Here is a 57671-nt window from a genome sequence, read left to right as displayed (position 1 = left end):
ATTGACTGTCACTTGCGCGGCTGCGCCCGCCGCAGGTCGCGCGGCGTCAGGCCGATCTCACGGCGCATCCAATGCGCCAGATGCGACTGGTGCGCAAAGCCCGTCAATGCCGCGACCTCGCTCGTGCTGAGATCACCGCGCCGCAACAGGATGCACGCCCTTTCCACACGGCGCTGCAGCACATAACGATGCAAGGTGACGCCCATCGCCGCCTTGAACCAGGTGCGCAGATGCGAGCTGCTCGCGCCGGCAAGCCGGCTCAGGCGATCGATCGAAAGCGGCTCGTCGAGAGCGGTCTCGATGTGGTCGAGGACACGCTTGAGCTGGGCGTCCGACAACCGGTTCACTCGACCCACGTCCGGGCCATCGAGGCCAAGCAGCCTCACCGCAAGCGCGGCGCCGATGCTGTCGGCAAACAAAGGGCCGCTTGGTGCGCCTGCGGCGAGATCGCTTTGCAGCGCTTTAGCGAGATGCTCGATGCGCTGGTCACGCAGCAGATGGCGGGTGTCAAGCCGCGATATCAGCCCCTTTCCGCCAAGCTCCGCGGCAACTCTTTCCATCAAGGCCAGCGGCAAGACGATCTCCATCGTGTCGAACGGCGTTTCGGCCTCGAAGCCGCCCTCCTCGCCGGCCGGCACAAGGTCAATGTCGCCGGCGCGCCTGACGAAATATCGCCCGGCCTGATCGCAATAGGAGCGCGTCGCCGCGCTCGCATGCACCATGACGCGATGATGCGTTGCCCGAGGCAGCCGATGGACGCCTGCCCCGACATGCCGAGAAAGCATCGTGACGTCGGACGGGGCCGGAGCGAAATGCGGAGGCATGCTCTCTCGATTCATGGCGAAACCTGTTCAAGATTTGGCAATTCCCGCGCGATTTTCAACGCCGCGAACGGGTACTCCCGCCTCTCCTTCAAACATGGAAGAGAGGTTGCCATGAGTTCATATGTTGTTGTCGGCGCGGGCCCGGTCGGACGCGAGACGGCTCGCCTTCTTGGCGAGGAAGGCCATGATGTCATCCTGACCAGCCGAAGCGTCGGTTCGAACGCGTTGCGGAACGTGCGGTCGATCCAGGCCGATGCCACGGACGCCTCGGCGCTGTCGCGTGTCTGCCGGGGTGCCGATGCCGTATTCATGTGCGCCATGGCCACTTATCATCGCTGGCCAACCGACTTTTTCCCCATAATCGACGGCACCGTGCGCGCGGCCGAAGCAGTCGGCGCCAAGCTCATCGTGCTCGGAAATCTCTACGGTTACGGCACGAATGGCGAAAGCCCGCTGCGCTCCGACATGCCGCTGGATCCGAATTCGAAGAAGGGAACCGCCAGGACGATCATGTGGCAGCGGGCGGCCCGTGCCAGCGTGCCGGCGATCGAGATACGTTCCAGCGACTATCTTGGGCACGGCGCGATCAGCTACTTCTCGCTGATCGCCCTGCCGTCCATCATCGAGGACAAGCCGGTCGCCTTCATTGGCGACCTCGACGCCACCCATGCCTGGAGCTTCACCAAGGACGTCGCCAGGACGCTCGTCGCAGCCTCCCGCTACACGGGCGAATGGGGAAGGGCGTTTCATGTCCCCTCCCAACACGCCTCGCCCAACGAGCTCATCCACAAAACCGCGGCGATGCTCGGCCGGGATATTGCCGAGACGCACTCCTACTCCATCCCCGAGATGGAAGCGCTGGGCATGCAGGAGCTGATCGAGATGAGGTATCTCTTCGAAAGTCCCCTGCTGCTCGATTCCTCCGACGCGGAGACGCTTCTGGGCGTAGAGGCCAGCAGCCTCGAGGAAATGATCGCCGACACGCTCCGTGATCACCTTTGAGCCCTGGATCCCGCGCAACTGAAAAAGCCCGCTCCTTGCGGAACGGGCTGAAGACGGCGGGCCGGACTGGAGGTCAGGCGGCCCGCAATTGTTCTTGTTCTATTCGAGATAGCCGGACGGATCGACCGGCGCCGAGTTCTTGCGCACTTCGAAGTGCAGCTTGGGCGAGTCGGTGGTGCCGCTCATGCCGGACAGCGCGATCTCCTGGCCGCGCTTGACCTTCTGGCCGCGCTGCACCTCGATCGAGCTTGCATGGCCGTAGACGGTGACCAGGCCGTTCTCATGCCGCACCAGCACGGTGTTGCCGAACTCCTTGAGACCGTCGCCGGCATAGATGACAACGCCGTTCTCGGCCGCCTTGATCGGCGTTCCTTCCGGCACCGCGATGTCGACGCCGTCCTTGCCGGAGCCGAAGCTGGAGATCACGCGGCCGCGCACCGGCCAGCGCATCTTGCCGATGCCGGTCGCGTCGGGCGCCTCGGCATTGTCGTCCTCGGCCTGCTGGATGACCTTGGCATCCTTCTTAGGCGGCGTGTAGGAGGCGAGCGTCTCGGTGGTCTTCGCCGGCGGCGGCGTCGTCGCCGTCGTCACCGGATCGACCGCGGGCTTGGCGGTGGTGGCCGCCGGCTTGGCAGCCGCCACGACCGTGCCGCCAGCCGGAACCTTGAGCGTCTGTCCGATCTTGAGCAAGCCGTCCTGCATGCCGTTGGCCTGCTTCAGCGTCGTGACGCTGACACCGGTCTTCCTGGCGATCGACGACAGCGAGTCGCCCTGCTGGACAGTATAGGTGCCTCCGGCGCCGGCGGGCTTGGCCTCGGCAACCTGCGGCGCGGGCTTGGGGTTCTTGGAGCCCGTGGCCGCAGCCGACGCATCGACCTGAGCGGCCGCCTTGCCGTCCTTGACCTTCGGCTGCTGCGGCAGCACCGCGACCTTTTCCGGCGCGGGCTGCTTCGGCGTGTTCGCCGGCTTGCCTTCGGCAACCTTCGGCTCCGCCTTGCTCGAATAGGCATAAGCGGGGATGACGATCTTCTGGCCGGACCGGATGCCCTTCTTCGGATCGATCCCGTTGACCTTGGCGATAGCATCGGCCGGCACGTGGTAGTGCGCGGCCAGGCCCGAAAGCGTCTCGCCGTCCCGGACAACGATCTCGGTCGCATGCGGCGTAGCACTTGCGTTACGGACCGCGTCAGGCTCGGCGGTCTTGAACGGTTTTGCCGGCGTGACTGTGCCGGTGGCCGTCCTGTCGAGATGCGGTGCCGGCGCAAGCGCCGGAGCCGGGGCGGGAGCCGAAGCGGTACGCATCGGCTTTGCCGTAGCCGGCGCCGAGGGCGGCGGCAATTGCTGGGTCGTGACCGGCTCGAGGCTGGAGCGGCTCACCGACTGGGTGTGCGTGCCATCGACCGGCGCAGGCGCGACCGTGTCGCCCGGATAGGGCTGGTCGACATTCTGCTTGTTGATGATGGCGCGCTGATTGTTGGTGGAGGATGTGAAGACATCATCGACACCGTTGAAGCGCATCGACTGGGAACTGCACCCGGCCGCCGCGCCGGCAATCATCAGGACAGCGCAACCGCGCGCCAGATTGCGTCTGTTTGCTTTCAAGTGATTGAATTGCATCGCACTAACCCGCACAGACCCGGTACAAACTGGCCCTGATTAAAGCGCGTTAATGTTACTGCCGGGTTAACCCCTTAGAATCCGACGAAAATTTTCTTAAAACATTGGAGGAAATTTTGGCGGAAGCTCCAAAGCCCGCTAAATCACCGCCGCGACGCTGCGCAAGATCGGCTGCAGCCTGACCATGCCGATGTCCTCCCGCTCGAAGCGGCTGCCGACCTTGGTGAGCTTGGCCAGCACCTGCTCGCCCTCCTCCGGGCCGATCGGCGCGATGACGATGCCGCCGCTCGATAATTGGTCGAGCAGGAAGCGCGGCAGGCTGTCGAAGGCCGCCCAGGCGACGATGCGGTCGAACGGCCCTTCATTGGGCAGGCCGTTGGAACCGTCGGCCTGGCGGACGATGATGTTGCTGATGGCAAGCGCGTCGAAGCGCTGCTTTGCCTGCTCGGTGAGCGTCTTGTAGCGGTCGATGGTGATGACGCGCGCGGCAAGCCGCGACATGACCGCTGCCGTGTAGCCCGAGCCGGTGCCGATCTCGAGCACGCGGTTGCCCGGCTCGATGTGCAGTGCCGCGATCACCGCGGCCTGCAGATCGGCGCCCTCGATCGCCTCGCCGCATTCGATCGGCAGCATGCCGTCCGACCAGGCGATCGAATGAAACTGGGCCGACAGGAAGCCGCGCCGCGGCGTCGCCTCGAAGGCCGCGACCAGCGCCTTCGGCGCCGTGCCCCTGCCCCGCAGCCTGAGCAGGAAAGCGGCGAAACCCTCGCGGTCGTCGATGCCGGTATTCATGCAAAAACCATGTTCATGCCAATGCCATGTTCATGACAGCGCCTTGGTCAGTTGGTCGCGGAGCTCATGGGCGGTGAGGTCGAGCTGAAGCGGCGTCACCGACACCAGCCGGTTGCGCAGCGCGTAAAGGTCCGTGCCCTTCTTGCCTTCGACCGGCTCGCGGCCGAAGCGTAGCCAGTAATAAGGCAGGCCGCGTCCGTCGCGCCGTTCGTCGACCCAAAGGCTGTGCACCAGCTTGCCCTGCGAGGTGACGACGGTGCCTTCGACTTCGTCTGGCGCGCAGTTCGGAAAATTGACGTTGAGCAGCACGCCATCCGGCAGCGGCGTTTCCACCAGCCGCTTCAGCAGCGCCGGCGCCAGAGCCTCTGTCGTCTCATAAGGAACCACACGATCCTCGCCGACATAAGAATAGGCCTGGCTGACCGCGATCGAGCGCACGCCGAGCAGCGCGCCTTCCATGGCGCCTGCAACGGTGCCGGAATAGGTCACGTCGTCGGCAATGTTGGCGCCGGAATTGACGCCGGACAGGATCAGGTCCGGCGGTCCGGGCAGGATTTTCTTCGTACCCATGATGACGCAGTCGGTCGGCGTGCCGCGCACCGCGTAATGTTTCTCGCCGATCTTGCGCAGCCGGAGCGGCTCCGAGATCGACAGCGAATGCGCATAGCCGGACTGATCCTGCTCCGGCGCGACCACCCACACGTCGTCCGACAGCGTGCGGGCGATGCGTTCAAGCGACGCCAGCCCTTCGGCATGGATGCCGTCATCGTTGGTCAGGAGAATGCGCATCAAGTCACTTCGTTTCGATCTTGGCAAGACCACCCATGTAAGGCCGCAGCACTTCAGGAATGGTTACGCTGCCATCCTCATTCTGGTAGTTTTCGATGACAGCTATGAGAGCGCGGCCGACAGCGGTGCCCGAACCATTGAGCGTGTGGACGAAGCGGTTGCCCTTGCCGTCCTTGTCCTTGTAGCGGGCATCCATGCGCCGTGCCTGGAAGTCGCCGCAGACCGAGCAGGACGAGATTTCGCGATAGGCGTTCTGCCCCGGCAGCCAGACCTCGATGTCGTAGGTCTTGCGCGCGCCGAAACCCATGTCGCCGGTGCAGAGGGTCACCGTGCGAAACGGCAGGCCGAGCCGCTTCAGCACCTCCTCGGCGCATTGCGTCATACGCTCATGCTCGGCGATCGAGCTTTCCTGGTCGGTGATCGAGACCAGCTCGACCTTGTAGAACTGATGCTGGCGCAGCATGCCGCGCGTGTCGCGGCCGGCCGAGCCCGCTTCCGAGCGGAAGCACGGCGTCAGCGCCGTATAGCGCAGAGGCAGCTTTTCATGCGCGGTGATCTCCTCGCGCACGAGGTTGGTGAGCGGCACTTCCGCTGTGGGGATCAGGCCAAGCCGACCGTCGCCATGCGGCGTGAAGAACAGGTCTTCCTCGAATTTCGGCAGCTGGTTGGTGCCGAAAAGCACCTCGTCGCGCACCATCAGCGGCGGAATGACCTCTTCATATCCATGCTCGGTCGTGTGCAGGTCGAGCATGAACTGGCCGAGCGCGCGCTCCATGCGCGCCAGCTGGCTCTTCAGCACGGTGAAGCGCGCGCCGGACAATTTCGCCGCCCGCTCGAAATCCATCATGCCGAGCGCTTCGCCGATCTCGAAATGCTCCTTCACCCAGTTCGGCCGCGTCGGCACCTCGCCGACGATGCGCTTGACGACATTGTCGTGCTCGTCCTTGCCGACCGGCACGTCCTCCAGCGGCACGTTGGGCAGAACCGCCAGCGCGTCGTTCAGCGCTTTGTCGAGCTCGCGCTCGCGCGCCTCGCCGTTCTGGATGAACGCCTTGATGTCGCTGACTTCGCCCTTGAGCTTCTCGGCAAGTGCTGAATCGCCCGAACGCATGGCGTTACCGATCTCCTTCGAGGCGGCATTGCGGCGCTCCTGCTTGACCTGCAATTCGCTGAGATGCGAGCGCCGGGCCTCGTCCTTCGCAATCAGGTCGTCGACCGTGGACTGCGCCTCGTCAGCCGACCACGAGCGCTTCACCAGCGCCTCGACAAGGGCCTTCGGGTTTTCGCGAATCCATTTGATATCAAGCATGGTCGATCCTCAAAAGTAAGGACCGAGGGGGTAAACCGCATCGGCTATCGATGCAAGACGGCGGGTAGGCGCGCCGCCTCGATTTTCCCGGCTGGGAACCCGTTTAGCTGGACGAGGCGTCCGGCGTGTTGCTAGCGACCGAGTTCTCCGCCTGCTCGCGCGCCAGGCGGTCGCGTGCCTGGGCGCGCTCGATCATGCGCGATGACCAGATGGCGACCTCGTAGAGGATGATGGTCGGGATGGCGAGGCCGCACTGGCTCATCGGATCGGGCGGCGTCAGCACCGCGGCGACCACGAAGGAAAGCACGATCGCCCATTTGCGCTTCTCGGCCAGCGCCTGCGACGACAACAGCCCGACGCGCGTCAGAAGGCTGGTCACCACCGGCAGCTGGAACACCAGGCCAAAGGAGAAGATCAGCGTCATGATCAGGCTGAGATATTCCGAAACCTTCGGCAGCAGCGAAATCTGCACCTGGTCGTTGGTGCCGACCTGCTGCATGGCCAGGAAGAACCACATCACCATCGGGGTGAAGAAGAAATAGACCAGCGAGGCGCCCATCAGGAACAGGATGGGTGACGCGATCAGGAACGGCAGGAAGGCGCTGCGCTCGTTCTTGTAGAGGCCCGGCGCGATGAACTTGTAGATCTGCGTGGCGATCAGCGGGAAGGCGATCACCATGCCGCCGAACATGGCGAGCTTCACCTGGGTGAAGAAGAACTCCTGCGGCGCGGTATAGATCAGCTCAACCTTGTGCGGGTCGAGGCCGGCCCATTGCGTCGCCCATTTGAACGGGATGACCAACAGGTTGAACAGGCGCTTGGCAAAGAAGAAGCAGACGAGAAAGGCGACGAAGAAGCCGCCCAGCGACCAGATCAGGCGGCGGCGCAACTCGATGAGATGCTCGATCAGCGGCGCCGACGATTTCTCGATTTCTTCCCGCTCCTTGTCCGATACGCTCACTTGGCGGCTCCCGCCGTCTTCTTGGTGTCAGCCGTCTTCTTGGAGGCGGGCTTCCTGGCCGCGGCAGGCTTTGCCTCAGCCTTGGGCACGGCTTTCCCACTGGACGCTGCGGCTTTGGCCACAGCCGGCGCGGCCTTGGCCGGTGTCTTTGCCGCAGATGGCTTCGGTGGCACCACCGTTTTCGCCGCTGCGCTGGCCGTCTTGGTCTTCGCAGTTGCAGCTTTTTTCACCGGCTTGGCCGCCACAGGCGCATCCGAAACCGGAGCGGTGACGGAGGCGTCGGTCATGGCCGGGAAGATCGGGGCGGCCGGGGCAGGCTCAGTCGCGCCGCCGGGCATGTCCGTGGCGCCATTCTTGAGCGGCTCGGCGGGCTGCGGCGTGTCTGCCGCCGGCGCGGCAGGATCGGCGGCGGGCTTTGGCTTCATCATCGTGTCGACGCCGGCCCGCACATCGGCCGCGGCCTGCTCGAACGGATTGAGCTGCTTGCGCACCTCATTCATCGGATTGAGGCTGCGGAGACTGTCGATCGAACTCTTGACGTCGTCGAGCTCGGCTTCCTTCAGCGCCTCGTTGAACTGCTTCTGGAAGTCACCGGCCATGGCGCGCAGTTTAGCCGCGGTGCGGCCGAAGGTGCGCAGCATGTTGGGCAAATCCTTGGGCCCGACGACCACGATCATGACGACCGCGATCACCAGCAGTTCGCTCCAACCGACTTCGAACATGGCAATCTATTCCGACAAGAGCATGCCGCCCGCACATGCGAAGCGGTTTTGGGACAACGGCATGCTCAAACCAACAATCGGATCAGCTCTTGCTGACCTTTTCCTTGCCCGGCGAAACGGTCTCGTCGGCGCGGTGCTCGACGGTACGCTTGTCGTCAACGTCGTCGTCGGCCATGCCCTTCTTGAAGCTCTTGATACCCTTGGCCATGTCGCCCATCAGTTCCGGGATCTTGCCGCGGCCGAACACCAGCAGCACGATCACCAGCACGATCATCCAGTGCCAAATCGAAAACGAACCCATAACGATCTCTCTCGAATGTTTTCCCTCGGCGATGATCTATGCGTTTTCGCTCGGGGATTCAAACACAACCGCAATGAAGTTGATAAAATGGCTAGCGGATGTCACGCACTTTCGGCGTGAGCGCCTTGCTACGAATCCGCGCAGGCCTTGCTAATAGACCAATCTTGCCGGTTCCCTAAAGCATGTCTCCCGAAAGTTGGAACCGGTTTCGGGATAAAGACATGCGTAAAATCAAAAACTAAAGCGCATGGAGCGAATCTGAAAGATCGCGACGCGCTTTAGCTCACTCTTCCGTGACGCGCGGCGTCAGCAGCCCGAGCTCCTCGAGATCGATATCGGTCAGCTCATCCTCGTCCTCGGTCAGCGCGTCCGGATCGGCCGGCGGCACCGGCATCGAGAAATTCGAAGGCATGCGCGTCGAGAGCAGGCCGGCGCCCTTCAGCTCTTCCATGCCGGGCAGATCGCGGATCTCCTCCAGCGCGAAATGGTCGAGGAAGGCGTCGGTGGTGCCATAGGTCACCGGCCGTCCCGGCGTGCGGCGGCGGCCGCGCATCCTGACCCACTCCGTTTCGAGCAGCGTGTCGAGCGTGCCCTTCGACGTTTCGACGCCTCTGATGTCCTCGATTTCAGCGCGCGTGACGGGTTGGTGATAGGCGATGATCGCCAGCACTTCGAGCGCCGCGCGCGACAGCTTTCTCTGCTGGACGGAGTCACGGCTCATCAGAAAAGCGAGGTCGCCTGCGGTGCGGAAGGCCCAGGCATCGCCGACCCGCACCAGATTGACGCCGCGTTTGGCATAGATCTGCTGCAGATCCGCCATCGCGGCGGCAATGTTGACGCCTTCAGGCAGGCGCGCGGCAAGCTGCTTTTCGCTGACCGGCTCGGCGCTGGCGAAAAGGATCGCCTCGGCCATCCGTACGGCTTCCGACAATTGCAGCCGCTCGGCGGGGTTTTCGATGGAACCCTGCTCGGCCATTTCGTCTTCCGGTTCGTCCTCGACCTTGAACGGGATCACCGAAGCGTTGGCGCGTTCGCTCATGATACCACCTCGACTGCCTTCACCCTTTGCGCGCGGCCGCGCAGATAGATTGGCGCGAACACCTGATCCTGCCGCACTTCCAACTTGCCCTCGCGCACCATTTCGAGGGTCGCCGCGAAGGAACTGGCCATCGCCGTGCGCTTCTCTTCCGGCGCCGCCAGATATTCGATCAGGAAGCTGTCCAGCGCCGTCCAGTCGCCGACCGAGCCGACCAGCCGCGCCAGCACCTCGCGCGCATCCTTCAGCGACCACACGGCGCGCCGGGCGATCGTCACATTGTTGATCGCCTGCCGCTGGCGCTGCTGCGCGTAGGCGGTGAGCAGATCGTAGAGCGAGGCCGAAAAGCTGTTGCGCTTCTCGATGATGACCATTTCCGGCATGCCGCGCGCGAAGACGTCGCGGCCGAGGCGATTGCGGTTGACCAGCCGCGCCGAGGCATCGCGCATGGCTTCCAGCCGCTTCAGCCGGAATTGCAGCACCGCCGCGAGTTCCTCGCCGCTTTCGCCCTCCTCGCCCGGCTGTTTGGGGATCAACAGCTTCGATTTCAGGAAGGCGAGCCAGGCTGCCATCACCAGATAGTCGGCGGCAAGCTCGAGCCTCAGCGCCCGCACCTTCTCGATGAAGGCCAGATACTGCTCGGCCAAAGCCAGGATCGAAATGCGCGCCAGATCGACCTTCTGGTTGCGGGCAAGGTGCAAGAGAAGATCGAGCGGACCTTCGAAACCGGCCACGTCGACCACCAGCGAGGGGTCGCCGGTCAGGCGTGAATCGTCGTTCTCGGCCCACAGACGGTCCATCGGTGCGGCCTTCGCGGCCTTGCCTTCCAATGTCTCCGCCACTTGCCTTTCGTCCCTTCCGGTTCAGGCCACCGCTTCGAAATAGGTGGCGAATTCCGCGCGTATCGCCGTTTCGTCGGCGACGTCGCGATCCTTTATATAGGTCAGCGCCCGCTCCGCGCGCTGCAAGGACTTGCCCGACAGCGCCGTCGTGCGCGACGCGATCCCCGACATCTCCTCGAAAACGCCGTTGCAGTGAAGGACGAGATCGCAGCCGGCCGCAAGGATCGAGGCCGCCTTTGTCGGGAAATCCCCAGAAAGTGCCTTCATCGAGGTATCGTCGCTCATCAACAGCCCGTCGAAGCCGATCTCGCCGCGGATCACCTGATCGACCACCTTGGCGGACGTCGTCGCAGGATTGTCGGGGTCGATGGCGCTGTAGACGACATGCGCCGTCATCGCCATCGGCAGCGCGTTCAACGCCTTGAACGGGGCAAAATCATGCCGCCTGAGCTCCTCGAGCGGCGTATCGACGGTCGGCAGCGCGAAATGCGTGTCGGCAAAGGCGCGGCCATGGCCGGGAATATGCTTCATCACCGGCAGCACGCCGCCCGACATCAAGCCCTCGGCCGAGGCCCGGCCAAGCTCGATCACGGCATTGGGCTCCTTGCCATAGGCGCGCGCTCCGATGACGTCGCTGGCGCCTTCGACCGGTACGTCGAGCACCGGCAGGCAGTCGGCGGTGATGCCAAGGCGGGAAAGATCGAAGGCGTGCAGCCGTGCCAGCAGCCAGGCGGCGCGGCGGCCGGCTTCCTTGTCCTCGCGCCACAGCGCGCCGAGCGCGCCTCCGGCCGGATAGTTCGGCGCCAGCGGCGGACGCAGGCGCTGCACCCTGCCGCCTTCCTGGTCGATGAAGACGGGAGCCTCCGGACGGCCGACGCAGTCGCGCATCGCGGCGACCAGGTCGCGGATCTGCCCGGCCTCGCCGATGTTGCGCGCAAACAGGATGAAGCCCCAGGGACGTTCGTCCCGATAGAAGCGGATTTCGTCTTCGGTGAGGGATTTCCCGGCGCAGCCGAGGATCATGGACTTTGATTCGCTCATGGACCGAAGCTTAAGGCTTTGAGCGAGCAAAGGGAATCACCCCTGCCCTTGGACTGGCCAAAGCCCACAACCGTCCACAACGAAAAGCCGGCGCGGCCTTTCGGCGGCGCCGGCTTTCGGTGTGTTGGGACGGATCAGCGCGACACGAAGCAGTTGCCGCCGGCCGCCTTGTAGCTCGTGCAAAGATTGATCGCATCGTTGCGCGACTGGGCAGGGACGCGGACGCGGTAGAAGGTGCCCTTGCCCGCGACCTCGGCCTTGACGATGTTGGCGGTGCGGCCGGAGAGCACGCTGCCATAGCGGCGCTGCAGATCCTGATACGTCGACTGCGCGCTTTGCACCGTCGGCTGCGAGGCGATCTGCATCGACCACGAGCCGCCGCCGGCTGCCGCCGCCGGATCGATGGAAGCGACCTGGTCCGGCTTGACCTCGCCGACGATATCGACCGGCTGGTCGGACGGGCGCGCCGGCGCCACCGGCACCGTCGCGGGCGTGTTGCTCGACTGCGCCTTGGCTTCAGCCTTCTTCGCGGGCTTCGCCGGCTTGACGGTCGCCGCATCGGCCTGACCCGTATCGGCCTGGCCCGCATCTGAAGCCACCGTTCCCGTCTGCTGGCCGTCGGAGGCCGGCGCGACATGCTGCGGCGCCGGATCGCTCGGCTCGGCCGCCGCGACCTTCGGCGCGGCCGGAGCCGGATCCTCGCGCGGCACCAGCGAGCCGTCAGGCTTGACCATCATGGTCTTCACCTTGCGCGGCGCGACGGCGACGACATCGTTGTTGTTGGCGGTGTTGGCGGCATCCTGCTGCAGCACCTGCGCGATGCGGTCTTCCGACTTCGGCGCCGGCGCAGCCGGCTGCGCGCTTGCCGGTGCGGCAGGCTGGGCGCTTTCGGGCACAGCGGCTTGTTCGACGCCGGGCAACGCCGAGCTTGTATTGCCGGCGGCATCAGCGCCGGCCGCCGCGTCGTCGTCGGTGGGCGAAAGATCGACCACGCGGCTCGGCGGCGGTTCCTTCGTGGCTAGGTCCACGGGCTGTTCGGTGGTGTTCACCAGCTTCTGCTGCACCGGCTCGGCTGGCTTTGCCGCGCCGCCGCCCTTGGCGACCGCGTCATAAACCTTGTTGTCCTGGTTCGGCACCACCGCGCCACCAGGATTTTCGGGCTTCACCTTGATCGGCGAATTGTCGGCCTTGACGATCACCGGAGCCTCGCTGCCGCCCTTGCCTCCGAAGGAGAAGGCCAGCGCCCCAAGGCCGCCGAGAACCACCACGGCTCCGACCAGCCCCGCGATCATCATGCCGCGACGGCGCGGCTGCGCCGCCTCACGCTCGGCAAGCCCGGGGATCGCCATCGCCTCGTCGAGCTCAGGATCGTAAGCGAGCTCGTCGGTAGCGAATTCGTCCGCCTGTGAGACCGGCCTGCTGCCGGGCAGATCGTCGGCGTCGTAATCGTTCGCGGCAGCGAAGGAAGCCTGAGCGGCCGGAGCCGCCGGAGCCTCGGCCCGCAGGTCGCGACGGTCATAGCCGTTAAAGCCGGCGCTGTAGGTTTCGTCGTCATAGCCACGGTTCTGCACGGGCGCCGACGCGATCTCCGTCGCGTTCATGTCGGTGAGCAAGCTCGCGAATTCCGCGTCCAGATCGTCATAAGCGGCCGCCGCCGGCTGATCCTCCTCGAAGCTGAGCTCCGGAATGTCGAGGTCGTCGGCGAGCGCGACCACGCGCTCCGGCACGTCGACTGTCTCGACGTCCGGCACCTCGTCATGCTGGCGGGGCTGCGGCGCAGCCATCGGGGCCTGCGCCGGTTTGGCATTGGCGGAATAATCCGGTGCCGGCTCGTTGCGGTAAGCAGGCGCGGTCATCTGCAGCGGCGCTGAAGGCGCTGCCACCTGCACCGGCGCCACCGGGGCCGGCTTTGCCGCAGACAAGGCTTGCACCGGCGGAACGGCGGTCGGGGTCGAACGGCTCCACGACCTTGTCTGCTCGACCGGCGTCGGATGCATCCAATCGGACGAATTTGCCGGAGACCTCGCGCTGGCGGCGGCTGCCTGCTCGGCCTCGATACTTTTGGCGAAAGCGGCGCCGAAGGCGTCGTCGTCGAAATCAATGTCCTGTTCGGCCGCCGAAGGTCCGGCGCTGGAGGGCTCGGCCTTGGCCGAGGCTGCAAAACCCTGGCGGTCGAGCTCGTTGGCGAGCAGGTCATCCAGATCGCTCTCCACCGGCTGAGCGTCCTGCCCGTCCTGCGCCGGCTGGTGCTCGTCGAGATCCCAGTCGAGGTCGTCGGCCGCTGTGTTCCCACCGGAGCGGCTCGCGGATTCCGCAACCAGCCGTGGCGCGGGAACAGGGTCCTTGACCGTGGGCATCGGCCGTGCGGTCATGGCGCCGAGCAGCGCGTTGAGCTCGTCCTCCAGGCTGCGCTCGCTGGCAGCCGGCTTTGCCGGTTCCACTGCTGCGACCGGAGGGACCGGAGCAGCGGCAACTGGTGGGACTGGAGCAGCCACGACCGGAGCCGGCTCTGCCGGCTGCAATACGGCGGCGGGCTCGACGGCCGGAGCTTGCGGCTCTTCATTCAGCGCGTCGCGGAAGCTCAGCTCGAAATCGTCATCGAGGGTCAGCGCGGCGGAAGGTTCATGCGCGGCGGATTCCGGATCGGCGGCAAAGTGGGCGGCCTCCGCCTCGACCATCGGCGCCGGCTCGTCGGCGAGCGACAGCTCCGGCTCCTGAAAATCCTGATCTTGGCCGAGATTGATGTCATCGCCCGGCGTCTGGTCGAAATGGCCGGCTAAATCCTCTTCGGAGATCAGCGGGGCGGCTGCATGAGCTTCGACCGGCTCGACGGGCCGCGCATGCTGCTCGGGTTCATGGCTTTCAAGCGACAGCTCGTCTTCAAGCGACATGTGGACCGCGCTGTCGAAATCGGCGTCGAACGCCTCTTCGCTCGCGGCCTGCATGGCTTCGACGGCATCGTGACGGGCGTCGGCCGGCTCGTGATGGTCGAGCTGGAAATCCTGGTCCAGTGAGGCCGCCATTTCATGATCGATCGAAAGGTCATCTTCGACCGGCGCGATATCGAGCGAACTGGCGACGGCCTTGTCGAAATCATCGTCGAAAGCGACTTCCGGCTCTGGGGCGGCCTGCTGCTCCGGCTCGAAACCCTCAGATGCGAAATGCGCCTCTGGCGCGACTTTCGGCTCCGCGGCGAAGTGCGGTTCTGGAGCGAGCTGCGGCTCCGGCGCGCGCACCGCGGCGAAGTCGGCGTGATCCACCGCGTCGTCGAAGACGAAATCCTGCTCGAAGGACGCGGTGAGCTCGTCATCATTCGCGCCAGCACTTGCAGCCTCGAAGGCCGGCTCATGGCTGATCTGGTGGATAGCAGCCTGCTGCGCGACCGGCTCGCTTTCCTCGACGGAATCGAACTCGCCCATCAACTCCTTCTCGAGGTCGATGTCGAAATCGTCAGCCTCCGCAACGTGATGAGCCGGCATGGCCTTTTCGGCCGCGGGGGCCGGCTGTCTTACCGGCTGGCGCGGGTCGAAACCCATGATCCGGGTCAGTTCCGCGAACGGATCATCGTCGGCGATATCGTTGTGGTCGGCTACTTTCAGCGGGGTTCTGTCTGCCATTATTGTTCCCGAACTCGCACAAAGTCGGACGCCATGGACGTCGCGCAGGGTTGGCCCTTACCAGCGCAATGTGGGCAAAAGGTGACAGGTTTTTTAGTTAAACCTAACGCATTTCCGTGGGCGCGTCTGCCCCGATCAGCGTCAGGCCGGAGGTCAAGACATCCGAAACAGCCTGCACCAGCCCTAGTCTGGCATAGGTTGATTCTCGGTCGTTAACCTTAACAAAACGTAAGTCCTGATTGTCGTGGCCGCGATTCCACTGTGCATGGAAGCCTGAAGCCAGGTCATAAAGGTAGAAAGCGAGCCGGTGCGGCTCCAGCGAAAGCGCCGCGGACTCGATCAATCTTGGATATTCAGCCAGCTTGCGGATCAACGCGATCTCACCCTCGTCGGCCAGCGCAGCGACGGAAGCCGCGAGCCGGTTGCGGTCGAAATTCGCCTCGCCGAGCTGCTCGCTCGCCTGCCTGAAGACGGAATGGCAGCGCGCCGACGCGTACTGGACGTAGAAGACCGGATTGTCCTTCGACTGCTCGGTGACCTTGGCGAAGTCGAAATCGAGCGGCGCGTCGTTCTTGCGGTAAAGCATCATGAAGCGGATCGGGTCGCGGCCGACCTCCTCCACCACGTCGCGCAAGGTGACGAAATCGCCGGACCGCTTCGACATCCGGACCGGCTCGCCGTCGCGGAACAGTTTTACGAGCTGGCAAAGCAACACGGTGAGCTTGACCGTGTCGCCGGCCACCGCCCGCGCCAGCGCCTCGAGCCGCTTCACATAGCCGCCATGGTCGGCGCCGAGCACATAGATCAGGTCGACGAAGCCGCGCTCGACCTTGTCCTTGAGATAGGCGACGTCGGCGGCGAAATAGGTGAACGAGCCGTCGGACTTGACCAGCGCCCGGTCCATGTCGTCGCCGACCGCGGTCGACCGGAACAGCGTCTGCTCGCGGTCTTCCCAATCGTCCGGCTTCTCGCCCTTCGGCGGCGGCAGCTTGCCCTTGTAGATATGCCCCTTGAGCGTCAGGTCGGCGATCGCCGCGCGGATCTTCTTGGCATTGTCGGCATGCAGCGTGCGCTCGGAGAAGAACACGTGGTGATGCACGTTGAGCAGCGCCAGATCCTCGCGGATCATCGCCATCATCGCGTCGACGGTGCGATCCTTGACGATCGCCAGGGCTTCGTCTTCGGGCATCTCCAGCAGGCCGAGGCCGAATTCCTCGGCCAGCGCCTGGCCGACGGGGACCAGGTAGTCGCCCGGATAAAGCCCGGGCGGGATCTCGCCGATGGCTTCGCCAAGCGCCTCGCGGTAGCGCAGGAACGCCGAGCGGCCGAGCACGTCGATCTGCGAGCCGGCGTCGTTGATGACATATTCCTTGGTCACGTCGTAGCCAGCGAAGGCCATCAGATTGGCAAGCGTGTCGCCGACCACAGCGCCGCGGCAATGGCCGACATGCATCGGGCCGGTCGGGTTGGCCGAGACATATTCGACATTGGCCTTGCGGCCGCCGCCGATGGTAGAGCGGCCATAATTGCGCCCCTCGCCAAGCAGCGCCGCCAGATGCGCGTGCCAGAACGCGTCCTTGAGCCTGAGATTGACGAAGCCAGGCCCGGCGATCTCGGCCGAGGCGATATCGGCGTCGCCCCGCAGCGCTTCGGCGAGTTTCTCGGCAAGCGCGCGCGGGTTCTGTCCAGTGGGCTTCGCCAGCACCATCGCCGCGTTGGTTGCGAGGTCGCCATGGCTGGCGTCGCGCGGCGGCTCGACCGCGATACGCGACAGGTCGAGCGTGCCCCCCTCCTTTTCCTTCAGGTCAAGGCCTTCGACGGCGTTTACGATCCGAGCGTTGAAATCGGCGAAGATATTCATTGGAAGTGCTCTGGGCTTCAAGAGGCGACCGGCCCAACGGCCGGCAAATCGAGGCTCGCCCTAGCTCAAATCGGGCGTATGGTCAAACAGACGCCGATGTTCCTTCAAGGCATAGGTGTCGGTCATACCGGCCAGGAAGTCGGCGACGCTGCGCGCCTTGATGCGATCCTCGGCCCGGTCGAGCCCTTCGCGCCAGCCATCGGGCATGGCGCGCGGATCGGCGAAATAGACATCGAACAGCTCGCGCACGATCTGTTCGGCGTCGGCCCGCACCCGCATCACTTCCGGGTGCCGGTAGAGATGCTTGTAGAGGAAAGCCTTCAATTCCTTTTCGGCCGCGGCCATGCCTGCCGAAAAGGTCACCAGGGTCTCGCCCGCGGCGCGCACCGCATCGGCGCTGTCCGGTTTCAGACGCTCGATATTGGCGGTGGTCGATGCGATGACATCCTCAACCATCAGGGTGATCTGACGGCGCATCAGCTCGTGGCCGGTACGCACATCGTCCAGCCGAGGATATTTCGCACGCACGCCCTTCAGGATGGAGCCCGGCAAGCCGACCTCCCCCAACATCTCCAGCGTCAGCAGGCCGGCGCGCAGGCCGTCGTCTATGTCATGGGTGTTGTAGGCGATATCGTCGGCGATCGCGGCGCATTGCGCCTCGATGCCGGCGAAGCGGTCGAGCTCGAGGTCGTGCAGCTCCGAATAATCGCGGATCGCCTGCGGCACCGGACCTTTGAGTCCCTTCCCGCTCGCATCGATCAACGGGCCATTGTGCTTGACCAGCCCCTCCAGCGTTTCCCAGGTGAGGTTCAGCCCGTCGAATTCGGCGTAGCGCCGCTCGAGCCTTGTGACCACGCGCAGCGACTGCGCGTTGTGATCGAAGCCGCCCCAGGCGGCCATTTTCTCGTTGAGCGCGTCCTCGCCGGTATGGCCGAACGGCGTGTGGCCGAAATCATGGACAAGCGCCACGGCCTCGGCGAGATCCTCGTCGCCGCGCAGCGCCCGCGCCAGGGCGCGCGCGATCTGCGCCACCTCGATCGAATGCGTCAGCCGGGTCCGGTAATGGTCGCCCTCATGCGCGACGAAGACCTGCGTCTTGTGCTTCAGCCGGCGAAAGGCGGTGGAATGGATGATGCGGTCGCGGTCGCGCTGGAACGGCGTGCGCGTCGGGCTTTCGGCCTCCGGGAACAGACGCCCGCGCGAACCCGCCGGGTCGCTCGCATAGACGGCGCGCGGCCGATAGCCGAACCCGATGTCGCCGAGGGCATCCTTGCCCCGCTGCTCTTCCATTGACCCACCAGTTGACTCAGGCCTGCCCGCTTCATACCTATCATGTGAAACCGAAAGCAAGGTGACGCCGATGGGCGCGGATGCCAAGACTGCCATGAAGGTCGAAATGACCGACGCCGCGGCAAAGCGGATCGCCAGGATTGTTTCCGGCGAACCCGGAAAGACGGCTCTGCGCGTTTCCGTGGAAGGCGGCGGCTGCTCCGGCTTTTCCTACAAATTCGATCTCGTCGGCGATCGCAACGACGACGATGTCGCCATCGAGAAGGATGGCGCGACGATCCTGATCGACGACCTTTCGCTGGCCTACATGGGCGGCTCGGTGATCGACTTCGTCGACGACCTGATGGGCCAGTCCTTCCAGATCAGGAACCCGAACGCGGTCGCCTCCTGCGGCTGCGGCACCAGCTTCTCCATCTGACCGGCTACAAGTTCGCGAGCCTGGGACCGGCGCGAACCGTCGGCGCATGGCTGTCGCGGCTTATTGGCAGGAATGCGGCCGGACAGCCTTTCTAAAGGTCCTCGCAGGCAATACGATCCGCTTCGTCGAACGCCTTCCGTCCGAACCGCATCGAGGCCTGCATGAAGATCGTCACCTGGAACATCAACGGCGTTCGCGCCCGCATCGGCAACCTCACCCATTGGCTGACCGAAAGCGCGCCGGACATCGTCTGCCTGCAGGAGATCAAGACGGTCGACGAGCAGTTCCCGCGCGCCGAGATCGAGGCGCTTGGCTACAATGTCGAGACCAACGGCCAGAAGAGCTTCAACGGCGTCGCCATCCTGTCGAAGCTGCCCTTCGACGAGGTCAATCGCGGCCTGCCTGGCGATGATGCGGACGACCATGCCCGCTTCATCGAAGGCGTCTTTTCCACCGACCAGGGCGCCCTGCGCGTCGCCTCGCTTTATTTGCCCAACGGCAATCCGGTCGAGGATGAACGGAAGTTTTCCTACAAGCTTGCCTGGATGGCGCGGCTGGAGCGCTGGGCGGAAGAACGGCTGCGGCTGGAGGAAGCGCTGGTGCTGGCCGGCGACTACAACGTCATTCCCGAACCCGCCGATGCCAGGTTCCCGGAAAACTGGCTGGGCGATGCGCTGTTCCAGCCGCAGACGAGGCAGGCCTTCCGCCGGCTGAAGAATCTCGGCTTCACCGAGGCGGTGCGCTCGGTGACCGACTCGGCCGGCGTCTACACCTTCTGGGACTACCAAGCCGGCGCCTGGCAGAAGAACAACGGCATCCGCATCGACCATCTGCTGCTGTCGCCGGAAGCCGCCAACCGTTTCTCGTCGGCCTCGGTGGAAAAGCACGTCCGCGCCTGGGAGAAGCCCTCCGATCACGTGCCGGTCGCGATCGAGCTCAGCCTGCAGCCGGCCTGAGACGCCGCCAAGACCCCGATATCGCCACAAATCCCGTCTTCTATGCAGGTTGCTGTGGGGGTTGAATGGCGATCCGATTTCTTTTCAGGCCGGTCGGCCTTGCCTTGGCGCTTGCCGTCCCGACGCCCTCGCTGGCTGCACCGGCCTGTTTGGCCAACGGCAAGTCCTTCAATGTCGGTCAGACGGCATGCCTGACCATTGCCGGCGAAAGCCATCTCGCCCGCTGCGACATGGTCCTCAACAACACGTCCTGGACGAAGATCAAGGATGAATGTCCGGGAGACGCGCCAAAACCGCATCCGACATCGATCTCAACCCCGACGCCCGGTCCAACGCCGACGGAGCCGACCGAGAACTGAGGCTCCGCTGATCTGCCCCCTTGAGGGGGAGATGTCGCCGAAGGCGACAGAGGGGGTCGCCGCGCGTGAAGCGCCAACGCCCTTTGCGATGCCAGGCGAGGTTGGCGCTTCACGCGAAATGACCCCCTCTGGCCTACCGGCCATCTCCCCCTCAAGGGGGGAGATTACCCTGCGCTTACTGGTCGCCGTTGTTGCCCTTGGTCAGGATATCGTCGGCGAGCGAGATCGCGGTCCGGCGATCGGCCTCGCCGGCAGCGGCGAACGCCTCTTCCTGCATGCTGCGGATCCAGGGCTGATCGGCCGCCGGAGCCCGCTGAAGCGCGGCCGTCATCATCGCCAAGCCGCGCACGATCTTGCCGCTCTGGAACAGGAGGTTGCCGAGCGTCGCCTGCGCGCCGGCATGGCCCTTCTCGGCTGCCAGTTGCAGCCAGCGGCCGGCCTGCTTGACGCTCGCCTTCACGCCGCCCTCGCCCTTCAGAAACATGCGGCCGATCTCGAACTGAGCGTTCGGATTGCGGTAGTTGGCGGCGGCGCGCATATAATATTCCTGCGCCGCGACTTCGTTCTCCTCGACCGGCGTGCCGGGAATGCCCTTGCGCAGATAGTCACCGAGCGCCACCAGCGCGTCCGAGACGTAGCTTTCCTCCGGCGAGCCGGGCTCGACATCCTGGTCGACGATTTCCGAGAAGAACTTGAAGGCGGCATAGTCGTCGCGCGTCACGCCGTCACCTTCGGCATACATGCGCGCGAGCTTCCAGGTGGCGCCGATCTGGCCGTTCTCGGCGGCGTATTTATAGGCCTCGACCGCCTGGTCCTTGTGACCGCTCTTGTAGGCCGAGAAGCCGAACTGGAACACCGCCCACGGGCTCGACTGCGGCTTCACGCCGGTCTTGTCGTCGAACACCTTGTCATCGAAGGCCATGGCCTGCCCGACGGCGCCCAAGGTCGCAAGCGCGACCAGTGCCGAAAAGACAGACGACCTCAACACCTCAGATGTCCGCATAGCAGTGCGTTTCTTTGGCCCCACCCGGATGAGTCACCGCGCCGTCGCGGGCCGACCCCACCGTTTGCGCATATTTCCAGATCGCGCCGGACTGGTAGTCGGTCTTGCGCGGCTTCCATTTCTTTGCCCGGGCCGCCAGCTCGGCGTCCGACAGGGCCACTTCGATCGTGCCGTTCACGGCGTCGATCGAGATCACATCGCCATCCTTGATCAGCCCGATTGGCCCGCCGACCGCCGCCTCCGGCCCGACATGGCCGATGCAGAAGCCGCGCGTGGCGCCCGAGAAACGTCCGTCGGTGATCAGCGCCACCTTGCCGCCCATGCCCTGGCCGTAGAGCGCAGCCGTCGTCGACAGCATCTCGCGCATGCCCGGACCGCCGCGCGGCCCCTCGTAGCGGATGACGAGAACCTCGCCCTCCCGGTAGTTGCGCTGCGTGACCGCTTCGAAGCACTCCTCTTCCGAATCGAAGCAGCGCGCCGGCCCTGAGAATTTCAGTTCCGACATGCCCGCGACCTTCACGATCGCACCTTCGGGGGCAAGGTTGCCCTTCAAGCCCACAACGCCGCCTGTCTTGGTGATCGGCCGATTGGCGGGACGCACAACATCCTGGCTCTCATTCCAGGCAACGTGCTCCATATTTTCGGCCAAAGTGCGGCCAGTGACCGTCATGCAGTCGCCGTGCAGATAGCCGTGATCGAGCAGCGTCTTCATCAGCAGCGGAATGCCGCCGGCCTCGAACATGTCCTTGGCGACATATTTGCCGCCCGGCTTGAGGTCGGCGATATAGGGGGTCTTCTCGAAGATCGCGGCCACGTCGAAGAGGTCGAACTTGATGCCGGCCTCATGCGCGATCGCCGGCAAATGCAGCGCCGCATTGGTCGAGCCGCCGGTGGCGGACACCACCGTCGCGGCATTCTCCAGCGCCTTGCGCGTGACGATGTCGCGCGGCCGGATGTTTTTCGCGATCAGTTCCATGACCTTTTCGCCCGAGGCGAAATTGAAGCGGTCGCGCATCTCGTAGGGCGCCGGCGCGCCGCAGGAATAGGGCAGTGCCAGGCCGATCGCCTCGGCGACGGTGGCCATGGTGTTGGCGGTGAACTGAGCGCCGCAGGAACCGGCCGAAGGACAGGCCACCTGCTCGATCTCAAGCAGTTCGGCATCGCTGATCGTGCCCACCGAATGCTGGCCGACTGCCTCGAACACATCCTGCACGGTGATCTGCCGGCCGCGATAGCTGCCGGGCAGGATCGAGCCGCCATAGATGAAGATCGACGGCACGTTGAGGCGCACCATCGCCATCATCATGCCGGGCAGCGACTTGTCGCAGCCGGCAAGCCCGACAAGGGCGTCATAGCAATGGCCGCGCATGGTGAGCTCGACCGAATCGGCGATCACCTCGCGCGACACCAGCGACGACTTCATGCCTTGGTGGCCCATGGCGATGCCGTCGGTGACGGTGATGGTGCAGAACTCGCGCGGCGTGCCGTTGGCGGCCGCCACGCCCTTCTTGACCACCTGCGCCTGGCGCATCAGCGAGATGTTGCAGGGCGCAGCCTCGTTCCAGCAGCTCGCGACGCCGACCAGAGGCTGCGCGATCTCGGCCGCCGACAGGCCCATGGCATAGAGATAGGAACGATGCGGCGCCCGCGCCGGACCTTCGGTCACGTAGCGGCTGGGCAGCTTGGCCTTCGAGATTACCCTGGCGTCCATACTCGTCCTTGCCGCACACCCCGCGGCCGGTCCCCTCGCCTCACCAACCTGGCACGCATCCCGGGACATATCTCGGGTGCTCCGGGTTTATGGCGGGAAATGGGCAGTTCCCTCGACCTGACTTCTAGCGCGGGGGTTGTTCATAAACTGTTGCCGAAACGTCACATTCGAACGAGGCCCGGTTGTGCGGCGAATCTGCAACATAAGAACCGGGCGTTAGGGTTGAAACGCCTTCCCAAAACGAAAAGGCCGGGCAATGCCCGGCCTTGTTTATCGAATTTTCAGAAACTTAGAACTTGATCTTGATCCCGCCTGAAATCGCCGTGATCAGATCGTTGCCGAAGTCGTAGCTGGCGTCAGTACCGGCCTGATAGCCGTTTTCACCATTTACTACTCCGGAATGCCCGCTGGTTAGCACACCGATGGCACCAGCCAACCGAACTTCGATATTCGGCCGCGGCGTGTAGGCAACGCCGCCACCGAGCGTCCAGGTATCGGTCTGCGAGCCGTAGCCATGCGAGGTGCCGCGATCCCATGAAAGCTGGCCGGCGGCGCTCCACTGGTCGTTGAACTTGTGGCCGATACCACCCGAAACGGTCCAGCCGTCACGATACATCAGGTCAAGAGAGGTGGCCTGAAGAGAACCGGAAGCATCATTACCTGTAAAACATGCGGCAGTTGGAGTCCCGACAATACAGATAGGAACGCTCTGCAGCACGCTCCAATTGACCCACTTGATCGAACCGAACGCGAGCCAGCCCGGCGCAATGCCCGACTGAAGCTTCAACTCCACCGAGTCCGGCATATACTGCGTGCTGCCGTAGATCGGCGCAGAGCCGGTGGGCAATACCGGTGCCGTGAGTGTACCGGAGATATTGTCGAGCTTGACTTGCGAATTGTAGACCAAGCTGGCGCGAAGCGCGATCTCAGGGATTTCGTAGGCAACACCGGCGCGCCAGCCCCAGCCACTGGCATCTAGGTCGACGCGGCCAACTGCTCCGGCCAGGGATATCAAGTTCTCCTTGAAGCCTCCGATGTCCTGGTAGAATACGCCACCGATGAAACGGAGCTGACCTTTACCCACGTCAAACTTATAGGAGCACGTACCCGCGTAGTTATTGCTCTTGATGTCCGTTTCGATATTGGAAAACGCTCCGCTCCACGTGCTACCCGGCGCAGTATGTGCACCCCAGGGCTGCGAATAGTCGAACATGCAGTCGACGCCTTGGACAATCTGGGCTTTAACGCCGATGCGTGGCACCCAATAAGGCTCCGCACCATCGGCCGAGGTGCTGAAGCCGAGAGGGCTAATGTCGGCTCCTCCCGGACCCCTCGCATTCTTGTATTTGCGATCCGGCATCACATAGGTCGCTTCCGCTTCCGTCGCGACCGGCGCCGGATCGAACAGCAGGTCGATGTCATAGCCGCCGCGCTCCAGGCCGCCGGCATGCGCTGGATGCATCGCTGCGCCGATCAAAGCGATCGAAAAGCAGCCTGCCCCCGCCAGAGCTTTGAGCCGCAGAATATTCATGGAAATCCCTCCCCGAGATACAAGTGGCTCAAGCTAGAACCAATTCGGGTTAACGGCGCAACAACGAAATCAGGAGCCGTACATGTACACCCTTGACAGTCCGCATTTTCCCGCGAAACCCGAGCCTAATCGCGGCTTAACAGGCCTCAAATGGCAGGAAAAAGCTGCAAAAACCTTACAATACGCCCCAAAAACAGGCCACTTTGGCGGAAAAAGGCTCCATTGTTACATTACGGCAACAATGGGGCGCAAACTTTCCGTTTACGTCAAAATTAACGTAGCGGCACGCCCATTTTCGAGGCAGCTAATGCACCGGAAAGCATCTCCGCGCTGAGGGCGATTCTTGCCGCTCAGCCGGCGTCGCGAACCCTTGTCAAAGCCACCGATAGCTTCTCCTGCGCCTCGCGATATTCGGCGAGTTTTTCGCGCTCGGCTTCGACCACCTCTTCCGGCGCGTTGGCGACGAACTTTTCGTTGGAGAGCTTCTTGTGCAGGCGAGCGATCTCTTCGGTGACCTTCGCCAATTCCTTCTGCAGCCGCGCGGCCTCGGCCTGGAGGTCGATCAGGCTGCCGAGCGGCAGGCTTATCGTCGCCTCGTTGAGCACGATCTGGGCCGAGCCCTTTGGCGGCGCGTCGACCAACGCGATATCGCCGATGCGCGCCAGCCGCTTGATCGCCTGGGCGTGACGCTCAAGCCGCTCCTGCGTCAGCGTGTTGGCGCCGATCACCATCAGCGGCGCGATCGCTGCCGGCGGCACATTCATCTCCGAACGCACTGACCGGATGCCGGAGACAAGGTCGACCAGCCAGTTGATGTCGGCGGCAGCCTCCTCGTCCTCGAAGTCGGGCGACGGCCAGGCGGCATGACAAAGCAGCGAGGAGCGCTCCTTGCCCTCGCCAGCGGTCTGCGCCCACAGTTCTTCGGTCATGAACGGCATCATCGGATGCAGGAGCTTGTAGATCTCGTCGAGCACGAAGGCGACGCAGGCCCGGCTCTCGGCCTTGGCGGCCTCGTCCGTGCCCATGAACACCGGCTTCAGCAGTTCCAGGTACCAGTCGCAGAACAGGTTCCAGACGAAGCGATAGGCCGCGCCGGCCGCCTCGTTGAAACGATAGCTGGTGATGCCTTCGGTGACCGCGCGCGCCGCCCGCGTGAGTTCTGTGAGGATCCAGCGATTGACCGGCAGCTTGGCGTCGTTCAGCCAGAAATCGTCGTTGCGCGCAACCTCGTTCATCTCGGCGAAGCGCGTCGCGTTCCACAGCTTGGTGCCGAAATTGCGGTAGCCGGCGATGCGCGCCGGATCGAGCTTCACGTCGCGCCCTTGAGCCGCCATCACCGTCAACGTGAAGCGCAGCGCATCTGCGCCATATTCGTCGATCAGGTCGAGCGGATCGATGACGTTGCCTTTCGACTTCGACATCTTGGCGCCGTTCTTGTCGCGGACCAGCGCATGCACATAGACCGTGTGGAACGGCTCCTCGTCCATGAAGTGCAGGCCCATCATCATCATGCGGGCGACCCAGAAGAAGATGATGTCGAAGCCGGTCACCAGCACGTCGGTCTGGTAATAGGTCTTGAGCTCGGGCGTCTGGTCGGGCCAGCCGAGCGTCGAAAAGGGCCACAGCGCCGACGAGAACCAGGTGTCGAGAACGTCCTCGTCGCGGGTCAGGATCTCGCCCGGCTGAAAATTCTCGAGCTTGTCCTCGACCCAGGCCTTCCACGGCCCTTCCAACGCCAGGTAATATTCGACCGCCGCGGCCAGGGCCTCTTCCTCGGTCTTCTCGACGAAGACATGCCCGTCCGGCCCATACCAGGCCGGGATCTGGTGGCCCCACCAGAGCTGGCGCGAAATGCACCAGGGCTGGATGTTCTCCATCCAGTCGAAATAGGTCTTTTCCCAATTCTTCGGCACGAAGTTCGTGCGGCCCTCGCGCACCGAGGCGATCGCCGGCTTGGCGAGCTCGGCGGCGTTGACATACCACTGGTCGGTCAGGAACGGCTCGATCGGCACGCCGCCGCGGTCGCCATGCGGCACGGTGTGCCGGTGCGGCTCGATCTTGTCGAGGAACCCGCCCGCTTCCATCAGCTCGACGATCTTCTTGCGGGCAGCGAAGCGGTCGAGCCCGTCGAGCTCGTCCCAGACGGCCTGGCGCTCCGGCGTGACCTCGAGACCGGCGAGGAAATCCTCGTTGTCCTTGAGCTTGATGGCGGCTTCGGCCGTCAGGATGTTGATCGCCGGCAGCTTGTGACGCTTGCCGACCTCGAAATCGTTGAAGTCGTGCGCCGGCGTGATCTTGACCGCGCCGGAGCCCTTCTCCGGATCGGAATATTCGTCCGCCACGATCGGTATCTTGCGGCCGACGATGGGCAGCACGACCTTGCGCCCGACCAGATCGGTGAAGCGCTCGTCACCCGGATGCACGGCAACCGCCGTGTCGCCAAGCATCGTCTCGGGACGTGTCGTCGCGACCGTGATGAAGGTCTTCGGGTTCTCCGGGTCGAACGCTTCGCCTTCGATCGGGTAGCGGAAGTGCCAGAGATTGCCGTTGACCTCGTGCTGCTCGACCTCGAGGTCGGAAATGGCCGTCAGCAGCTTGGGGTCCCAGTTCACAAGGCGCTTGTCCTTGTAGATGAGGCCTTCCTTGTAGAGCGTGACGAAGACTTCCAGCACCGCCTTGGACAGGCCTTCGTCCATGGTGAAGCGTTCGCGCGACCAGTCGGCCGAGGCGCCGAGGCGCTTCAGCTGGTTGAAGATCGCGCCGCCGGATTCGGCCTTCCACTCCCAGACCTTCTCGATGAACTGCTCGCGCGTTAGATCGCGGCGGTGGACCTGCCTTTCCGTGAGCTGGCGCTCGACCACCATCTGCGTGGCGATGCCGGCGTGATCCATGCCGGGCTGCCAAAGCACGTTCTTGCCGCGCATGCGCTCGAAGCGCACCAAAATGTCCTGCAGCGTGTTGTTGAGCGCATGCCCCATATGCAGCGAGCCGGTGACGTTCGGCGGCGGGATGACGATGGTGAAAGCTTCCGCCCCTTCCTCCGCGCCGGCGCCGGCCCGGAAGGCGTCGGCCTCTTCCCAGATTTTGGCGATCTTCGGCTCGACGGTCTTGGCGTCGTAGGTCTTTTCAAGCATGGAGGAGGTCCGAACTGTCGGTAACAAGCGTCCGGTGTAAATCGGAAGGTCTTGGCCGAGTCAACCGCGAGAGCAGCAATCACTGCCACGGATAGGCCTGCCCTCGACCAGCGACAATCCCGGCCGAGCGGGAGCTACGCGCGCTCACTTGAGAGGCTTGACCAAGCCACCGCCCAAAGGCTGGCGCTTTTCAGCCTGCGTGTTGCGGCGGCTACTGCGCGCCGCGCGCCACGCGCTCGATCTCTTCGCGCACCAGCCTTTCGACCAGGGTCGGCAGGTTGTTGTCGAGCCAATCCTGCAGCATCGGCCGCAGCATTTCTTCGGCCATTTCATCGAAGCTCTTCTTGCCACGGCTTGCAAAGGCATCGGAAAGCTCGCCGAACGCTGCGGCAACCTGCCTGCCCGTGTGCTCGGAAAGGATCGCGGGACGGGACGGCTGAGCCTCAGGCGCGGAGGACTGGGGAGCGCCGGCATGTGCGACGGCTTCGACCGCGGGTTCTTCCTTGTCGATCTCGACCCGCGGCGCGGCTTCCGGAGCCCGGACAGCCGGCTTCGCTGTGACGGTGCTGCCTCCGGCCGCGGCGATTTCCCGCCGCCAATCGGCGACAATGGTCTCGGCGGTCTGCGGAGCGTTTGCAGCGGCGGGCCTGTTGGCGGCTGCCGGCTCGCTCGGCTCGGCCGCGCGCCTGGCACCAGTCTCCGCCGGCGCTGCCTTCACCGGCTCCGGGCGAGCCTCGGCGCGCGCAAGCAATGGATCGGTCGCTGCAAGCTGGGCCTGGACTTCCGCCAGCGTCGCCGGCTTGCGGGGACCGGCATCCGCATGCAGCTCGGAACGAAAGGTGTCGATCTCGACAGCGGGTACGGCCGCGGAGGGAATATTGACGACGGCCGGCTCCAGGTCCTGGCGCAGCTCACCGGCCTCGGCCGGCTGCTTGCGACCGGTATCGCTGTCCTCGATGATCCTTCGGATGGAAGCCAGTATCTCTTCCATGGAAGGTTCGCGCTGCGCGCTGCTTGCCGTCGCCATCGTCACATCCGCCGCCCTTGTGACCCATTACGCAATTCCGTTCCTGCCCGGGCCGGAATTCGAATCAGTGGAGACAGCGTAACCGACCGATCGCCATCCGAGAATCCCCAATCTGGGGACTCTTTGGATTTCAACAGATTAGGGGATTTCAACACAAAGCATGTCTCTCGAAAGTGGGAAACGGTTTCGGGATGAAGACATGCATAAATCAAAAACCTAAAGCGCATACGCGCTTCGGGCGATGCGCAGGCCCGGTCAGTCATCCGGAAAAGACAAACGCCGCGCATCCATGGGACGCGCGGCGTTTATCGACGCTGGATCGGAAATCAGCGCCCGTCGGGGGTGCGCAATCCGATCCACTTGTCCTTGACGGCGTTGTAATGCTCTTCCGGCCTGTATTTGGTGACCGCCAGGCCCAGGCGATCGACCGACAGCCGCCCCATCGCCGACAGGATGGCGTAGCTCGCCACCACCACGTCGCGCTCGGAGCTTGCCTGGTTGATCTTGGCGGTGATGACGGCGTTCTGCGCGTTCAACACGTCGAGCGTCGTGCGCTGGCCGACATTGCGCTCCTCGATGACGCCGTTCAGCGCCAGCTGCGCGGCGTCGATGACCTGCCTGTTGGCATCTACGCTTTCGCGCGCTGCGACATATTGCGTCCAGGCCGAGACCACGGCCTGGCGCACCTGGTCGCGGCTGACATCGACCTGGATGCGCGCCTCGCTGAGCGATTCCTTGTTCTGCCGCACAATCGCCGAGGTCCTGCCGCCCGAATAGATCGGAATGGTCAGAGTGGCGCCGATATTGGCGGAAGTCGAGCTACCGTTGGGACTGCTGGAGGAACCGGGAGAGGTGTGGCTGTAATTGTCCGAGATGCCGGCGGAGGCCGAAAGCTGGGGCAGCAGCGCACCTTCCGACGACTTCACCGAAAACGCCGCCGCATCGACGAGATGCTGCGTGGCAAGGATGGCCGGATGCTCGGCCGAGGCGACAGCCAGGGCGGATTCGAGATTGCCCGGCAGCAGCTTGCCCAGCGGCGAAGCCGCCTTCAGCTTGCCCGGCTCGTCGCCGACGATCTGGTGGTAGGTGGCGGCGCTCGCCAGAGCGGTCGCGCGGGCGGCGCTCAACTGCGCCACCGCCGTCGCCCGCGAGGCATCGGCCTGGGCGACGTCGGTGCGGGTGCCCTCGCCGACCTCGAAGCGCGAGCGGGCGGCGCGCGCCTGCTCGGTCAGGAACTGCAGGTTCTGCTCGGTCAGCACCGCGACCTGGCGGTCGCGAATCACGTCCATATAGGCGCTCGCCGCGTTGAACAGGATGTTCTCTTCGGTGTTGCGCAGGCTTTCGACCGAAGCCTTCACCTGCGATTCGGCGGCGGCGACATTGTTCTTGGTCTGAAAGCCGTCGAATAGCGTCTGGTTGATCTGCACGCCGAAGCTGCCGGTCGTCAGTCTCCTGCTGGTGCCAAATCCGTGCGTGTTGGTGTAGTCGATGTTGGCCGAACCAGTGACGGTCGGGCGCCAGCCCGACTTGGCGATGGCAACACCCTCATCGGTGACGCGCACGCCGGCGCGAGCAGCGTTGAGCTGCGAATTGTACTGGTAGGCTTTGGCGAGAGCGCCCGTAATGGTCTCGGCGGAGGCGGCCAGCGGCGAAAGCGCCGTCGCGGAAACGAGAATAGCTGCTAAAACTCTTTTGTGTCGGGGCGGCACGTTATTTCCCTCATTCGTTTACATGGGAACCACGCCACGTCAGCCTACCCTTACGGATCGACCGGCGCCGCGTTGTCTATCGTTCCCCCGCTGATAGGCTCCCGATAACTCACGGTTAACCAAATCAGCAACGATTGTCAGGCGCAAGCGATCATGACAGCGCCTTCGCTGCAAGGCAAAAACGCTCAGAATTCAAACGCGTGAGCACGTTCGAAGCCCGGTAGTGGCTTAATTGCCGCATTAAAGGCCCGTCTGCCGGTTACAACCCCCCCGGCCTTAAAAAACAGCCGGGCCACGCCAGAGTTGCCTTGTCCTTCCACCACAACCAGACGTCCATCTTCCGCAAGCTGGTCGAGCAGCGCCGGCGGCACTTCCTCGACGCTGCCACCAATGAAGATGACGTTGTAAGGCGCTTTAGCGGCATGCCCCTGCGGCAGCGGCCCGGTGATGACCGTGACATTCTGGCAGCCAAGGCTGGAAAGCGTGGATTTCGCGGTCTCCGCCAGCGCGGGATCGCTCTCCAACGCCACCACGGACCGGGCAAGCCTGGACAGCAATGCGGCGGAATAGCCGCTGCCGCAACCGACATCGAGCACCGAATCACTCGCATCGATCTCGGCCAGCTGCAAAAGCTTGGCGAGCGGCGACGGCTCCATCAGGTAGCGTGCGCCGCTGCCATTGGCGCCGTCCGAAATGCGGATGTCTTCGTCGATATAGGCCAGATCCCGCTGCCCGGGGCCGACAAACGCCTCGCGCGGGACGGTCAGCATCGCTTCGATCAGGGGCGCGCTGGTGACATCGGTGGTGCGGATCTGGCCGTCGACCATCTTCACGCGGCGTTCGGAAAAATCAGCGCTCATGTCCCAACAATCCGCTCCCCGCGCCAAACGCGCGGCTAAACTTCAACCGGAACCCCCGCTCCGGCGCGATTGCGCTGGAGCCCGCAAGCATCTGGAGGCCTCGCCCGGAATCGAACCGGGGTGCAAGGATTTGCAGTCCTCTGCGTAACCACTCCGCCACGAGGCCTCGCAATGCTCCCGGCGTTCCGAGCGAACTCATTATGTTGACGCTCAAAGGTCGTCAAGCGGCGCCGCGTCATTCCCGATGCTTTCGCATGGAACGGCCAAAGTGGTGATTACCAATCGGTTGTCGCGACTCCGGCATCGCCGTGGCGCAGCCGTCCCTGCCTCTCAGTCGGGTCGACGCCGACGTTCCCACCAGACGATGAAACGCCGCCGGTGGCGACGGATCATCGCGAATTCATAAGAAAGCACCAGGAGACCGAGCGGAATCATCCAGAAGCCGAGTATCGGCAGAAAGCCCAGAAGCCCGCCAAGGGTAAGCAGCATGCCGATGGCGATTCGCCAGCCGCGCGAGCGCGGCATGGTGAACTCGCGGCCGAAGATCGAAATCTTCCGTGCCGGTGCGTCGTCATCGTCCGCTGCGGTCATTCAAACCAATCCCATCCGCTGCCTAAGCCATGTCAAGGCGATCACCGGCCGCTTTGTTCCGTGCCGGTGTGAAGCCCTTCATATGTGGGCACGCCGAACGATGGCACAAATAGCCGCATCAAAAACTGGAGAAAAATTGCGAAATGCTGCTTTGCAAAGCCGAAAGGTGTTTGCTATAGGCTGCGCCACTCACGTCAGAGCCTCCGTTCCCCGGTAGCTCAGTGGTAGAGCAACCGGCTGTTAACCGGTTGGTCGCTGGTTCGAATCCGGCCCGGGGAGCCAACAATTCCAAGATCTTCAAAGTTTTTCAGAGCAGCCAAAATCGGCTGATCTGCGGTATATCTATACAACTCGACTTCGCTGGGTGCCGATCTACACCGGAACCGCTCGAAGGGTAGACTTGGCACCATGGATCGCGTTTTTGATAAGCGGATCGGCCTGCAGAGGGCGCATCGGCGATGGAATTTTCGTGCCCCCAGTCCAGACTTGGGGGATTCGCCCAGCCGGCAACCTGGCGACCGGTCGTAGTTCCCGGTCATAGATAGCTGTCGCGCCAAGTCACTATATATTATATATTAGCAATAGCTTGTATTTATGGGTCCACTGGCTGATAATATCGGTCGGGCATCTGAGGGCGTCCGATGCGTTGGCCCCTGTTCGTCATCGCGCTCATTATCGGCTTCATTCTCTGGGACCGTTTCGAGAACGACGGCACCTATACCGCTGAAGTCGAGCGAAGTTTCCGTAGCGCTGCGTTGCATATGCCTGGAGGCTTCGGGTGGAAGCCCCCAGCCATCACCGTCAATCGCGACGCGTTTAAACCCTGAACGCCGCGCAGAGTTGATGATAATCTCGATACCGATAGCAAGATTACGGTGACAGCGCGCCTTCCTTTTGCATCCAGCCACGGGCTGCTGAAATTCAGAAGCACTGGCTTGCTCGTTAGCCAACGACGTTAGGCCCAACGCAATGGGCATTCAGTCCAAATTGCTGCTCTTCACGACGCCAAATAACCTCGCGAAGGAAAGGCAGGGGCACATGGCGGGGAAGCGGGCGATTGCAGTCAAGGATTGGTCTTGCGCCATGAGTGACGAGATTGGCCGAGTGGTCTTGGCCATAAATTCGACCGAGGGTGAAACGACCTACGTCCTTATGACAATCTTCCAGGCGGCAAAAATGGCCCAGGAACTGCGGTCGCCGAAGATGGTGCCCCGATACGACATGTAGCCATCTCTGGCGAAAACACTGAGCAGCACAAAGCTGGCTGTCCCCTAATTGAGGAAAGGACCGCCCCCTCCCACCCAGCATGGGCCAAATTCCCATAGCCATTGTGCCGGCGAATTTTGCTTTGCGGCTTCACCGCCCTGCCTTAGCCTTCCTTCGCAACACCTCGCCTCCAAGCCGATAGCCGGACCTTTATGCCGTGCCCTTGAAAGCCGCCGCCCACATCGAGGCCATGTCCGCTTTCGCGCTGGCGAATTTCGGCGGCTATGACCGGGCGACGCTGGCGCAGAACGAGAGCGCCTTCCCGCCCAGCCTCAAGGCGATCGAGGCCGGGCGTGACGCCGTCGCGCGCAGCCATCTTTATCCGGACCCGGACTGGACCTTGCTGCGCGACGCGATCGCGAAAACCTATGGGGTCGAGCGCGACCTTGTCCTGTGCGGCGCCGGCTCGATGGAGCTGATCGCCTGCACCATTGCGGCCTTCGCCGGTCCCGGCGCCGACGTGCTCGCCACCAGCTACGCCTATAATTTTGCCGCCTCGGCGGCCGCGCGTGTCGGGGCGGCCTATGTCAAGGCGCAGGAGCGCGGTTTTGAGGTTTCTATCGACGCCATCCTTGCAGCTGTCACGCCGGCGACGCGCATCGTCTTCGTCTGCAATCCGGGCAACCCGACCGGCACGCGCATCAGAAACACCGAGCTGCTGCGCCTGCGCGCGGCACTGCCAGGCGACGCTCTCCTGATGATCGACCAGGCCTATGGCGAATTCGACGATCAGGATCCGCAGGCTGTTTTCGCGCTGGCCGGGCGCGGCGACACCGTCGTCCTGCGCAGTCTGTCCAAGGCATACGGACTGGCCGGCGCGCGCGTCGGCTGGGGGTTGTTCGCGCCCCAGATCGCCGCCGAAGTGCGCAAGATGCAGAACTCAAACCAGGTCTCGACGGTCAGCCTTGCCATGGCCGTCGCGGCCGTCGAGGACCAGGCCCATATGCGCGCGACGGTGGCGCGCACATCGGACATTCGCGACCGCTTCGCGCAAGGCTTGCGCGCCGCCGGCTACGAGGTCCCGGAAAGCCGGACGAATTTCGTCCTGGTGCGCTTTGCCGACACGGCGGCAGCGGCGGCAGCCGACAACGCCCTGCGTGGCGCCGACATCTTCGTGCGCGGCCTCGCCGGCTACGGCCTCACCGATTGCCTGCGCATCACGATCGGGCCGCAGGACGTCATGGATCGCACGCTGCGCGCGCTCACCGCCCTGCGCGGCCGGCAATGCTGGTAAGGGTTTTTATCCGATGAGATTCCAAGACGTGACGTCAGACATGCCGTATCTGCCCGCCCGCGATTTCATCGGCTATGGCGAGCGGCCTCCGCAGGCTGAGTGGCCCGGTGGCGCGAAGCTGGCGCTCAACATCGTCGTCAATTACGAGGAAGGCGCGGAATACTCGATCGGCGAAGGCGACGGTGTTTCCGAGACGATCCTGTCCGACCTTGCCGTGTCGCCCGCCGTGCCCGGCCTGCGCAACCGCAACATGGAATCGCTCTATGAATACGGCTCGCGCGTCGGCGTCTGGCGGCTGCTCTCGCTTTTCCGGGACAAGGGCGTCATCCCGACCTTCTACGTCGTCGGGCGCGCGCTGGAGCTAAACCCGGCTGCCGGCAAGGCGATCGCCGCGCTCGGCAGCGACATCGTCTGCCATGGCTGGCGCTGGATCGACTATGCGCCGCTCAGCGAAGAGGACGAGCGCCAGCACATCGCCATGACGGTGGATGCGGTCCGCAAGATCGCCGGCATCGATCCGCTCGGATGGTACACCGGCCGGCCAAGCCTTAACACCAGAAGGCTGGTCGTCGAGCATGGCGGCTTCCTGTTCGACTGCGACGACTACAATGACGACCTGCCCTATTTCGTCGATGTCGGCGGCAAGCGGCATCTGGTCGTGCCGCACAGCTTCGACAACAACGACAGCCGCTTTTCGCGAGGTTCGGGCCTGGAGACCGGCAGCCAGTTCTTCGACTATGTCAGCGACGGCGTCGACTGGCTGCTGACGGAAGGCGAGAAGACCCCGCGCATGATGACGGTGTCGCTGCATTGCCGGCTGGCTGCGCGCCCCGGCCGCATGATCGGCCTGGAGCGCTTCCTCGACAAGATCACCGCCAATCCCGATATCTGGGTCTGCCGCCGCTCCGACATCGCCCGCCATTGGCTGAGCCGCTTCGGCGGCTGAGGCGGCCGGCGGCAATCGCCGCCTGGCGGTCTCAGGCGACGGCTACCCTCACGACCGCAGCCGCTTGCCCTCCGGGTCGAAGGGCGGATGCGCGAGCAGCACCGCATCATGCGGCCTGCCCAGTATGGCGACGGTCACCTTGTCGCCGGCCTTGGCGGTTCCTGCCTTGACGTAGCCCATCGCCAGCGACTGCTCGACGAAATAGCCATAGGCTCCCGACGACACCTGGCCGATCGGCGTGCCGTCCGGCAGGAAGATCGGCTCGCCGCCGGTGGCGTCGGCATCCTTGGCCGAGACGGAAAGCATGATGAGCTCGTCCCGCGCCGGCTTTTCGGCAACGGCGAGATAGGCGTCGCGGTTGAGGAAGTCCTTGTCCGTCTTGATCAGCCTGTCGAGCTTGACCTCCTGCGGCCAGTATTCGGGCGAGTACTCGCGGCTCCAGCTGCCGTAACCCTTTTCGACGCGCAGCGACATCAGCGCCCGCGAGCCGACCGGCCCGGCGCCGACTTCCGCGCCCGCCTTGAGCAGCGCGCTGTAGAGCTCGACCTGGTCGGCGGCCTTGCAGTGCAGCTCCCAGCCGAGATCGCCGGTGAAGGAGACCCTGAGTGCCACGACATCAACGCCGGCCACGGTGATCTGGCGTGAGCGCATGAAGGGGAAGGCCTCGTTCGACAGGTCGTCATTGGTCAGCCGCTGCAGCAATTCGCGTGATTTCGGTCCAGCGACATTGAAGCCGCCGAGCTCCTCGGTGCGCGAGCGGAAGGTCGTGCCTTCCAGCAGCGGCACGGATTTGAAGAAGCGCTGATGAAAACGCTCGGCCATGCCCGAGCCGATCACCATGAACTCGTCCTCCGCCAGCCTGGTCACGGTGAAGTCGCCGGCGATGCCGCCGCGCTTGCCGATCAACGGCGTCAGGCAGGAGTTGCCGACCTTGGTCGGCATTCGGTTGGCGAAGAGCGCGTTCAGCCAGGCTTCCGCGCCCGGGCCCTTCACCTCGTATTTGGCGAAATTGGAGATGTCGATGATGCCGGCATGCTCGCGCAGCATGCGCGCCTCGCGACCCACCGGCCTCCACCAGTTCTGGCGCGTGAAGCCGACCGTCTCCTCGCGCGGCTCGCCTGCCGCGGCGAACCACAGCGGATGCTCCCAGCCGAAATTGAGGCCGAACACGGCGCCCATTTCCTTCTGCATGTCATAGACCGGCCGGGTACGCACCGGACGTCCGGCGGCGCGTTCCTCGTTCGGGAAATGGATCTTGAAACGGTGGCTGTACTGGTCCTGCACGCGCGCCTTGGTGAAGGCCTTGCCGGCCCAATGGCCGAAGCGCGCCATGTCCCAGCCGAACATGTCGAGCGAAGGCTCGCCCTCGATCATCCATTCGGCCGCGAGCTTGCCCATGCCGCCCGACTGCGAGAAGCCGGGAATGATGCCGTTGCAGCAGAAATAATTGCTGAGCTCCGGCACCGGCCCGAACAGCACCGCGCTGTCCGGCGACCAGATCATCGGGCCATTGATCACCTTCTTGACGCCGGCGGTGGCGGCGGCGGGGACACGCTGGACGGCGCGCATCATGTTTTCTTCGATGCGGTCGAGGTCGTCGGGAAACAGCTCGTGGCCGAAATCGAGCGGCGTGCCTTCCTCCGCCCAGAACTTCATGTTGCGCTCATAGGCGCCGATCAGCAGCCCCAAGCCCTCCTGGCGCAGATAATATTCGCCGTCGCGGTCGGCGACCGACGGCAGGCGCCGGCCCATGGAGGCGATTTCGGGAATGGTCTCGGTGACGAAATACTGGTGCTCGGTCGGGATCAGCGGCAGTTGCAGCCCGGCCATGGCGGCGACCTCCCTGCCCCACAGTCCAGCGGCGTTGACCACCCATTGCGTGCGGATGTCGCCCTTCGGCGTGCGCACGATCCAGCTGCCGTCCCCCTGCGCCTCCGTCGCCGTCACCGGCGTGAAGCGATGGATCTCGGCGCCGCGCTGGCGCGCGCCTGCGGCATAGGCCGCCGTCACGCCGGACGGATCGACATTGCCGCCCTCCGGCTCATACATGATGCAGCGAATGCCGTCGAAATCGACCAGCGGATGCAGCCGCTCCGCCTCGTCGCGGCCGACCTCGTAGAAATTCATCTTGTAGCGACGCGCCTTGGCTTCCTGGAGCCGCAACTGATGCTCGCGCGCCTCGGTCTGTGCGAGATAGAGCGAGCCCGGCTGGAAGATGCCGCAGCCCTGGCCGGTCTCGGCCTCCAGCTCCTTGTAGAGCGCCATCGTGTAATGCTGCAGCCGGCTGATGTTGGTGGAATCATGCAGGCCGTGGATGTTGGCCGCGGCGTGCCAGGTCGAACCGGAGGTCAGCTCGCTGCGCTCCAGAAGCACGACATCCGTCCAGCCGAACTTGGCGAGATGATAAAGGATCGAGCAGCCGATCAGGCCGCCGCCAATGACGACGGCTTGTGCATGAGTACGCATAGTTGAGCTTTCTTCCCTTTGTTCGGCGACTTGCTTCGCGCTCTTGGCAGCGTTTTGGGATTTCATTTAGCTGACTGATCGATCGCAGTCGCGGGTGAATTCAGGGGCACAAACGCGCCCCTGAATTGGCGCTTGAGCTGCCAGTCTAGGCCTTGTCCAGCCAGACCTTGTCCAGCTGCAGTTCGAATGTCTGGTGCATGCCGAGGTTCTTCACATAGGTGGCGTGGTGGCGGTAGAGCGAGCGCCAGAACGCCTGAACCAGAATGCCGGAGTCCTGCAGGATGAACTCCACCTCCTTCATCAGCTCCTTGCGCTTGGCCGGGTCGGCGACGGCCATCGCCTCGTTGAGCTTCTTGTCGAACTCTGGATTGGAATAGCCGGACTCGTTCCACGCCTCGCCGCTGCGATAGGCGATCGCCAACACCTGCACGCCCAGCGGCCGCATGCCCCAGTCGGTGGTCGACCACGGATATTTCGTCCAGTCGTTCCAGAACGAAGAGCCCGGGATGATGGTGCGCTTGACCTTGAAGCCGGCGTCGCGCATCTGCGCGGCAACGACGTCGGCCGGGTCCTTCACATAATCCGCATCGTAGGAGATGAGCTCGAACTCGTGGTCCGTCTGGCCGGCCTCGGCCATCAGGGCCTTGGCCTTGGCCAGGTCGCGCGGAACCTTGGGCAGCTCGTAATATTCCGGATGGATTGGGCAGACATGGTGGTTTTCGGCGACCTGGCCCAAGCCGCTATAGCCGAGCTTCAGCACGGTTTCATTGTCGACCGCCAGCTGGATGGCGTTGCGGACCCGCTTGTCGTCGTAAGGCTTGTTGGTCACGTTGGTGCGCAGCACGATCGTGCCGGCGGTGACCACCTGCTCCTTGACCAGTCCCATGCTGTCATAGAGATCGACGGTGCCGCCGACCGTCTGATAGTTGCAGTCGATCTCGCCGGCCTCGAAGGCGCTGCCGATGGCGGGGTTGGAGGCGTCCGATCCATAGTCGACCCAGTCGACGCCGTCGAGATAGGGCTCGCCGCCGAACCAGGTGAAGTCCTTGCGCCGCCTCACCGAAGCCGACTCGCCGACCTTGTAGGAGATCAGCTCATAGGGGCCGGTGCCTGGTGTCTTCAGCATGTCGGCGCCGTTCTTGTCGAAGTCGCGATGCACGATGACCGCCGGATAGTCGGAAAAGCCGGGGATGATGGTGACGTCCGACTGGCGGCATTTCAACTTCACCGTATGGTCGTCGACCTTGGTGATTGCGCCGGCGGCGGCCTTCTTGGTGGCGGGATCGATCAGCGAGCTCATGCGGCCGGCCATCGAATTGCCTTCGGCCGTCTTATCGCACCAGCGTTCGATGTTGTAGACGATGTCGTCGGCATTGAAGTCGTCGCCGTTCGACCATTTCACCCCCTTGCGCAGATGCAGCGTGTATTCGGTGGCGTCGTCGCTCACCTCCCAGCTCTCGACCAGATGGCCCTCGAAGGTGAAGTCTGTGGTGTAGCGGATCATGTAGTCGTTGCACTGGCGCATGACATTGGCGATTTCCGACCAGTCCCAGGCGCGCGGATCCTTCATGTCCTTGATGATCATCTGCATCTTCAGGATGCCGCCCTTCTTGCCGGGCACGAGCGCGGCGGCCTTGACCGGCTCAATCCCTGCCATCGAATAGGCGAGCGCCGTGGAAGCGCCCATCACGCTTGCCATGGCCAGGAATTCGCGGCGGTCCATTCCGCCCTTTTTGACTTCGGCTGCGTAGCTTTCGATGACCGCCGGGACGCGGTCACCGTTGCTCTTGAACATTGTCATCGTTGTTCTCCGGTTCAGGGCTTTTTGCCCGTTGCATTCCCCTTGCGGCACGCATGTTAGGGGCGATGCAAAAATCCCGGAAGGGCTCGGCCCTTCACAAACCGCAGAAAACCGGCCGTTGAGGCCTAAAAAAACAATGCCATTGGCGCGCCAATTTTTTGAGGCTGAAACCGGTGCTGGAGCAATTCCAGGAAAAGTGGGTAACGGTTTTCCGTCCGGAATTGCGTCAAACTCTAAGGTCGCGCGGCGTCCTCCCTGGCCCTGGACAGGATCCATTCCCTGACCGTGCGTGCGATATTTCCCTTCGAAAGCTGGCTCTCGGTCAGGTAGTAATTCCAGGGACTTGGCGGCCGCACGGGGAACGGCTCGACCAGCAGCCCGCGATGCATGTAGGCGTGTGAGAGAGAACGCTGCGTGGCGACCAGGCCCGCGCCCATGGCGGCCAGTTCGAGCGCGATGTTGGAGGCGTTGGTCGACAGGCCCTTGTCGTGATCCTCCATGTCGACCCCGAGCGCCTCGGTGACCACCTGCCAGTATTCCTGGCGGCCATGCACGAAGATCCAGTCCACCTTGAGCATGTCCTGCGGCGTCTTCAGAGCATGCTCGCCTTCGAGCATGCTCGGGGCACAAAGCAGGACCAGCTCGTCGTTCCAGAGCGGGATCGCCGAAGGCGGCCGGTCGTCGAAGCGCCGCGTCGAAATGGTGATGTCGGCGATCTGCTCGCTCAAGTCTTCCCAGATCGTGCCGTGCAGCACGATCTCGATCTCCGGATGCTTCTTGCGGAACGCGGCCATGCAGCCGGCCAGCCAGTTCTCGGCCAGGCTCATCGGGCAGGAAACCACCACGGTGCGGTTGCGCGAGGACGCGACGATCGCCTCGGTCGCCTGGTCGATCTGGTCGAGCGCCTGGCGCAATGTCGGCAGGAACGCCTCCCCCATCTCGGTCAGCTTCAAGCTGCGCGGATAGCGGATGAAGAGCTGCCGGCCGATATAGTGTTCGAGCGCGCGCACATGCGTGCTGACCGCGGCTTGCGTATAACCCAGTTCCTTGGCAGCCGTGGTGAAACTCAAATGGCGGGCAGAACTCTCGAACGAGCGGATATAGTTCAAGGGGGGTGGCGGCTTCATCCCGGTCTCCAGCTGCGTAGTGTCCATAGCTATCGCATGGGCGACCGGCCGTTCAATCGCAGACAAGCGACATGGCATCAATATTTTTGGCCAAAGGCGCCAAACTAATCGCGTGCCTGCGCGATGAACCCAATTTAATGATGTTGTGAGAAGACAGGGGAGATAAGCGCGTGGCTGTGCCGTCATACCGGCGTGAGGGGCCTGTCGTCAGTTCCGATACGTTCGCCCGCCTTGCCGATTTCGTGCTGCGGCGTCCCGCTTCCGTCTTCCCTACAGCGGTGCTGCAGCAGGCACGCTACCTTCTGCTCGACACGCTGGGCATCGCCGTCGCCGCCGGACCGATGGAAGCAGGCCGGATTGCCCGCGACACGGCCGTGCTTCTCTATGGTTCGAACGATCCGCAATATTCGGCCCGCATGCTGTTCGATGGGCGCCGCGCCAGCATTGCCGGCGCGGCCTACGCCGTCGCCACGCAGACAGACAATCTCGACGGTCACGATGGCTATAGCCCCACCAGGGGCCATATCGGCGTCGCGGTGGTGCCGGCGCTTGCCGCGCTCGCGGAGGCGCGGCCCGATCTTACCGGACCGGAAGCGCTGGCGTCCCTGGTCGTTGGCTACGAAGTCGCCGGCCGGGCCGGCATCGCCTTGCATGCGACGGTGAGCGACTATCACACCTCGGGTGCCTGGAATGCATTGGGCGTGGCGGCGATCGCGGCGCGGCTGCGGCGGCTCGACGAAACGCAGTTGCGCGAGGCGCTGGGCATTGCCGAGTATCACGGCCCGCGCAGCCAGATGATGCGCGAGATCGCCACGCCGACCATGCTGCATGACGGCTCGGGCCCCGGCGCCCTTATCGGCCTTTCGGCGGCGGTGCTGGCCGAACGCGGCTTCACCGGCGCGCCGGCGATCACCGTCGAAGCGCCGGAGGTTGCGACGCATTGGCAGGATCTCGGCGTGTTCTGGCAATCATTGCATCAGTATGTGAAGCCTTATCCGATCTGCCGCTGGGCGCATGCGGCGATCGACGCGGTGCGCGGGCTTTGCCTGGTGCACAATCTCGGCGCCTCCGACATCGCCCATGTCCAGGTCAACAGCTTCCACTATGCCGCCACGCTGTTCGAAGGTATGCCGGACACAACCTCGAAGGCGCAGTACAGCCTCCGCTTCGCCGTCGCGACCTTCATCATCCACCGGCGCATCGGGCTGGAGCATATTTCCGGCGTCGGGCTCGCCGATCCGGCGGTCGCCGATATGCTCACCCGCATCAGCGTGACCGAGACAGAGCGCCACAGCGCCCGCTTCCCGGCCGGCCGCTGGGCCGACGTCATCATCATGACCAATGATGGACGCGTGTTGATGTCGGGCGACGTGCATGCGCGCGGCGGCCCGGAAGCGACGATGTCGAAGCAGGACGTCGAGGCCAAATACATGGAGTTCGCCGCGCCCGTGCTCGGATCCGGCCGCGCCGCGGCGATCCGCGACGCGGTGCTTTCGCTCGACGACCGCGACAGCCGCTTCTCCGATCTCTCGGCGCTGCTCTACGATCCTCCCAAGATTTCGAGCTAAGCCCGCAATGCCCCTCAGGCTCCTGAAATACGGTCTCAGTCGGGACTATCCGGTCAGCGGCGACATCCCGGCAACGCCGGAGCTGAAGCCGGCCTACGACGTCGTCATCATCGGCGGCGGCGGGCATGGACTGTCCTGCGCGCATCATCTTGCAAAGTATCACGGCATCAAGAGCGTCGCCGTGCTGGAAAAAGGCTATCTTGCTGGCGGCAACACGGCGCGCAACACCACCACCATCCGCTCCAACTACATCACCCCGGAAGGCATCGCCTTCTACAAGGAGGGCGTCGAGCTCTTCGAGCGGCTGTCGCAAGAGCTCGACTTCAACGTCATGTTCTCGCAGCGCGGGCAGCTGACGCTTGCGCATACCGAGGCGACGATGCGCAGCTTCCATATGCGCGCCGAGATGGGCAAGCATATGGGCACGCGCACCGAGGTCGTCGACCAGAAGGGCGTCGCGGAGCTCTGTCCGCTGCTGAACATGGACTATGGCGGCCCGCTCGAAATTCTCGGCGGGCTCTGGCATGCCGACGGCGGAACGGCGCGCCACGATGCCGTCGCCTGGGGCTACGCCGCCCAGGCATCGCGACGTGGCGTCGAGATCCACCAGCGCACCGAGGTCGAAGGCTTCGAGGTCGTCGGCGATCGCGTCCAGGCCGTCAACACGAACCGGGGCCGCATCGCCTGCGGCCAGGTGCTGATCGCCACCGGCGGCATGAATTACGACGTGGCGCTGATGGCCGGCGTCGAGCTTCCCATCCGCTGCTATCCGCTCCAAGCGATGGTGACCCAGCCTCTGAAACCATGGCTGCACACGCTGGTCTCATCGGTCTCGCTGCACACCTATCTCGTCCAGTCTTCGCGCGGCGAGGTCGTCATCGGCGGCGGCTCGGACCCCTACCAGCTCTATTCGACGCGCTCGACGCTCGACATGAAGGAGCATCTCGCCGAAGGCGCCGTCCACCTCTTTCCTTTCCTGCAGGGCGTGCGCCTGCTGAGGCAATGGGCCGGCATCACCGACATGACGCCGGACTACAGCCCGATCATGGGCGCCAGCCCGCTTGCCAATCTGTGGCTCGACTGCGGCTGGGGCACCTGGGGCTTCAAGGCGACTCCCGTCGCCGGCAAGCGCATGGCGCAGACGATCGCCGAGGGCCGCGTGCCCGACATCCTGAAACCATTTGCATTGGAGCGGTTCGAAACCTTCCGGCTGCTCAATGAAATGGGCGCCACCGCCGCGAGCCACTGACCGATGAAACTGCTCACCTGCCCCATGAACGGCTCGCGCAACATCGACGAGTTCCAGTCCTTCGGACCAGTGCGCGCAAGGCCCGATCCGAACGCAACCGCCGACAGGGATTGGTCGCGGCACCTGTTCCGCGCCGAAAACCGCAAGGGCATCGTTGTCGAGTGGTGGCGGCACGTGCCGAGCAACTATTTCTTCCTGGCCGAGCGCGATCTGGTCAGCAACGAGATCATCCGCACCTTCGACGCTTCGCAACTGCGGGACCGCGCATGAACCGGCTGCCCGCCCCTTTCGGAAGCCGCATCGATCGGAGCCGCCGCATCCGCTTCACCTTCGAAGGCAAGACTTTTGAAGGCTATGAAGGCGACAGCATCGCCAGCGCGCTTGCCGCATCCGACCAATGGGTGCTGTCGCGCTCGTTCAAATACCACCGTCCGCGCGGCATCCTGTCGATGACCGGAGCCGACGCCAACGCGCTGGTGCAACTGCCGTTCGAGCCGAACGCCGCCGCCGAGCGCACGCCGATCAGCGAAGGGCTGCGGGTCAGCGCCCAGAACGTCAACGGCTCGCTCGATCGCGACCGCGACGCCGTCATGGACAGGTTCGGCCGCTTCCTGCCGGTCGGCTTCTACTACCGCACCTTCATGGGTCCGCGCCGCGACAGCTGGCTGAAATTCTGGGAGCCTATGATCCGCCGCAAGGCGGGCCTCGGCGTGGTCGATACCAAGGCGCCGCACCGGCATTTCGACAAGACGCATCTGCATTGCGACGTGCTCGTCGTCGGCGCCGGCCCGACGGGACTGAGCGCCGCGATTGCCGCCGCGGATGCCGGCGCCGACGTGGTGCTGTGCGACGAGAATCCCGAGATCGGCGGCGTGCTGAGCTATGGCCGCTACGATCCGGCCGTCCTCTCCGGCCTGTCGTCACGGCTCGCATCGCTGCCCAATCTCAAGCTGCTGACCGGCACCGTCTGCAACGGCTGGTACGAGGACAACTGGCTGCCGCTGATCGAGGGCAACCGCCTCCATCGGACACGCGCCCGCGAGGTGATCCTCGCGACGGGCGCGATCGAGCAGCCGGCCGTCTTCCGCAACAACGACCTGCCGGGGATCATGCTCGGCGGAGCCGCGCAGCGCCTGATCCGCCACTATGGCGTGCGGCCTGGTCACAGTGCCGTGGTGCTGGCCGCCCATGACGACGGCTACCGGACGGCGCTCGATCTTCTGGACGCCGGCGTGTCGGTCGTCGAGCTTGTCGATCCGAGATCTGCCGGCGAGCCCGGTCCGTTGGAATCCGAACTCCGCGGCAAGGGCGTCGCCATCCGCAAAGGCGTGACTATCGAGGCGGCGGAAGGCACGGTCGGAAATCGCAACCTCGCCCGCGTCCGTCTCGGCGGAAGCTGGATCGCCTGCGACCTGCTGACGGTTTCGATCGGCAGCGCCCCGGCATGGCAATTGCCGTGTCAGGCCGGCGGCAAGGTCGGCTACGACGCCGCCACGCAGATGATGACGATTATGCTGCCGGAAGGTCCGGTCCATCTCGCCGGCGCCGTTGCCGGCACGGACGAGATCGAGGATGCCATCGCCAGCGGCCGGCGCGCGGCGTCGGCCGCGCTCTCGAGACTCGGCCATGCGGTTGCCGATGAGCCTCCGGCGGCCAGCCCAAAAGTCGCCCGGCCACGCTATGTGCAACCGATCGTCGCCGATGCCAAGGGACGCGACTTCGTCGATTTCGACGAGGATCTGCAGGTCAAGGATCTGCAGAACGCCACCAAGGAGGGCTATCGCGAGATCGAGCTGGTCAAGCGCTTCACCACTGTCGGCATGGGCCCGAGCCAGGGACGTCACTCGGCCTTGGCGACCGCCCGGATCGTCGCCGAGGCAACCGGCCGGGCGATCGGCGAGATCGGCATCACCACGGCGCGTCCTCCCGTGGGGCCGGAAACGCTCGGCGTACTTGCCGGCCATCACGAAGTTCCGGAGCGCCGCACGGCGCTGCATGCGCGGCACCTGGCGCTGAACGCCGCGATGAGGCCGGTCGGCGCATGGTGGCGGCCTTATCACTATGGTGACGCAAGCAGCGCCGAGGAAGCCGTTCACGAGGAAATCATGGCGGTGCGCGAAGGCGTCGGCCTGCTCGACGTCTCGACGCTCGGCAAGCTGGAGATCCGCGGGCCGGACGCCGGCGAGTTCCTCGACCGGCTCTACACGATGGCGCACGCCAACCAGCCTGTCGGTCGCGTCCGCTACTGCCTGATGCTCAACGAGATGGGCTCGGTGGTCGACGATGGCGTCGCCTACCGGATGACGCAGGATCAGTTCTATGTGACGGCGACCACCGGCGCCGTCGCGCGTGTCTATGCCGACATGCTTTTCTGGAATGCCGACTGGCGCCTGAAGGTCGACGTGCTCAACCTCACCGGCGCGTTCTGCGGCCTCAACGTCACCGGGCCCAAGGCGCGCCAGGTGCTCGAAACGCTGGAGAGCGACATCGATTTCAGCCGCGACGCCTTCCCTTATCTCAGCGGCCGCGAAGGCACAGTCGCCGGGGTGCCGGTCCGCGTGATGCGCATCGGCTTCACGGGCGAGCTCAGCTACGAACTGCATTGTCCCTCGAGCCTGGCACCCAGCCTCTGGGACGCGGTGATGGCCGCGGGCAAGCCGCACGGCCTACGCCCCTATGGGCTGGAAGCGTCGCGCATCTTGCGCCTGGAGAAAGGCCATATCCTGATCGGCCAGGACACGGATGCGATCACCACCCCGGACGAGCTGGGCTTCGGCTGGGCGGTCTCGAAGAAGAAGCCGTTCTTCGTCGGCAAGCGCTCCATCGAGATGCGCGCAAGGCTCGGCCAGACCCGCAAGCTGGTCGGGCTGCAATTCCCCGCCGGCGCCAGCAACATCCCCGGCGAAAGCTGCCTGGTGCTGCGCAATGGCGCTCCCGTCGGCCAGATCACGTCGGTCGGATATTCGCCGTCGCTCGGGCGCCACATCGCGCTCGCCTATGTCCATGTCGACGACCAGGCGGAAGGCAGCCGCGTGATGGTGAAGTGCCGCAACGGCGAGTTGGTCGAGGCGCCTGTCGTCGCCCACGCCTTCTTCGACCCGACCAACGCGCGGCAGGAGATCTAGATGGCCGCCGGCGCAGCGACTCGCATTTGTCCTTTCATGCCCGGCGGCGCGGCCGACGGCACGACGCTGATTTCCGGCGCGGTCGCGCTGAGCGATCTTACAGACAAGCCGCGCTTCGGCCTGAAAGGCGGCGGCAGTGCCGCCTGGCTCGGCCAGCACGGCATTCCCCTCCCCCCAGTCAACCGCATCGGCGAGCATCGCGGTATGAGGGTCCTTCGGCTCGGCAACGAGGACATCCTGCTCCTCGCGGAGGACGCCGCGGAAACTCTCGCCGATGTCAAAGCCATCTGGCAGGCCGCCCCGGCGCCGAAAGGCTACTCGTCATGGCGCGAGGAAGGCTGGGCATGGATGCGGCTTTCCGGCCCCCGCCTCGCCGAAGCGATGTGCAGTCTTTGCGCGCTGGACCTGAGATCGCAAAAATTCGGCGCCGACGATATCGCGCAAACCCGCGTCGGCCATGTCGAGGCCGTGACGTTTCGTTCGCCGGCAGGTTTCGACATACTCTTCGACATCACGGCTTCGGCCTACTTCGCCCGCGCTGTCGCGGCGGTGGCCGGCCACACAGCATAGAGGATAGTCATGACCCGCCCGCAAGGAACCATCGCCCCCATCCTGACACCGTTCGAAGACGACGGCCGCATCGCGCGCGATCTCTGGATCTCCCACGCCAAATGGGTGCTCGGCCAGGGCGCGCATTTCCTCTCGCCCTTCGGCACGACGGGCGAAGCGCTGTCAGTTTCGTTGCGTGAGCGCATGCAGGCGCTGGAATGGCTGGTCGAGGCCGGCATCGCGTCCGACCGGCTGATGCCCGGCACTGGTGTGACCGCGCTTCCCGAAACGGTCGAATTGTCGGCGCATGCCGTCGGCCTCGGCTGCGCCGCGGTCATGGTGCTGCCGTCCTTCTTCTACACCGGCGCCGGCGACAATGGTCAGGCGCGCTATTACAGCGAACTGATCGAGAAGGTGGCGAAGCCATCAATGCGCATGATCCTCTATCACATCCCGCAGAATTCCGGCGTGCCGGTCAGCCCGGCGCTGACAGCCAGACTGAGCAAGGCCTTTCCGGACACGGTCGTCGCCTACAAGGACAGCGCCGGCGACTGGAACAACACCGCCGCCGTCATCGCCGCCGCGCCCGATATCTCCGTGTTCCCAAGCTCGGAGGCGCAACTCACCAAGGGTCTCGCGAGCGGCGCGGCCGGCTGCATCTCGGCCACGGTCAATCTGAACGCCGCCGCCATCCGCCGCCTCTACGACGCGGCCCGCAAAGGCGAGGACGTCGCCGAGGCGGATGCAGCCGTCAAGGCGTTCCGCAAGGTGATCCAGGATGCCGGGCTGATCCCGGCGATGAAGGCGGTGCTTGCGGTCAAGTCCGGCGACCGGCGCTGGCTGAACCTGCGCGCGCCGCATGAGAATGCGACGCTGGAAAACGGCCAGGCGCTGATTGCGGCGCTGGGCAGCGCCGCCAACCATATCGGCCGCAATTGAGGTCGCGATGTCGGCGCGCCCAACAATCATCCTGCACACCGACAAGCCGGCGGGCGCGCTTGCCGTGCTCGCCGAGACGCATCCGGACCTCGAAGTCCATGCCTGCGATACCTATGCCGGCCTCCCAGCCCTGATCGAACAGACCGCTGCCGAGGTGGTCTATTCAATCCGCTTCGACGGCACGCCGCGCTATCCGCGCCAGGCGTTGACCGAGAGCCCGACGGTGAAATGGATATCGATCGGCGGTTCCGGCACCGACCATCTCGGGCGGTGGGACCCTACGCGCGTGACGGTGACGAACTCGGCCGGCGTCGCCGCCGGCATGCTCGCCGAATATGCGCTCGGCGCCATGCTCTCCTCCTCGCTCGACCTGCGCGGCTTCGAGCGTCGCCAGCAGGCCCGCCAATGGGACGGCGGCCGCGTCGAGCCGATCGAGGGCAAGACCGTCCTCATTGTCGGCCTCGGCAAGACCGGCGAGGCCGTCGCACGCCGTTCGCAGGCGATGGGCATGCGCACGCTCGGCATCCGCGCGCGGCCGAAACCGATGCCTTCGCTCGACGAGGTACATGGTCCCGATGCGCTGCTGGCATTGGTAGGCCGCGCCGATTTCATCGTCTGCTGCGTGCCTCTGCTGCCGACCACGCGCGGTCTGCTTGGCGAGGCCGCGTTCGCCGCGATGAAGGCGACCGCCGTGCTCATCGACATTTCGCGCGGCGGCGTCGTCGAGGAAGCCGCATTGCTGCGCGCGCTCGACAGCGGGCGGATCAAGGGCGCGGCGCTCGACGTATTCACGACCGAGCCGCTGCCGGCCGAGCATCCGCTCTGGAGCTACGACAACGTCGTCGTCACGCCGCATTGCGCGGCGGCCTATGACGGCTGGGACATCAAGTCGGTGCGCATGTTCGCCGACAATCTGGCGCGCTACCGCAAAGGCCAGCCGCTGGAGAATATGGTCAATCCGGAACGCGGGTACTGAACCCGAGAGGAAATAAACCGATGTCACAGGACAGGCGCGGCGGCGGTCGCCGATCGAGGCTCGGACGCAGCGGCGGCGGCATCGCGCAACTGCCGTGGCAGAGCGTGAGAAACCCCTATCCCCCGATGCAGCTTCTCGACGAAGAGCGCATGGAGCAGCTGCACAAGACGTCGATGCGCATCCTGTCGGAGCTCGGCATCCGCGTCATGAGCGAAAAGGTGATGGACCTATTCGCCAAGGCCGGCGCCATTGTCGACCGCGATAGCAACACCATCCGCATCGACGAGAGCATCGTCACCGAGGCCCTGCGCAACGTTCCCTCGTCCTTCACGCTGACCAGCCGCAACCCCGACAAGCAAGTCCATTTCGGCGGCAATTCGCTGGTCTTCGGCCTGGTCGCCGGTCCGCCCAATGTGCATGACCGCCTCAACGGCCGGCGTCCAGGCAACCTGCCCGACTATCAGAACTTCATCCGGCTGGCGCACCACTTCAATGCCATCCACATCATCGGCAACCAGGTGGTGGCGCCGATCGAGCTGCCGGCCAATTCCCGCCATCTCGACACCTATCACGCCAATCTGACGCTGAGCGATCTCTCCTTCCACTGCACCGCGATTGGCCGCGCCAGGGCGATGGACGGCATCAACATGATGGCGATCGCGCGCGGCATCTCCGTCGAGGAGATGCGCGCTTCGCCGGGCGTGACCACGATCATCTCGATCAACTCGCCGCGCCTCTTCGACGATGCGATGGCCGAAGGCCTGATCGCCATGGCCGAGCATGGCCAGCCAGTAACAGTCACGCCCTTCACACTGATGGGCGCGATGACGCCGGTGACGCTTGCCGCAGCGCTCTGCCAGCAGAACGCCGAGGCGCTGTTCGGCGTGACGCTGACACAGCTCGTCAATCCCGGCACGCCGGTGATGTACGGCGCCTTCACCTCCAATGTCGACATGAAGTCGGGCGCGCCCGCCTTCGGCACGCCGGAAAACGCCAAGGCCAACATCATCGCGGGGCAGTTGGCGCGGCGCTACAATTTGCCCTATCGCACCTCCAACGCGAACGCCTCCAACGTCGTCGATCTGCAGGCGGCCTACGAGACCGAGATGGCGACCTGGGGCGCGGTGCTGGGCGGCGCCAATCTCATCTACCACGCGGCCGGCTGGCTGGAGGGTGGCCTGACCGCGTCCTACGAGAAGCTCGTGCTCGACGTCGAGATCCTGCAGAACATGATGGAGTTCCTGCGGCCGCTGCCGTTCCAGGAGGACGACCTCGGCTTCGAGGCGATCAAGTCAGTGCCGGCCGGCGGTCATTTCTTCGGCGCCGAGCACACCATGTCGCGCTACACCACCGCCTTCTACCAGCCGATGCTCTCCAACTGGCAGAATTACGGCGCCTGGCAGGAAGCCGGCGGCAAGGACGCGCTGGAGCGCGCGACCGAGCTCTGGCAGCAGGCCCTGCACGACTACGAGGAACCGGTGACGGACCCCGCGATACGCGAGGAGCTCGACGCCTATGTGGCGCGCCGCCGCGAAGAGATTGCGGCGAATCCAGAAGCTTAGGAAACCCATCTAATGCCTTATGATCTCGTCATTCGCCACGCGACGCTGATCGCCGGCGACGGTTTGAAACCATTCGAAGCCGACATCGCGGTCACCGGTGACCGGATCACGGCGATCGGTCGGCTGGACGATGCTCAGGGCGTCGAGGAGATCGACGCCAAGGGCAGGGTGATCGCGCCGGGCTTCATCGACGTGCACACGCATGACGATGGCGCGCTGTTAGCCCCGCGCGGCATGGACCCGAAGATCAGCCAGGGCGTGACGACGGTGATTGCCGGCAATTGCGGCGTCAGCCTCGCGCCGCTGCTGCTCGACAAGACTCCGCCGCCGCCCTTCACGCTGGTCGGCGGCCGCGAGAATTTTCGCTTCGACCGCTTTCCCGACTATGTCGCTGAGCTGAAGCGCCGCGGCATTGCCACCAACGCCGCCCTGCTCGTCGGCCACACCACCTTGCGCCAGCGCTGCATGCCGGTTACCGACCGGCCGGCCAATGAAGGGGAAACGGCGGCAATGCAGGAAGCCGTCGCCGAGGCGATGGCGGAAGGCGCCTTCGGCCTCAGCACCGGGCTCGACTACCCGCCGGCCGTCAACTCCTCGACCGACGAGGTCAAGGCTTTGGCCGCCACGGCGGCAGGCCTGGGTGGTCCCTATGTCACCCATACGCGCAACTATTTCGAGACGATGGACGAAGCGATCGAGGAAGCGATCGACATTGCCGATCACGCCGGCGGCAAGCTCTTCATCTCGCACCACCAGTGCACCGGCCGCGCCAATTTCGGCAAGAGCCGGCCCTCGCTGGAGCGCATCGACCGGGCGCGCGAGACGATAGACATCGGCATGGATGTCTATCCCTATGCCGCGAGTTCCACGGTGCTGCGCCTGGAGCGCTGCGACACCGGCCTGAAGATCCTGATCACCTGGTCCGATCCGCATCCGGAGATGGCGAGGCGCGAGATCGCCGACATCGCGCGCGAATGGAACTGCACCGAGCGCGAGGCCGGCCAGCGCCTGCTGCCGGCGGGCGCGGTCTATTTCCAGCTCGACGAGGACGACGTCCGCAACATCATCGCCCATCCGCGCACCATGATCGGCTCCGACGGCCTGCCGCATGATATCCACCCGCATCCGCGCCTATGGGGCACGTTTCCTCGCGTGCTCGGGCACTACGCGCGTGACGTCGGGTTGCTCACCTTGGAAGAGGCCGTGTTCCGCATGACCGGGCTGCCCGCGAAGGAATTCGGCATCGCGCAACGCGGACTGCTGGCCGAAGGCAACTTCGCCGACCTCGTCGTCTTCGACCCCGAGACGATCATCGACACCGCCACCTTCGAGGAACCGCGCCGGCCCGCCGCCGGTATCGAGCATGTCTTTGTGAACGGCGTATCGGTGTGGCGAAAAGGGAGAGCCACTGGAGTGCTGCCTGGCGCGGTTCTCAAGCCTTCGGCCTCAAAGCCGATCGTCAGAGGCGCATGCAACTGCGGCGCGGATCACAGCGCCTCGTAAATCCTGTCGACCGTCTCCAGCGTGTAGGCGAATTCCACCGGCCGCGTGCAGCGCCAACCGTTGAAAGATTGGCCGGCCAGCGCCTTCAGCGCCTCAGGATGGCGAAGAATGCCGCCGCCATAGAGCCGGTTCGCCATGTCGAGCATGCCGGTGCGGTGCATCGCCTCCGTCATGCTGCCGCAGGCGTCCTTGACCAGCCAGACGCGAAACCCGTGGTAAACCGCGTCGAAGACGCTTGCGGTCACGCAGCTGTCGGTCAGCACGCCGGCGACCACGAGGTTTTCAACCCCGAGCGTGGCGAGCCGTTGCGACAGATCGGTCCGGCGGAAGGCGCTTGGCCAGTGCTTGTGGATGACGATGTCGCCGGGCAGCGCCGCCACCTCGGCGCAGATATCCGCGCCTTCGCTCCCAGCGACTGCTGAGCGGAATTCCTCGGTCAAGATTTCCTCCTGCCGCGCATAGCCGTCGCGTTCCTCCGGCTTCACCCAGGCCTGCGCGTGGATGACGGGTACGCCCGCCTTGCGGGCGGCGTCGATCAGCACGGCAGTGTTGGCGAGCACCGCGTCATAGCCGACGACCGGCCATGCGGCGTCAGGACGGTATTCATTCTGCAGGTCAATGACGAGCAAGGCGGTCTTGGCGAGGTTCATGGCTCATCCAACGGATTGATGACGAAACGCAGAAGCAGCCGGATCGCCTGATCGAGATCGGCGATCTCCATGCTCTCATGCGGATTGTGGCTGCCGTTCTCGTTGCGCACGAAAAGCATTGCCGTCGGAATGCCGGCGCCGGCGAAGGTCGCCGCGTCGTGGCCGGCTCCGCTCGGCACATGCGGCGCGTTTATTCGCAGCTCGATGGCGGCATGATCCAGTCCCGCGATCAGCCCCGGTGACATCGTCGCCGGCTCCCAGGTGACGCGCTGCCCGAGTTCGAACGCCACGCCCCGCCTGGCGCTGACTTCAGCCAGAATAGTCCGAAGCCGCGCCTCGACACGTTCGAGAACCGTCGCTTCGGCGCTGCGCACATCCAGCGTGAAGCCGAGCTCGCCCAGAACCCGGCTGCCGCCATGCTGTGTCGGATCGGATTGCACACGGCCGAAGGTGATCGTCGCCTCATGCCCTTCACGTTCCAACGCGTCCCATTCGATCTCCAGCGCGGCGACCAGATCGGCAAAGCCAAGCACGGCATCATGCCGGGCGAAGCGCGGCTCGGCGCCGGAATGAGCGTAAGCGCCAAGGCATTTCGCATCGACATAGCGGAACCCGCCGGCAATCCCGGTGACAATACCGACCGGCGCTTCGGCGGCGACGAGACGCGGTCCCTGCTCGATATGCACCTCGATGAAAGCCGCGATCCGCGCCGCATAGATCCCAGGAACCCCGCGCCGCACCGCATCGGGGTCGAACCCTTCCTCGCGCATGTGTTCGGCCAGCGTGCGGCCGCTGTCGGATCGTTTTGCTTCAAGCGCCTCCGGATCGAGCAAGCCAAGAGCCGCCTGGCTGCCCGGATAGGACAGCGGAAACCAGACGGCTTCCTCGGCGCGCGTGGCCAACACGATGAGATCACGGTGCAATCGGACGCCTTGAGCCATCAGTTCCGCCATCAGGGCAAGGCCCGCCACGACGCCGGCGGCCCCATCGAAATTGCCGCCATGCGCCACACTGTCGAGATGCGAACCGACGACCAAAGCCGGCAGGTCCGGATCGCGGCCATTGAGCGTCAAATAGAGATTCCCGGCGGCATCGGTGCGCGCAACCGCGCCAAGCTTTTGCGCTTCCTCGCGCACCAGACCGTGAGCAAAGCGCTCGCCCGGTCCATAGGCGACGCGCGTGACGCCTGGCGCGTCGGCCGTGGCGTCAGCGAGTGTCTCCAGGATGCGTCCGGCCAGTTGACCTCCGGCCGTAAGGACGGCGCTGTTCATGAGGCAACCTTGCCGGCTTCGGGCGTGACATCACGCAGCCGGTGCGGCGTGAGATCGTCCAGCGACACGCCCTGCCGCGCGACATCGTCCGGCAGGCCGCCGCCGGCGATCAGGCTGGCGCAGACGCGCGACAGCGCCGGGGAGGTCTTGATCCCGTAGCCGCCCTGCCCGACCAGCCAGACGAAATCCGGAAACTCGTCGTCAGGCCCGACCACCGGCGAGCCGTCGGCGACGAAGGTCCGCAAGCCAGCCCATGAACGCGACACGCGCTGCACCTCGGTCGTCGTTGCCCGCTCGAGGCGCTCAGCGCCGATCGCGACATCGATGTCTTCCGGATAGGCGTCCATCGGCGCTGACGGCGTCGCATCGGCCGGCGACACGAAGAGCTGCCCGGCATCCGGCTTGAAATAGAATTCGGCGCCGACATCGTTGACCAGCGGCCAGTCGGCTATGTCCATACCCGCAGGTGCGGGAATATTGAAAGCGGTGCGGCGCTTCGGCTGCAGCCCGACCGGACGGACGCCAGCCATGGCCGCGATCTCGTCGCCCCAGGCGCCGGCCGCATTGACGATCAGCGGCGCAAGGAATGGTCCCGCTTCCGTCTCGACCCGCCACTGTCCGCCCTGCCTGCCGATGCCTCTGACACCAGCCTTGGTGACGATGCGCGCGCCCCGCGCCCGCGCGCCGCGCAGAAAACCCTGGTGCAGGCCGTTGACGTCGATATCCATCGAATTCGGTTCGATGTAAGCGCCGGCGAGATAGTCCCGGCGCAGCACCGGCACGCGCACGATCGCCTCGTCCGGCGTCATCGCAACGATCGAGGGCACCAGCGCCTGCGCGGCGGCCAGATCCTCACGCAACAGGTCGAGCTGGTCGGCGCGCGCCACTGTGATCATGCCGCGCTTGCTGAGCAGCGGATAATCACAAAAACCCGCAGGCGGCTCGGTCAGGAAGGCGCGGCTGGCCAGCACGATGCGGCGGATGACGCCGTTGCCGTAATTCTCGGTGAAGCTCGCGGCCGAGCGTCCGGTGGTGTGGTAGCCGCAATGGCTCTCCCGCTCGAGCAGCACGACCTTCCTGTCGCGCGAAATCTCGTACGCGGCGCCGGCGCCGGCCATGCCGCCGCCGATGATGATCACTTCGGTCTGCTCGCTCATCGATCCCCCTAAACTGCTCAGCGCGGCTTCGCAGGCGGCTCGCCCAGACGGCCGCGGCGGGCGCGGTCGCGGGCGCCCCGCCCCTCGGCCAGATTCTCGGCAGGCGAATTCTGCGCGGCGCAATCCCGCAAAGCGAGGTCGGTGACAAAAGGCACCGGCTTGCCGGCGATTGCCATGCCCTTCAGCCGCGCCCAGACGGCGCGCCGCTTGCGCACCTGATGCGACTGCAATTCGCCGATCTCGGCAATGTCGCTCTCGCGCTTGATCTGCAGGGCGCCAGCCTCGACGGCCGCGTCGAACAGCTCCCGCCCGCGCTTCGTGCGCACGATGATGCCGTTGAGCGGTTCATCCTCTATAGCCGGCCCGCCGTTCAGCCAGGAATCCGAGACCGCGATATCCGCCACCTGGCCGATCGCATCAGGACAGATCTTGCAGCGCGGCTGGATCATCCATTTGTCCTCGTCTTCCCAGAGCTGCCGGTAGCTGATCTCGAAAGCGCGGCCGTCCTTGGTTTCGATGCGATTCGGGCCGGGATTGCCATGGCCCCGGTAGCGGAACAGGGCTAGCTCGTCCTCGCCGAGGCCAAAACGCTGCAGCACCTGTTCCGACTTGGTGAGGTCCGACGCGCCGCCGCAGACGAAGGCGAGCGCATAGCGCATGTGCTCGTCGACGCGCGGATCGAGCCGCGCCAGGTTGCGCACGGCGGTGATGTCGCAGGGCTTGGCGATCAGCGCGAACGGCTCGCCGCGATCGAGGATGTCGTTGAAATCCACCAGCGTGGCCGCCGGCCCATAGCGCGAGCCCGCGCCTTCGAGCACGGAAGCGGCGTCGAAGCTCAGCTTGCGTTCCGTGCGCATCGGCATGGAGCGCGACGCCGCGACATGAAGCACGAATTTTACGCGTCCCGAGCTGAGCAGGAATTGGCCAAGCGCCGTCAGTGTCCCGCCGCCGGAGCCGATAAACCGGACCGTCGGATCTGCGGCGGAACCGAGCACAAGCCGCTCGACCGGTCCCCAGACCGTGTCCGCCAACGCGGCCTCGTTTATCTGCGCCGCGGCCGGACCGGCGATGCGTGTTCCCGGGCAGACGGCGTTGATCTTCGCCAATGTCGGCTTGTCCAATGCCTTTCGTGCCACCGGCCGCTCGCGCTCTTCCGGTGTCATCACCATCTCGACGTCGCCAGGCCCGGCCATCGACCGGCAGAGGCCGCAGCCGATGCAAAGACCGTTCTCGACGATCTCGCCGAGCGACAGCGGATCGGCCGCGCGCGGCGCCTGGCTGTAACTGGTCTCGATCAGGCCCATTCGATGTCAGACCGGATCCGAAATGCGCTTGTACTGGTCGGGGCGGCGATAGAGCGCGAAGTTGAAGTTCACTTTGCGGCACGTCTCGATCAGATCGAGATCTGCACGGTGCACGATGACCTCGTCGTCGAGCGACATCGCCTGCGCGGCAATCTCGCCGGTCGGCGCGATGATGCAGGAGCCGCCAATCAGCGCCTGGCCATCTTCCAGCCCGGCCTTGGCGGCGGCGCCGATCCAGAGCGTGTTCTGATAGGCGCCGGCCTGCATCGGCAGGTGATTGTGAAACATGCGTAGATGCGCCAGCGCCGGCGCCTCGTCGAGCTGGAGCGGCGTGTTGTAGCCGAGCAGCGCCACCTCGGCGCCGTTGAGGCAGAGCATGCGATAGGTTTCGGGCCAGCGGCGGTCGTTACAGATGGCGAGGCCGACGCGCACGCCGCGATAGTCGTAGACGGGGAAGCCGAGATTGCCGGGTTCAAAGTAACGCCGTTCGAGATGCGTGGTGATGCCCGCTTCCGGCTCGCTCGACCCCGGCACATGCATCTTGCGATAGCGGCCGATGAAGGCGCCGTCCGGCCCGACCAGGTCCATGGTGTTGAAATGGCGCGTGCGGCCCTCTTCCTGCGTTAGCTCGCAATAGCCTAGCGCGAAGCCGACTTTCAGGCGCGCGGCCGCATCGTAGAGTCGCTGCGTTTGCGGCCCCGGCATCGAGGCTTCGAAGAAGGCTTCGATCTCGGCCTGGTCGTCGATGCGCCAGCGCGGGAAGAAGGTGGTGAGCGCCATTTCCGGAAAAACGGCAATCTCGGCGCCGGCGGAAGCGGCCTTCTCAAGCAGATGCACCAGGCGCCCGACCGTCTCGGCGCGCGTGGCGCTGCGCTGGATCGGTCCGGTCTGGCAAACGGCGATGGTCAGGCATCGAGCCATGGCGTCCAATCCTCGACTGGTTTTCCCGAGAGCTCGGGATCTGCGGCGTTACGTGCCACGAAGCGACCGAAGCCTGGTTCGGCCTGCAGCTTGCCGTCGGCGACCACCGGCACGCCGCGCACCAGGACGGTGGTCGGCTTGCCGGTGACGACCCTGCCCTCGTAGGGCGTAAAATCGACGCGCGAATGCAGCGCCTCATGCCCGAGCGTCCAGCGCACCGTCGGATCCCACAGCGCCAGATCCGCGTCGAGCCCGACGGCGATGCTGCCCTTGCGATCGGCGAAACCGTAGATCGAGGCGGCGTTGCGCGAGGTGAGGTCTAGATAGCGGTCGAGTGTCAGCCGGCCGGTGAGAAGCCCTTCCGAGAACAGCAGCGGCAGCCGCGTCTCGATGCCGGGAATGCCGCTCAGCGTCGTGGTGAAGCCGGGCGTCTCGGAGCGGCCGATCTTGTCGGCGAAGTAATAGGGCGAATGGTCGGACGACCAGAGATCGATGCCGCCCTCGATCAGTTCGCGCCACAGATGCTCATGGCTGCGCGGCGAGCGCGGCGGCGGTGAGAAGACGAAGCGTGCAGCGTCGATCACCGGGCGATCGAGATCGGCGGCTCCGAGAAACAGATATTGCGGACATGTCTCGGCGATCGCGTCGACACCACGCGCCTTCGCCCGCGCCACCTCCTCGGCCGACTGCCAGGACGAGACATGCACGATGGTCATGCGCGCGCCGGTTATTTCGGCGAAGGCCAGCGCGCGAT

General features: G+C 64.7%; 50 protein-coding genes and 2 tRNA genes (2 of these 52 running past the window's edge). 20 read left to right on the top strand and 32 right to left on the bottom strand.

The annotated features are described in order from the left end of the window. Window positions 1–5, top strand: the 3' end of a protein-coding gene (locus EJ069_RS05340) for an ATP-binding protein (RefSeq protein WP_126060408.1). The gene continues 868 nt to the left of window position 1, outside the view; 5 of the gene's 873 nt are visible here — the last part of the coding sequence; its start codon lies off the left edge, out of view; it ends in the stop codon at window positions 3–5. A gap of 3 nt (window positions 6–8) precedes the next feature. Here the strand turns inward: EJ069_RS05340 and EJ069_RS05335 are convergent, their stop codons facing one another. Further along, window positions 9–824: an AraC family transcriptional regulator gene (locus tag EJ069_RS05335; protein ID WP_126060407.1), complete on the bottom strand. Its 816-nt coding sequence runs from the start codon at window positions 822–824 to the stop codon at window positions 9–11. A 111-nt stretch (window positions 825–935) separates the two neighbouring features. On the opposite strand from EJ069_RS05335, the gene EJ069_RS05330 reads away from it, so the two are divergent. Beyond that, on the top strand, window positions 936–1826 hold the full coding sequence (locus EJ069_RS05330; protein ID WP_126060406.1) for an NAD-dependent epimerase/dehydratase family protein: 891 nt from the start codon (window positions 936–938) through the stop codon (window positions 1824–1826). Window positions 1827–1925: 99 nt separating this feature from the next. Here EJ069_RS05330 and EJ069_RS05325 read toward each other — a convergent pair whose 3' ends face one another. From EJ069_RS05325 to EJ069_RS05265, 13 genes are all read right to left on the bottom strand, one after another. Beyond that, the gene (locus EJ069_RS05325) at window positions 1926–3443 is read right to left on the bottom strand and encodes a peptidoglycan DD-metalloendopeptidase family protein (protein WP_126060405.1); all 1518 of its coding nucleotides are present in this window, start codon (window positions 3441–3443) and stop codon (window positions 1926–1928) included. 138 nt (window positions 3444–3581) lie between these two features. After that, a complete protein-coding gene (locus tag EJ069_RS05320; RefSeq protein WP_126060404.1) occupies window positions 3582–4235 on the bottom strand; it encodes a protein-L-isoaspartate(D-aspartate) O-methyltransferase in 654 nt (217 codons plus the stop codon). Between the two features lie 30 nt (window positions 4236–4265). After that, window positions 4266–5024 (bottom strand): 5'/3'-nucleotidase SurE, encoded by a 759-nt coding sequence (gene surE / locus EJ069_RS05315; protein ID WP_126060403.1) that lies wholly within the window; start codon window positions 5022–5024, stop codon window positions 4266–4268. 4 nt (window positions 5025–5028) lie between these two features. Then, the gene (serS, locus tag EJ069_RS05310; RefSeq protein WP_126060402.1) at window positions 5029–6333 is read right to left on the bottom strand and encodes a serine--tRNA ligase; all 1305 of its coding nucleotides are present in this window, start codon (window positions 6331–6333) and stop codon (window positions 5029–5031) included. Between the two features lie 103 nt (window positions 6334–6436). Further along, window positions 6437–7294 carry a twin-arginine translocase subunit TatC gene (gene tatC / locus EJ069_RS05305; protein ID WP_126060401.1) on the bottom strand — a complete coding sequence of 286 codons (858 nt, stop codon included), beginning with the start codon at window positions 7292–7294 and terminating at the stop codon, window positions 6437–6439. Next, on the bottom strand, window positions 7291–8016 hold the full coding sequence (gene tatB / locus EJ069_RS05300; RefSeq protein WP_126060400.1) for a Sec-independent protein translocase protein TatB: 726 nt from the start codon (window positions 8014–8016) through the stop codon (window positions 7291–7293). Before tatB ends, tatC begins: the two co-directional genes overlap by 4 nt. An 82-nt stretch (window positions 8017–8098) precedes the next feature. After that, window positions 8099–8317, bottom strand: coding sequence for a twin-arginine translocase TatA/TatE family subunit (locus EJ069_RS05295; protein WP_095815328.1), 219 nt, complete (start codon window positions 8315–8317; stop codon window positions 8099–8101). Window positions 8318–8600: 283 nt separating this feature from the next. Further along, a complete protein-coding gene (scpB, locus tag EJ069_RS05290; protein ID WP_126060399.1) occupies window positions 8601–9356 on the bottom strand; it encodes an SMC-Scp complex subunit ScpB in 756 nt (251 codons plus the stop codon). Further along, the gene (locus EJ069_RS05285) at window positions 9353–10153 is read right to left on the bottom strand and encodes a ScpA family protein (protein ID WP_126064632.1); all 801 of its coding nucleotides are present in this window, start codon (window positions 10151–10153) and stop codon (window positions 9353–9355) included. The genes scpB and EJ069_RS05285 overlap by 4 nt, the downstream gene beginning before the upstream one ends. Window positions 10154–10216: 63 nt before the next feature. Further along, a complete protein-coding gene (gene nagZ, locus EJ069_RS05280) occupies window positions 10217–11236 on the bottom strand; it encodes a beta-N-acetylhexosaminidase (protein ID WP_126060398.1) in 1020 nt (339 codons plus the stop codon). 134 nt (window positions 11237–11370) lie between these two features. Further along, on the bottom strand, window positions 11371–14853 hold the full coding sequence (locus EJ069_RS05275) for an SPOR domain-containing protein (protein WP_126060397.1): 3483 nt from the start codon (window positions 14851–14853) through the stop codon (window positions 11371–11373). 103 nt (window positions 14854–14956) lie between these two features. Next, the gene (argS, locus tag EJ069_RS05270) at window positions 14957–16714 is read right to left on the bottom strand and encodes an arginine--tRNA ligase (RefSeq protein ID WP_126060396.1); all 1758 of its coding nucleotides are present in this window, start codon (window positions 16712–16714) and stop codon (window positions 14957–14959) included. 60 nt (window positions 16715–16774) lie between these two features. Then, window positions 16775–18004: a deoxyguanosinetriphosphate triphosphohydrolase gene (locus EJ069_RS05265; RefSeq protein ID WP_126060395.1), complete on the bottom strand. Its 1230-nt coding sequence runs from the start codon at window positions 18002–18004 to the stop codon at window positions 16775–16777. 70 nt (window positions 18005–18074) lie between these two features. Here EJ069_RS05265 and erpA point away from each other — a divergent pair, with 70 nt between their 5' ends. From erpA to EJ069_RS05250, 3 genes are all read left to right on the top strand, one after another. After that, the gene (erpA, locus tag EJ069_RS05260) at window positions 18075–18422 is read left to right on the top strand and encodes an iron-sulfur cluster insertion protein ErpA (protein ID WP_126060394.1); all 348 of its coding nucleotides are present in this window, start codon (window positions 18075–18077) and stop codon (window positions 18420–18422) included. 161 nt (window positions 18423–18583) lie between these two features. After that, on the top strand, window positions 18584–19378 hold the full coding sequence (gene xth / locus EJ069_RS05255) for an exodeoxyribonuclease III (RefSeq protein ID WP_126060393.1): 795 nt from the start codon (window positions 18584–18586) through the stop codon (window positions 19376–19378). A gap of 65 nt (window positions 19379–19443) precedes the next feature. Beyond that, complete coding sequence (locus EJ069_RS05250) at window positions 19444–19737, top strand: hypothetical protein (protein WP_126060392.1); 294 nt, start codon at window positions 19444–19446, stop codon at window positions 19735–19737. 175 nt (window positions 19738–19912) lie between these two features. On the opposite strand, the gene EJ069_RS05245 is transcribed toward EJ069_RS05250, so the two are convergent. From EJ069_RS05245 to EJ069_RS05235, 3 genes are all read right to left on the bottom strand, one after another. Further along, window positions 19913–20740 carry a tetratricopeptide repeat protein gene (locus tag EJ069_RS05245; protein ID WP_126060391.1) on the bottom strand — a complete coding sequence of 276 codons (828 nt, stop codon included), beginning with the start codon at window positions 20738–20740 and terminating at the stop codon, window positions 19913–19915. After that, entirely contained in the window at window positions 20727–22451 is a 1725-nt protein-coding gene (gene ilvD / locus EJ069_RS05240) for a dihydroxy-acid dehydratase (RefSeq protein WP_126060390.1), read from the bottom strand. The genes EJ069_RS05245 and ilvD overlap by 14 nt, the downstream gene beginning before the upstream one ends. Window positions 22452–22740: 289 nt before the next feature. Further along, window positions 22741–23982: an OmpP1/FadL family transporter gene (locus tag EJ069_RS05235; RefSeq protein ID WP_126060389.1), complete on the bottom strand. Its 1242-nt coding sequence runs from the start codon at window positions 23980–23982 to the stop codon at window positions 22741–22743. A gap of 82 nt (window positions 23983–24064) precedes the next feature. Here EJ069_RS05235 and EJ069_RS05230 point away from each other — a divergent pair, with 82 nt between their 5' ends. Then, a complete protein-coding gene (locus tag EJ069_RS05230; RefSeq protein WP_126060388.1) occupies window positions 24065–24316 on the top strand; it encodes a hypothetical protein in 252 nt (83 codons plus the stop codon). Between the two features lie 16 nt (window positions 24317–24332). On the opposite strand, the gene EJ069_RS05225 is transcribed toward EJ069_RS05230, so the two are convergent. From EJ069_RS05225 to EJ069_RS05200, 6 genes are all read right to left on the bottom strand, one after another. Further along, complete coding sequence (locus EJ069_RS05225) at window positions 24333–27116, bottom strand: valine--tRNA ligase (protein ID WP_126060387.1); 2784 nt, start codon at window positions 27114–27116, stop codon at window positions 24333–24335. Between the two features lie 211 nt (window positions 27117–27327). Beyond that, the gene (locus EJ069_RS05220; RefSeq protein WP_126060386.1) at window positions 27328–28143 is read right to left on the bottom strand and encodes a PopZ family protein; all 816 of its coding nucleotides are present in this window, start codon (window positions 28141–28143) and stop codon (window positions 27328–27330) included. Between the two features lie 326 nt (window positions 28144–28469). Continuing rightward, window positions 28470–29852: a TolC family outer membrane protein gene (locus tag EJ069_RS05215; RefSeq protein WP_126060385.1), complete on the bottom strand. Its 1383-nt coding sequence runs from the start codon at window positions 29850–29852 to the stop codon at window positions 28470–28472. A gap of 185 nt (window positions 29853–30037) precedes the next feature. Then, entirely contained in the window at window positions 30038–30712 is a 675-nt protein-coding gene (locus EJ069_RS05210; protein WP_126060384.1) for a protein-L-isoaspartate O-methyltransferase, read from the bottom strand. Between the two features lie 92 nt (window positions 30713–30804). Further along, window positions 30805–30878, bottom strand: a tRNA-Cys gene (locus EJ069_RS05205). Window positions 30879–31042: 164 nt separating this feature from the next. Continuing rightward, complete coding sequence (locus tag EJ069_RS05200) at window positions 31043–31303, bottom strand: hypothetical protein (protein WP_126060383.1); 261 nt, start codon at window positions 31301–31303, stop codon at window positions 31043–31045. Between the two features lie 207 nt (window positions 31304–31510). On the opposite strand from EJ069_RS05200, the gene EJ069_RS05195 reads away from it, so the two are divergent. From EJ069_RS05195 to EJ069_RS05175, 5 genes are all read left to right on the top strand, one after another. Next, window positions 31511–31585, top strand: a tRNA-Asn gene (locus EJ069_RS05195). A 359-nt stretch (window positions 31586–31944) separates the two neighbouring features. Then, window positions 31945–32130, top strand: coding sequence for a hypothetical protein (locus EJ069_RS05190; RefSeq protein ID WP_126060382.1), 186 nt, complete (start codon window positions 31945–31947; stop codon window positions 32128–32130). Between the two features lie 142 nt (window positions 32131–32272). Then, entirely contained in the window at window positions 32273–32530 is a 258-nt protein-coding gene (locus EJ069_RS05185) for a hypothetical protein (RefSeq protein ID WP_189341781.1), read from the top strand. A 196-nt stretch (window positions 32531–32726) separates the two neighbouring features. Next, the gene (locus EJ069_RS05180; RefSeq protein ID WP_245456440.1) at window positions 32727–33803 is read left to right on the top strand and encodes a histidinol-phosphate transaminase; all 1077 of its coding nucleotides are present in this window, start codon (window positions 32727–32729) and stop codon (window positions 33801–33803) included. Between the two features lie 13 nt (window positions 33804–33816). Beyond that, window positions 33817–34749, top strand: coding sequence for an allantoinase PuuE (locus EJ069_RS05175; protein WP_245456439.1), 933 nt, complete (start codon window positions 33817–33819; stop codon window positions 34747–34749). A 48-nt stretch (window positions 34750–34797) separates the two neighbouring features. Here the strand turns inward: EJ069_RS05175 and EJ069_RS05170 are convergent, their stop codons facing one another. From EJ069_RS05170 to EJ069_RS05160, 3 genes are all read right to left on the bottom strand, one after another. Beyond that, window positions 34798–37215, bottom strand: coding sequence for an FAD-dependent oxidoreductase (locus EJ069_RS05170; RefSeq protein ID WP_126060380.1), 2418 nt, complete (start codon window positions 37213–37215; stop codon window positions 34798–34800). Between the two features lie 145 nt (window positions 37216–37360). After that, window positions 37361–39016, bottom strand: coding sequence for an ABC transporter substrate-binding protein (locus EJ069_RS05165; protein WP_126060379.1), 1656 nt, complete (start codon window positions 39014–39016; stop codon window positions 37361–37363). A 233-nt stretch (window positions 39017–39249) separates the two neighbouring features. Further along, on the bottom strand, window positions 39250–40143 hold the full coding sequence (locus EJ069_RS05160; RefSeq protein ID WP_126060378.1) for a LysR substrate-binding domain-containing protein: 894 nt from the start codon (window positions 40141–40143) through the stop codon (window positions 39250–39252). A gap of 170 nt (window positions 40144–40313) precedes the next feature. Between EJ069_RS05160 and EJ069_RS05155 the strand changes: the two genes are divergently transcribed. The 9 genes from EJ069_RS05155 to EJ069_RS05115 are packed head-to-tail and all read left to right on the top strand — an operon-like array spanning window position 40314 to window position 51614. Continuing rightward, window positions 40314–41711 (top strand): MmgE/PrpD family protein, encoded by a 1398-nt coding sequence (locus EJ069_RS05155; RefSeq protein WP_245456438.1) that lies wholly within the window; start codon window positions 40314–40316, stop codon window positions 41709–41711. A gap of 7 nt (window positions 41712–41718) precedes the next feature. Next, complete coding sequence (locus EJ069_RS05150) at window positions 41719–42960, top strand: FAD-dependent oxidoreductase (protein WP_126060377.1); 1242 nt, start codon at window positions 41719–41721, stop codon at window positions 42958–42960. Window positions 42961–42963: 3 nt separating this feature from the next. Beyond that, window positions 42964–43230: a sarcosine oxidase subunit delta gene (locus EJ069_RS05145; protein ID WP_126060376.1), complete on the top strand. Its 267-nt coding sequence runs from the start codon at window positions 42964–42966 to the stop codon at window positions 43228–43230. Then, window positions 43227–46085, top strand: a complete 2859-nt coding sequence (locus EJ069_RS05140; RefSeq protein WP_126060375.1) for a 2Fe-2S iron-sulfur cluster-binding protein — start codon at window positions 43227–43229, stop codon at window positions 46083–46085. Before EJ069_RS05145 ends, EJ069_RS05140 begins: the two co-directional genes overlap by 4 nt. After that, window positions 46086–46655, top strand: coding sequence for a hypothetical protein (locus EJ069_RS05135; protein WP_126060374.1), 570 nt, complete (start codon window positions 46086–46088; stop codon window positions 46653–46655). It abuts the gene before it with no gap. Between the two features lie 9 nt (window positions 46656–46664). Further along, window positions 46665–47573, top strand: a complete 909-nt coding sequence (locus tag EJ069_RS05130; RefSeq protein WP_126060373.1) for a dihydrodipicolinate synthase family protein — start codon at window positions 46665–46667, stop codon at window positions 47571–47573. 7 nt (window positions 47574–47580) lie between these two features. Further along, a complete protein-coding gene (locus EJ069_RS05125; protein ID WP_126060372.1) occupies window positions 47581–48549 on the top strand; it encodes a D-2-hydroxyacid dehydrogenase in 969 nt (322 codons plus the stop codon). Between the two features lie 20 nt (window positions 48550–48569). Further along, window positions 48570–50111, top strand: coding sequence for a trimethylamine methyltransferase family protein (locus EJ069_RS05120; RefSeq protein ID WP_126060371.1), 1542 nt, complete (start codon window positions 48570–48572; stop codon window positions 50109–50111). 12 nt (window positions 50112–50123) lie between these two features. After that, complete coding sequence (locus EJ069_RS05115; protein ID WP_126060370.1) at window positions 50124–51614, top strand: D-aminoacylase; 1491 nt, start codon at window positions 50124–50126, stop codon at window positions 51612–51614. Here the strand turns inward: EJ069_RS05115 and EJ069_RS05110 are convergent. The 6 genes in view from EJ069_RS05110 to hydA are tightly spaced (at most 17 nt apart) and all read right to left on the bottom strand, a layout consistent with a single transcriptional unit that may run on beyond the window. Beyond that, the gene (locus EJ069_RS05110; protein ID WP_126060369.1) at window positions 51599–52264 is read right to left on the bottom strand and encodes an isochorismatase family cysteine hydrolase; all 666 of its coding nucleotides are present in this window, start codon (window positions 52262–52264) and stop codon (window positions 51599–51601) included. The two genes, EJ069_RS05115 and EJ069_RS05110, sit on opposite strands and share 16 nt — an antisense overlap. Continuing rightward, complete coding sequence (locus tag EJ069_RS05105; protein WP_126060368.1) at window positions 52261–53535, bottom strand: Zn-dependent hydrolase; 1275 nt, start codon at window positions 53533–53535, stop codon at window positions 52261–52263. The genes EJ069_RS05110 and EJ069_RS05105 overlap by 4 nt, the downstream gene beginning before the upstream one ends. Then, on the bottom strand, window positions 53532–54692 hold the full coding sequence (locus tag EJ069_RS05100; protein ID WP_126060367.1) for an FAD-binding oxidoreductase: 1161 nt from the start codon (window positions 54690–54692) through the stop codon (window positions 53532–53534). The genes EJ069_RS05105 and EJ069_RS05100 overlap by 4 nt, the downstream gene beginning before the upstream one ends. 17 nt (window positions 54693–54709) lie before the next feature. Then, window positions 54710–55996 carry a Coenzyme F420 hydrogenase/dehydrogenase, beta subunit C-terminal domain gene (locus EJ069_RS05095; protein ID WP_126060366.1) on the bottom strand — a complete coding sequence of 429 codons (1287 nt, stop codon included), beginning with the start codon at window positions 55994–55996 and terminating at the stop codon, window positions 54710–54712. A 6-nt stretch (window positions 55997–56002) separates the two neighbouring features. After that, window positions 56003–56917 carry a nitrilase-related carbon-nitrogen hydrolase gene (locus EJ069_RS05090; RefSeq protein ID WP_126060365.1) on the bottom strand — a complete coding sequence of 305 codons (915 nt, stop codon included), beginning with the start codon at window positions 56915–56917 and terminating at the stop codon, window positions 56003–56005. Continuing rightward, window positions 56902–57671 carry the 3' portion of a dihydropyrimidinase gene (hydA, locus tag EJ069_RS05085; RefSeq protein ID WP_126060364.1) on the bottom strand. Its footprint extends 661 nt past the window's final position, so only the last 770 of its 1431 coding nucleotides appear in the window; its start codon lies beyond the right edge, outside the window; it ends in the stop codon at window positions 56902–56904. The genes EJ069_RS05090 and hydA overlap by 16 nt, the downstream gene beginning before the upstream one ends.

The organism is Mesorhizobium sp. M2A.F.Ca.ET.043.05.1.1 (genome assembly GCF_003952445.1).
Classification (GTDB): Bacteria; Pseudomonadota; Alphaproteobacteria; order Rhizobiales; family Rhizobiaceae; genus Mesorhizobium.
This window is presented reverse-complemented; position numbering and strand designations above follow the sequence as displayed.

Excerpts from the sequence above, each read along its gene's own strand:
- EJ069_RS05335 (WP_126060407.1), bottom strand. The coding sequence starts at position 824 with ATGCCTCCGCATTTCGCTCCGGCCCCGTCCGACGTCACGATGCTTTCT.
- EJ069_RS05330 (WP_126060406.1), top strand. The coding sequence starts at position 936 with ATGAGTTCATATGTTGTTGTCGGCGCGGGCCCGGTCGGACGCGAGACG.
- EJ069_RS05325 (WP_126060405.1), bottom strand. The coding sequence starts at position 3,443 with ATGCAATTCAATCACTTGAAAGCAAACAGACGCAATCTGGCGCGCGGT.
- EJ069_RS05320 (WP_126060404.1), bottom strand. The coding sequence starts at position 4,235 with ATGAATACCGGCATCGACGACCGCGAGGGTTTCGCCGCTTTCCTGCTC.
- surE (WP_126060403.1), bottom strand. The coding sequence starts at position 5,024 with ATGCGCATTCTCCTGACCAACGATGACGGCATCCATGCCGAAGGGCTG.
- serS (WP_126060402.1), bottom strand. The coding sequence starts at position 6,333 with ATGCTTGATATCAAATGGATTCGCGAAAACCCGAAGGCCCTTGTCGAG.
- tatB (WP_126060400.1), bottom strand. The coding sequence starts at position 8,016 with ATGTTCGAAGTCGGTTGGAGCGAACTGCTGGTGATCGCGGTCGTCATG.
- EJ069_RS05295 (WP_095815328.1), bottom strand. The coding sequence starts at position 8,317 with ATGGGTTCGTTTTCGATTTGGCACTGGATGATCGTGCTGGTGATCGTG.
- scpB (WP_126060399.1), bottom strand. The coding sequence starts at position 9,356 with ATGAGCGAACGCGCCAACGCTTCGGTGATCCCGTTCAAGGTCGAGGAC.
- EJ069_RS05285 (WP_126064632.1), bottom strand. The coding sequence starts at position 10,153 with ATGGACCGTCTGTGGGCCGAGAACGACGATTCACGCCTGACCGGCGAC.
- nagZ (WP_126060398.1), bottom strand. The coding sequence starts at position 11,236 with ATGAGCGAATCAAAGTCCATGATCCTCGGCTGCGCCGGGAAATCCCTC.
- EJ069_RS05275 (WP_126060397.1), bottom strand. The coding sequence starts at position 14,853 with ATGGCAGACAGAACCCCGCTGAAAGTAGCCGACCACAACGATATCGCC.
- argS (WP_126060396.1), bottom strand. The coding sequence starts at position 16,714 with ATGAATATCTTCGCCGATTTCAACGCTCGGATCGTAAACGCCGTCGAA.
- EJ069_RS05265 (WP_126060395.1), bottom strand. The coding sequence starts at position 18,004 with ATGGAAGAGCAGCGGGGCAAGGATGCCCTCGGCGACATCGGGTTCGGC.
- erpA (WP_126060394.1), top strand. The coding sequence starts at position 18,075 with ATGGGCGCGGATGCCAAGACTGCCATGAAGGTCGAAATGACCGACGCC.
- xth (WP_126060393.1), top strand. The coding sequence starts at position 18,584 with ATGAAGATCGTCACCTGGAACATCAACGGCGTTCGCGCCCGCATCGGC.
- EJ069_RS05250 (WP_126060392.1), top strand. The coding sequence starts at position 19,444 with ATGGCGATCCGATTTCTTTTCAGGCCGGTCGGCCTTGCCTTGGCGCTT.
- EJ069_RS05245 (WP_126060391.1), bottom strand. The coding sequence starts at position 20,740 with ATGCGGACATCTGAGGTGTTGAGGTCGTCTGTCTTTTCGGCACTGGTC.
- ilvD (WP_126060390.1), bottom strand. The coding sequence starts at position 22,451 with ATGGACGCCAGGGTAATCTCGAAGGCCAAGCTGCCCAGCCGCTACGTG.
- EJ069_RS05235 (WP_126060389.1), bottom strand. The coding sequence starts at position 23,982 with ATGAATATTCTGCGGCTCAAAGCTCTGGCGGGGGCAGGCTGCTTTTCG.
- EJ069_RS05230 (WP_126060388.1), top strand. The coding sequence starts at position 24,065 with ATGTACACCCTTGACAGTCCGCATTTTCCCGCGAAACCCGAGCCTAAT.
- EJ069_RS05225 (WP_126060387.1), bottom strand. The coding sequence starts at position 27,116 with ATGCTTGAAAAGACCTACGACGCCAAGACCGTCGAGCCGAAGATCGCC.
- EJ069_RS05220 (WP_126060386.1), bottom strand. The coding sequence starts at position 28,143 with ATGGCGACGGCAAGCAGCGCGCAGCGCGAACCTTCCATGGAAGAGATA.
- EJ069_RS05210 (WP_126060384.1), bottom strand. The coding sequence starts at position 30,712 with ATGAGCGCTGATTTTTCCGAACGCCGCGTGAAGATGGTCGACGGCCAG.
- EJ069_RS05200 (WP_126060383.1), bottom strand. The coding sequence starts at position 31,303 with ATGACCGCAGCGGACGATGACGACGCACCGGCACGGAAGATTTCGATC.
- EJ069_RS05190 (WP_126060382.1), top strand. The coding sequence starts at position 31,945 with ATGCGTTGGCCCCTGTTCGTCATCGCGCTCATTATCGGCTTCATTCTC.
- EJ069_RS05185 (WP_189341781.1), top strand. The coding sequence starts at position 32,273 with ATGGGCATTCAGTCCAAATTGCTGCTCTTCACGACGCCAAATAACCTC.
- EJ069_RS05175 (WP_245456439.1), top strand. The coding sequence starts at position 33,817 with ATGAGATTCCAAGACGTGACGTCAGACATGCCGTATCTGCCCGCCCGC.
- EJ069_RS05170 (WP_126060380.1), bottom strand. The coding sequence starts at position 37,215 with ATGCGTACTCATGCACAAGCCGTCGTCATTGGCGGCGGCCTGATCGGC.
- EJ069_RS05165 (WP_126060379.1), bottom strand. The coding sequence starts at position 39,016 with ATGACAATGTTCAAGAGCAACGGTGACCGCGTCCCGGCGGTCATCGAA.
- EJ069_RS05160 (WP_126060378.1), bottom strand. The coding sequence starts at position 40,143 with ATGAAGCCGCCACCCCCCTTGAACTATATCCGCTCGTTCGAGAGTTCT.
- EJ069_RS05150 (WP_126060377.1), top strand. The coding sequence starts at position 41,719 with ATGCCCCTCAGGCTCCTGAAATACGGTCTCAGTCGGGACTATCCGGTC.
- EJ069_RS05145 (WP_126060376.1), top strand. The coding sequence starts at position 42,964 with ATGAAACTGCTCACCTGCCCCATGAACGGCTCGCGCAACATCGACGAG.
- EJ069_RS05140 (WP_126060375.1), top strand. The coding sequence starts at position 43,227 with ATGAACCGGCTGCCCGCCCCTTTCGGAAGCCGCATCGATCGGAGCCGC.
- EJ069_RS05135 (WP_126060374.1), top strand. The coding sequence starts at position 46,086 with ATGGCCGCCGGCGCAGCGACTCGCATTTGTCCTTTCATGCCCGGCGGC.
- EJ069_RS05130 (WP_126060373.1), top strand. The coding sequence starts at position 46,665 with ATGACCCGCCCGCAAGGAACCATCGCCCCCATCCTGACACCGTTCGAA.
- EJ069_RS05125 (WP_126060372.1), top strand. The coding sequence starts at position 47,581 with ATGTCGGCGCGCCCAACAATCATCCTGCACACCGACAAGCCGGCGGGC.
- EJ069_RS05120 (WP_126060371.1), top strand. The coding sequence starts at position 48,570 with ATGTCACAGGACAGGCGCGGCGGCGGTCGCCGATCGAGGCTCGGACGC.
- EJ069_RS05115 (WP_126060370.1), top strand. The coding sequence starts at position 50,124 with ATGCCTTATGATCTCGTCATTCGCCACGCGACGCTGATCGCCGGCGAC.
- EJ069_RS05110 (WP_126060369.1), bottom strand. The coding sequence starts at position 52,264 with ATGAACCTCGCCAAGACCGCCTTGCTCGTCATTGACCTGCAGAATGAA.
- EJ069_RS05105 (WP_126060368.1), bottom strand. The coding sequence starts at position 53,535 with ATGAACAGCGCCGTCCTTACGGCCGGAGGTCAACTGGCCGGACGCATC.
- EJ069_RS05100 (WP_126060367.1), bottom strand. The coding sequence starts at position 54,692 with ATGAGCGAGCAGACCGAAGTGATCATCATCGGCGGCGGCATGGCCGGC.
- EJ069_RS05095 (WP_126060366.1), bottom strand. The coding sequence starts at position 55,996 with ATGGGCCTGATCGAGACCAGTTACAGCCAGGCGCCGCGCGCGGCCGAT.
- EJ069_RS05090 (WP_126060365.1), bottom strand. The coding sequence starts at position 56,917 with ATGGCTCGATGCCTGACCATCGCCGTTTGCCAGACCGGACCGATCCAG.